This is a genomic window from Kribbella monticola (assembly GCF_003261635.1).
GTDB classification, from domain to species: Bacteria; Actinomycetota; Actinomycetes; order Propionibacteriales; family Kribbellaceae; genus Kribbella; species Kribbella monticola.
The window spans coordinates 1-57671 of the sequence record NZ_QFXK01000037.1; the positions used below are offsets into that span (position 1 = coordinate 1).

48 protein-coding genes (1 of these 48 running past the window's edge) are annotated in these 57671 nt (G+C 67.8%); 27 read left to right on the plus strand and 21 right to left on the minus strand.

The genetic code is table 11. From position 1 onward, the window contains the following. Window positions 1-62: 62 nt before the first annotated feature. Window positions 63-527, minus strand: a complete 465-nt coding sequence (locus DIZ26_RS29650; protein ID WP_112247526.1) for an RDD family protein — start codon at window positions 525-527, stop codon at window positions 63-65. Between the two features lie 189 nt (window positions 528-716). On the opposite strand from DIZ26_RS29650, the gene glnA reads away from it, so the two are divergent. Next, window positions 717-2141 (plus strand): type I glutamate--ammonia ligase, encoded by a 1425-nt coding sequence (gene glnA / locus DIZ26_RS29655; RefSeq protein WP_112247528.1) that lies wholly within the window; start codon window positions 717-719, stop codon window positions 2139-2141. Between the two features lie 201 nt (window positions 2142-2342). After that, window positions 2343-2612, plus strand: coding sequence for a hypothetical protein (locus DIZ26_RS29660; RefSeq protein WP_157979846.1), 270 nt, complete (start codon window positions 2343-2345; stop codon window positions 2610-2612). 62 nt (window positions 2613-2674) lie between these two features. Here DIZ26_RS29660 and DIZ26_RS29665 read toward each other — a convergent pair whose 3' ends face one another. Continuing rightward, the gene (locus tag DIZ26_RS29665) at window positions 2675-3520 is read right to left on the minus strand and encodes an alpha/beta hydrolase family esterase (protein WP_112247532.1); all 846 of its coding nucleotides are present in this window, start codon (window positions 3518-3520) and stop codon (window positions 2675-2677) included. A gap of 75 nt (window positions 3521-3595) precedes the next feature. Here DIZ26_RS29665 and DIZ26_RS29670 point away from each other — a divergent pair, with 75 nt between their 5' ends. From DIZ26_RS29670 to DIZ26_RS29680, 3 genes are all read left to right on the plus strand, one after another. Further along, complete coding sequence (locus DIZ26_RS29670; protein ID WP_112247534.1) at window positions 3596-4657, plus strand: LLM class flavin-dependent oxidoreductase; 1062 nt, start codon at window positions 3596-3598, stop codon at window positions 4655-4657. A gap of 147 nt (window positions 4658-4804) precedes the next feature. Then, entirely contained in the window at window positions 4805-5743 is a 939-nt protein-coding gene (locus tag DIZ26_RS29675; RefSeq protein WP_157979847.1) for a peptidoglycan recognition protein family protein, read from the plus strand. A 95-nt stretch (window positions 5744-5838) separates the two neighbouring features. Beyond that, window positions 5839-6882: a LacI family DNA-binding transcriptional regulator gene (locus tag DIZ26_RS29680; protein ID WP_232828685.1), complete on the plus strand. Its 1044-nt coding sequence runs from the start codon at window positions 5839-5841 to the stop codon at window positions 6880-6882. On the opposite strand, the gene yjfF is transcribed toward DIZ26_RS29680, so the two are convergent. From yjfF to DIZ26_RS29700, 4 genes are all read right to left on the minus strand, one after another. Next, the gene (yjfF, locus tag DIZ26_RS29685; protein WP_112247538.1) at window positions 6883-7893 is read right to left on the minus strand and encodes a galactofuranose ABC transporter, permease protein YjfF; all 1011 of its coding nucleotides are present in this window, start codon (window positions 7891-7893) and stop codon (window positions 6883-6885) included. Further along, window positions 7890-8912 (minus strand): ABC transporter permease, encoded by a 1023-nt coding sequence (locus tag DIZ26_RS29690; RefSeq protein WP_112247540.1) that lies wholly within the window; start codon window positions 8910-8912, stop codon window positions 7890-7892. Before DIZ26_RS29690 ends, yjfF begins: the two co-directional genes overlap by 4 nt. After that, entirely contained in the window at window positions 8905-10482 is a 1578-nt protein-coding gene (locus tag DIZ26_RS29695; RefSeq protein ID WP_112247542.1) for a sugar ABC transporter ATP-binding protein, read from the minus strand. The genes DIZ26_RS29690 and DIZ26_RS29695 overlap by 8 nt, the downstream gene beginning before the upstream one ends. 79 nt (window positions 10483-10561) lie before the next feature. Beyond that, window positions 10562-11545, minus strand: coding sequence for an ABC transporter substrate-binding protein (locus tag DIZ26_RS29700; protein ID WP_232828686.1), 984 nt, complete (start codon window positions 11543-11545; stop codon window positions 10562-10564). Window positions 11546-11814: 269 nt separating this feature from the next. On the opposite strand from DIZ26_RS29700, the gene DIZ26_RS29705 reads away from it, so the two are divergent. From DIZ26_RS29705 to DIZ26_RS29730, 6 genes are read left to right on the plus strand one after another with little or no spacing between them, the layout of a single operon-like run. Beyond that, window positions 11815-13119, plus strand: coding sequence for an ABC transporter substrate-binding protein (locus DIZ26_RS29705; RefSeq protein WP_112247544.1), 1305 nt, complete (start codon window positions 11815-11817; stop codon window positions 13117-13119). A 5-nt stretch (window positions 13120-13124) separates the two neighbouring features. Further along, complete coding sequence (locus DIZ26_RS29710) at window positions 13125-14006, plus strand: carbohydrate ABC transporter permease (RefSeq protein WP_232828687.1); 882 nt, start codon at window positions 13125-13127, stop codon at window positions 14004-14006. After that, window positions 14006-14911, plus strand: a complete 906-nt coding sequence (locus tag DIZ26_RS29715; protein WP_112247548.1) for a carbohydrate ABC transporter permease — start codon at window positions 14006-14008, stop codon at window positions 14909-14911. Before DIZ26_RS29710 ends, DIZ26_RS29715 begins: the two co-directional genes overlap by 1 nt. Next, a complete protein-coding gene (locus tag DIZ26_RS29720) occupies window positions 14908-17502 on the plus strand; it encodes a beta-galactosidase (RefSeq protein WP_112247550.1) in 2595 nt (864 codons plus the stop codon). The genes DIZ26_RS29715 and DIZ26_RS29720 overlap by 4 nt, the downstream gene beginning before the upstream one ends. Beyond that, on the plus strand, window positions 17477-18754 hold the full coding sequence (locus tag DIZ26_RS29725) for an ROK family transcriptional regulator (RefSeq protein WP_112247552.1): 1278 nt from the start codon (window positions 17477-17479) through the stop codon (window positions 18752-18754). Before DIZ26_RS29720 ends, DIZ26_RS29725 begins: the two co-directional genes overlap by 26 nt. Before the next feature lie 10 nt (window positions 18755-18764). Next, a complete protein-coding gene (locus DIZ26_RS29730) occupies window positions 18765-20285 on the plus strand; it encodes an alpha-N-arabinofuranosidase (protein ID WP_112247555.1) in 1521 nt (506 codons plus the stop codon). 12 nt (window positions 20286-20297) lie between these two features. On the opposite strand, the gene DIZ26_RS29735 is transcribed toward DIZ26_RS29730, so the two are convergent. Together DIZ26_RS29735 and DIZ26_RS29740 are read right to left on the minus strand one after the other, a co-directional pair. Then, entirely contained in the window at window positions 20298-22886 is a 2589-nt protein-coding gene (locus tag DIZ26_RS29735) for a glycosyl hydrolase (RefSeq protein ID WP_112247557.1), read from the minus strand. A gap of 13 nt (window positions 22887-22899) precedes the next feature. Beyond that, entirely contained in the window at window positions 22900-25671 is a 2772-nt protein-coding gene (locus DIZ26_RS29740) for a sugar-binding protein (protein ID WP_112247559.1), read from the minus strand. 100 nt (window positions 25672-25771) lie between these two features. On the opposite strand from DIZ26_RS29740, the gene DIZ26_RS29745 reads away from it, so the two are divergent. Beyond that, the gene (locus DIZ26_RS29745; RefSeq protein ID WP_198676351.1) at window positions 25772-26767 is read left to right on the plus strand and encodes a LacI family DNA-binding transcriptional regulator; all 996 of its coding nucleotides are present in this window, start codon (window positions 25772-25774) and stop codon (window positions 26765-26767) included. Here the strand turns inward: DIZ26_RS29745 and DIZ26_RS29750 are convergent. The 4 genes from DIZ26_RS29750 to DIZ26_RS29765 are packed head-to-tail and all read right to left on the minus strand — an operon-like array spanning window position 26740 to window position 30737. Further along, complete coding sequence (locus tag DIZ26_RS29750; RefSeq protein ID WP_112247561.1) at window positions 26740-27609, minus strand: NAD-dependent epimerase/dehydratase family protein; 870 nt, start codon at window positions 27607-27609, stop codon at window positions 26740-26742. The genes DIZ26_RS29745 and DIZ26_RS29750 overlap by 28 nt on opposite strands. After that, entirely contained in the window at window positions 27606-28490 is an 885-nt protein-coding gene (locus DIZ26_RS29755) for a carbohydrate ABC transporter permease (protein ID WP_232828688.1), read from the minus strand. Before DIZ26_RS29755 ends, DIZ26_RS29750 begins: the two co-directional genes overlap by 4 nt. Further along, entirely contained in the window at window positions 28487-29329 is an 843-nt protein-coding gene (locus DIZ26_RS29760; RefSeq protein ID WP_232828689.1) for a carbohydrate ABC transporter permease, read from the minus strand. Before DIZ26_RS29760 ends, DIZ26_RS29755 begins: the two co-directional genes overlap by 4 nt. Before the next feature lie 34 nt (window positions 29330-29363). Continuing rightward, window positions 29364-30737, minus strand: a complete 1374-nt coding sequence (locus tag DIZ26_RS29765; protein ID WP_112247565.1) for an extracellular solute-binding protein — start codon at window positions 30735-30737, stop codon at window positions 29364-29366. Window positions 30738-30882: 145 nt separating this feature from the next. On the opposite strand from DIZ26_RS29765, the gene DIZ26_RS29770 reads away from it, so the two are divergent. Then, entirely contained in the window at window positions 30883-32499 is a 1617-nt protein-coding gene (locus DIZ26_RS29770) for an FAD-dependent oxidoreductase (protein ID WP_112247567.1), read from the plus strand. A gap of 16 nt (window positions 32500-32515) precedes the next feature. Beyond that, window positions 32516-33658 (plus strand): glycoside hydrolase 5 family protein, encoded by a 1143-nt coding sequence (locus DIZ26_RS29775; protein ID WP_157979848.1) that lies wholly within the window; start codon window positions 32516-32518, stop codon window positions 33656-33658. Between the two features lie 4 nt (window positions 33659-33662). On the opposite strand, the gene DIZ26_RS29780 is transcribed toward DIZ26_RS29775, so the two are convergent. Continuing rightward, window positions 33663-35204: an FAD-dependent oxidoreductase gene (locus tag DIZ26_RS29780; protein WP_112247572.1), complete on the minus strand. Its 1542-nt coding sequence runs from the start codon at window positions 35202-35204 to the stop codon at window positions 33663-33665. Window positions 35205-35276: 72 nt separating this feature from the next. On the opposite strand from DIZ26_RS29780, the gene DIZ26_RS29785 reads away from it, so the two are divergent. The 6 genes from DIZ26_RS29785 to araA all read left to right on the plus strand — a co-directional run bounded on the left by DIZ26_RS29785 (window position 35277) and on the right by araA (window position 42334). Beyond that, on the plus strand, window positions 35277-35999 hold the full coding sequence (locus tag DIZ26_RS29785) for a helix-turn-helix domain-containing protein (protein ID WP_157979849.1): 723 nt from the start codon (window positions 35277-35279) through the stop codon (window positions 35997-35999). Window positions 36000-36061: 62 nt separating this feature from the next. Then, window positions 36062-37348, plus strand: a complete 1287-nt coding sequence (locus DIZ26_RS29790) for an alpha-galactosidase (RefSeq protein WP_232828690.1) — start codon at window positions 36062-36064, stop codon at window positions 37346-37348. Between the two features lie 60 nt (window positions 37349-37408). Then, complete coding sequence (locus DIZ26_RS29795) at window positions 37409-38425, plus strand: LacI family DNA-binding transcriptional regulator (RefSeq protein WP_198676353.1); 1017 nt, start codon at window positions 37409-37411, stop codon at window positions 38423-38425. Window positions 38426-38466: 41 nt separating this feature from the next. Then, window positions 38467-40152 carry a ribulokinase gene (araB, locus tag DIZ26_RS29800; RefSeq protein WP_198676354.1) on the plus strand — a complete coding sequence of 562 codons (1686 nt, stop codon included), beginning with the start codon at window positions 38467-38469 and terminating at the stop codon, window positions 40150-40152. Continuing rightward, window positions 40149-40814, plus strand: coding sequence for an L-ribulose-5-phosphate 4-epimerase (locus DIZ26_RS29805; RefSeq protein WP_112247582.1), 666 nt, complete (start codon window positions 40149-40151; stop codon window positions 40812-40814). Before araB ends, DIZ26_RS29805 begins: the two co-directional genes overlap by 4 nt. A 14-nt stretch (window positions 40815-40828) precedes the next feature. Next, entirely contained in the window at window positions 40829-42334 is a 1506-nt protein-coding gene (gene araA / locus DIZ26_RS29810; protein ID WP_112247584.1) for an L-arabinose isomerase, read from the plus strand. A gap of 55 nt (window positions 42335-42389) precedes the next feature. Here araA and DIZ26_RS29815 read toward each other — a convergent pair whose 3' ends face one another. After that, a complete protein-coding gene (locus DIZ26_RS29815; protein ID WP_112247586.1) occupies window positions 42390-43130 on the minus strand; it encodes a sulfite exporter TauE/SafE family protein in 741 nt (246 codons plus the stop codon). A gap of 144 nt (window positions 43131-43274) precedes the next feature. On the opposite strand from DIZ26_RS29815, the gene DIZ26_RS29820 reads away from it, so the two are divergent. Further along, complete coding sequence (locus DIZ26_RS29820) at window positions 43275-44363, plus strand: Gfo/Idh/MocA family protein (RefSeq protein ID WP_112247588.1); 1089 nt, start codon at window positions 43275-43277, stop codon at window positions 44361-44363. Here the strand turns inward: DIZ26_RS29820 and DIZ26_RS29825 are convergent. From DIZ26_RS29825 to DIZ26_RS29840, 4 genes are read right to left on the minus strand one after another with little or no spacing between them, the layout of a single operon-like run. Continuing rightward, on the minus strand, window positions 44356-45213 hold the full coding sequence (locus DIZ26_RS29825) for a carbohydrate ABC transporter permease (protein WP_112247590.1): 858 nt from the start codon (window positions 45211-45213) through the stop codon (window positions 44356-44358). The two genes, DIZ26_RS29820 and DIZ26_RS29825, sit on opposite strands and share 8 nt — an antisense overlap. Then, window positions 45210-46163 carry a carbohydrate ABC transporter permease gene (locus DIZ26_RS29830; RefSeq protein WP_198676355.1) on the minus strand — a complete coding sequence of 318 codons (954 nt, stop codon included), beginning with the start codon at window positions 46161-46163 and terminating at the stop codon, window positions 45210-45212. The genes DIZ26_RS29825 and DIZ26_RS29830 overlap by 4 nt, the downstream gene beginning before the upstream one ends. A gap of 13 nt (window positions 46164-46176) precedes the next feature. Then, a complete protein-coding gene (locus tag DIZ26_RS29835) occupies window positions 46177-47451 on the minus strand; it encodes an ABC transporter substrate-binding protein (protein WP_112247592.1) in 1275 nt (424 codons plus the stop codon). 42 nt (window positions 47452-47493) lie between these two features. Next, the gene (locus tag DIZ26_RS29840; RefSeq protein ID WP_198676356.1) at window positions 47494-49386 is read right to left on the minus strand and encodes a glycoside hydrolase family 127 protein; all 1893 of its coding nucleotides are present in this window, start codon (window positions 49384-49386) and stop codon (window positions 47494-47496) included. Between the two features lie 182 nt (window positions 49387-49568). Here DIZ26_RS29840 and DIZ26_RS29845 point away from each other — a divergent pair, with 182 nt between their 5' ends. From DIZ26_RS29845 to DIZ26_RS29870, 6 genes are all read left to right on the plus strand, one after another. Next, window positions 49569-50588, plus strand: coding sequence for a LacI family DNA-binding transcriptional regulator (locus DIZ26_RS29845; protein WP_112247594.1), 1020 nt, complete (start codon window positions 49569-49571; stop codon window positions 50586-50588). 95 nt (window positions 50589-50683) lie between these two features. Next, window positions 50684-51679: an NADP-dependent oxidoreductase gene (locus DIZ26_RS29850; RefSeq protein WP_112247714.1), complete on the plus strand. Its 996-nt coding sequence runs from the start codon at window positions 50684-50686 to the stop codon at window positions 51677-51679. Between the two features lie 34 nt (window positions 51680-51713). Continuing rightward, the gene (locus DIZ26_RS29855; RefSeq protein WP_112247596.1) at window positions 51714-52562 is read left to right on the plus strand and encodes an alpha/beta fold hydrolase; all 849 of its coding nucleotides are present in this window, start codon (window positions 51714-51716) and stop codon (window positions 52560-52562) included. A gap of 100 nt (window positions 52563-52662) precedes the next feature. Then, entirely contained in the window at window positions 52663-53265 is a 603-nt protein-coding gene (locus DIZ26_RS29860; RefSeq protein WP_112247598.1) for a TetR/AcrR family transcriptional regulator, read from the plus strand. Window positions 53266-53616: 351 nt separating this feature from the next. Further along, entirely contained in the window at window positions 53617-55857 is a 2241-nt protein-coding gene (locus tag DIZ26_RS29865) for an RICIN domain-containing protein (RefSeq protein ID WP_112247600.1), read from the plus strand. A 129-nt stretch (window positions 55858-55986) separates the two neighbouring features. Next, a complete protein-coding gene (locus DIZ26_RS29870) occupies window positions 55987-56304 on the plus strand; it encodes a nucleoside triphosphate pyrophosphohydrolase family protein (protein ID WP_232828691.1) in 318 nt (105 codons plus the stop codon). Window position 56305: 1 nt separating this feature from the next. Here the strand turns inward: DIZ26_RS29870 and DIZ26_RS29875 are convergent, their stop codons facing one another. The 3 genes from DIZ26_RS29875 to DIZ26_RS29885 form a co-directional block, all read right to left on the minus strand. After that, window positions 56306-56863, minus strand: coding sequence for an HAAS signaling domain-containing protein (locus tag DIZ26_RS29875; RefSeq protein ID WP_112247602.1), 558 nt, complete (start codon window positions 56861-56863; stop codon window positions 56306-56308). Next, window positions 56860-57201: a PadR family transcriptional regulator gene (locus DIZ26_RS29880; protein WP_112247604.1), complete on the minus strand. Its 342-nt coding sequence runs from the start codon at window positions 57199-57201 to the stop codon at window positions 56860-56862. The genes DIZ26_RS29875 and DIZ26_RS29880 overlap by 4 nt, the downstream gene beginning before the upstream one ends. A 103-nt stretch (window positions 57202-57304) precedes the next feature. Beyond that, window positions 57305-57671, minus strand: partial view of a hypothetical protein gene (locus tag DIZ26_RS29885; RefSeq protein ID WP_112247606.1) — the 3' portion only. Its footprint extends 479 nt past the window's final position; only the last 367 of its 846 coding nucleotides appear in the window; its start codon lies off the right edge, out of view — the gene reads right to left on this strand; it ends in the stop codon at window positions 57305-57307.

A 57671-nucleotide genomic window follows, 5' to 3' on the forward strand; every position in this document is an offset into this window, starting at 1 on the left:
GTGAGGCGGGGGCGCGGGGTGAGGCGGGGGCGCGGGGTGAGGCGGGGGCGTGGGGTAGGCGGCTAGCGGCGTACGACGATGGTGCCGGCGGCCTTGTCGTGCAGGCCGCGGCGGTCGCGGTCGTAGACGACGGCGGGGATGACCAGGCAGAGCAGGAAGGCCCGGATCGCCCCGCCGAGCAGGCCGACCTGCGCGGCGTACCCGGTGCCGGCGGGCTTCGTCCGGATCACGCGGAGCCCGAGCAGCCGGTGACCGATCGTGCCGCCACCCAGGCCGGACAGGATCGCTGACATCGCAAAGAAAGTGACCAGCTGCGCGGTGTTGAAATCGTTGCCTCCGGCCCAGATCGGTTTGCCGGTCACCGCGGAGGCGATCAAACCGGCGATCAGCCAGTCGACGAACAGGGCGACCACTCTGCGTCCCCAACCCGCCACCGAGCCCGATCCGGCCTCGGGCAATCCGAGCCGGCTGCCCGGATAGCGGAACTCCTCGGTGGGTCCTGCCCCGGATTGCGCAGATGATGCCATGATGCAAGCCTAGTGCTCGCCAGACGAGCACTAAATGTGCGGCCGGGGGATCTCACCACCCCGCAGCCGTCACCAGTGGGTCAGCGCGGACCACGCTGGACGTAACATCCGCGAAACATTGGGGTCACGGCCGAGTAATCGGCAGGGCCTACGTTCAGAACAATCTCTGAGCCACCCCGAGGAGTACGTATGTTTTCCAGCGCTGAGGAGCTGCTCGCCTACGTCAAGGACGAGGGCGTCGCATTCATCGACGTCCGGTTCTGTGACCTGCCGGGCATCATGCAGCACTTCACCGTCCCGGTGTCGTCATTCGGTCCCGAGGTCTTCGAGGACGGCCTGCAGTTCGACGGTTCGTCGATCCGCGGCTTCCAGCAGATCCACGAGTCGGACATGTCACTGCTGCCCGACCCGACCACGGCCTACGTCGACCCGTTCCGCCGGGACAAGACGCTGATCGTCAACTTCTTCGTGCACGACCCGCTCACCGGCGAGGCCTACAGCCGGGACCCGCGCAACATCGCCCGCAAGGCGCAGGAGTACCTGAAGTCGACCGGCATCGCCGACACCGCCTTCTTCGCGCCCGAGGCCGAGTTCTACGTCTTCGACGACGTACGGTTCGAGACCAAGCAGAACGAGAGCTACTACCACATCGACTCCGTGGCCGGCGCCTGGAACACCGGCCGGGTCGAGGAGGGTGGTAACCGTGGCTACAAGGTCCGCTACAAGGGTGGCTACTTCCCCGCGCCGCCGGTCGACCACTTCGCCGACCTGCGCAACGACATCACCAAGCACCTCGAGACCAGCGGCCTGACCGTCGAGCGGGCACACCACGAGGTCGGTACGGCGGGGCAGGCGGAGATCAACTACCGCTTCGACACGCTGCTGACCGCGGCCGACGACCTGATGAAGTTCAAGTACATCGTCAAGAACACCGCCTGGGACGCCGGCAAGACCGCGACCTTCATGCCGAAGCCGATCTTCGGCGACAACGGCTCGGGCATGCACTGCCACCAGTCGCTGTGGAGCGACGGCAACCCGCTGTTCTACGACGAGTCCGGGTACGGCGGCCTGTCCGACATCGCCCGCTGGTACATCGGCGGCATCCTGAAGCACGCCCCGTCGCTGCTGGCGTTCACCAACCCGACGGTGAACTCCTACCACCGCCTGGTGCCGGGCTTCGAGGCGCCGGTCAACCTGGTCTACTCCCAGCGCAACCGGTCGGCCTGCATCCGGATCCCGATCACCGGTTCGAACCCGAAGGCCAAGCGGATCGAGTTCCGCTGCCCCGACCCGTCGTCGAACCCGTACCTGGCCTTCTCGGCCCAGCTGCTGGCCGGCCTGGACGGTATCCGCAACAAGATCGAGCCCGCGGACCCGATCGACAAGGACCTGTACGAGCTGCCGCCGGAGGAGCACGCGTCGGTCGCCCAGGTGCCGACCTCGCTGCCGGCCGTGATCGACTCGCTCGAGGCCGACCACGACTTCCTCCTCGAGGGCGACGTGTTCACCGCCGACCTGATCGAGACCTGGGTCGACTTCAAGCGCGAGAACGAGATCGCCCCGATCCAGCTCCGCCCCCACCCGCACGAGTTCGAGCTCTACTACGACGTGTGATCGACGCAGGTTCCTGACCTGCACGTAGTCCGCTGAACGGCGGCTGACCTGGGCAACGTTCTCTCGACGTTGCTCATCGTCAGCCGCCGTTCTGCGTCGCCAGGGCGCTTAGGTCTTTCTGCCTACGGAATGCCTGACTTCCGGCTCTGCGGCGGGTTCGGCAACCGGATCAGGCTAGGAGTGGACCCTTAGGAGGCAGTCATGAGTACAACGCTGCAAGATCAGTCTGCAGCCCGGTCCCCTCGTGGAGACTGGACTTCACGGATCCTTGTTCGCGAGATGTGGGCCACGCTGGCGATCGTCGCGATGTGGGTGGCCGTGCTGTTGGTCGGTGTTTATGGAGGCAACGCGACCTTCCACAGCGTCGATTCGAGCTTCAGCACCATCCCCTCGGGCATCTTCGTCGCTCTGTTCGCGGCTATCGGCACCGGCTCCGTCGCCAAGCGAGTGTTCGGACGCAAGCCGGAGTAGTTGCCAAGGCGGCCTTTCGCGACGACAACCGCCCACTGGTTGCCGCCTGAGGTGGGCTCGTTTCAGCTGAGCCGGCGGGCGTCGGCCGGTAAGAGGAGTGGGGCGGCGAAGCGGCAAATCTCTGCTGCGGCGTCGAAGTCGGTGCTGGTTGGTTCAGGGTGGTCAGGATTCGTGGGGGCGCCGGGCCAGGAGTGGCCGCCGCCGGGGACGGTCCAGGCGGCGACCTGGGTGCCGCCGACGCCGCCGGTGAATGTCGCCCGCGTGCCATCTGCCCGGCCGGGTGGGCAGCGGTCGATCGTGCGGTAGTGGTCCGCTGTCTCCTCGAGCGACAAGGTGCGGCCGCGGAGTTCGCCGTTCGGGCCGCGGCGACGGGAGTAGCCGCCGCCGATGGGCGCGAGCTGATCCGCGTCGCCGTGGATGAGCAGTGCCGACACGGCGTACGCCGGTCGCAGGTGGCTGAGCGAGGCGGGGAGGGTTCCCGCTACGGCTGCCAGCACGGCTACCCGGTCGCCGGAGGTCAGCGCGAGCCGGTGGGCCATGAAGGCGCCGTTGGAAGCTCCCGCGACAACGGTCAGATCGGGCGTCGTGCCGTAGAGCGAGGCGGCGTGGTCGATCAGCGCCCGCAAGAACGCGACGTCGTCCACGCCGGCCTCGTCCGCGCTCGTGACACCTCGACCGTCGGCCCAGGAGCCGCCGTGGCCGTCCGGATACGCGACGACCCAGCCGCGCGCATCCACCTCGCGGTCGAACGTGGTCCAATCGCGCATCATCCAGCCACCCGCTTGGGGATGGTTGCCGTGCAGCACCAGAACGAGTGGCCTCGCACTCGAGTCAACGCGAGGCAGCCGGATCGTGAAGGTCCGCACCAGCCCACCGATCGACAGTTCCCCTTCGACCACGTCCGCCATACCCCGACTGTGCCACTGTCATGGGTTCTGAGACGATCAATGTCTAGTAATTCGATTGAAATAAACTTGCTTTTCATGAGCCGAGAATTCCTGTGGTACATCCCCAATCAGGTCGAGCCCGGGCACCGGGGAGATGACGCCGTACCAGGGCACAACAGCCTCGATCGGTTGACCGAGTTGGCTCGGTTGACCGAGGAGCACGGGTGGGGTGGGGCGCTGCTGGGGACGGGGTGGGGCCGGCCGGATACGTTGACGGTGGCGACGGCGCTGGCTGCGAGGACGACGACGTTTCAGCCGCTCGTGGCGATCCGGCCGGGGTACTGGCAGCCGGCCCATTTCGCGTCGGCGTCGAGCACGCTGGACGAACTGTCCGGCGGCCGGTTGCTGATCAACATCGTGTCCGGGCAGGACAACCTCGCGGCGTACGGCGATGCCGAAGGCGACCAGGCGCAGCGCTACGCGCGCACCAAGGAGTTCCTGCAGCTCGTCCGGCGGCTCTGGACCGAGGAGAACGTCACCTTCACCGGCGAGTACTTCGCCGTCGAGGGATCCACCGTCGCGACCCGCCCGGTCCAACGCGAGGGACGACCACACCCACGCCTGTACTTCGGTGGCGCCTCCCCCTCTGCCGAACGGGTCTCCGCCACCGACGCCGACGTACAACTCTTCTGGGGCGAGCCCCGCGACGGCATCGCCGAACGCATCGACCGGCTGAAGACCTTGCAGACCGAACTCGGCCGCGAGCACGCGCCACTCGAGTTCGGCCTGCGGATCACCACCTTGATCCGCGACACCACCGAGCAGGCCTGGGCCGATGCCGAGGCGAAGGTCGAGAAGATGGCCGGTGCGCAGGACGCCCTCGCCCAGCACTCGCGGCGCTTCAAGGCCGTCGGCCAGCAACGCCTCCTCGCCCTCGCCGAACAAGGCGAGGTCCTCGACGAGAACCTCTACACCACCCCCGGCAAGTACGGCGGTGGCGGCGCCGGCACCACCTGGCTGGTCGGCTCGCCCGAAGACGTCGCCAAGTCCCTCCGCAAGTACGCCGACCTGGGCGTCACCCACTTCATCCTCTCCGACACCCCCTACCGAAAAGAGATCACCCACATCGGCGACCGACTCCTCCCCCACCTCATCTGAGCGATCCCTCGACTTGGGGCTGGGGGGTGGGTAGGTTCTCGCGGGCGGGAGGTTTAGCGCGGGGGGATTGCGGTAATCACCCGGAGTAGGGGGAAGCACACTCCGCGCTACCTGCTGGGGTGGGGATCATCGATGTGAGGAGTTGTCTTGGCCAGGCCGATGACGGCTGATCAGACGCTGGCGGCGTTGCGGAAGTGGGGTGTGAAGGTTCGCGAGTACCCGGGCTGGCGGACGCGCGGGCGACCGGGTGGGATCAAGGACGCGCGCGGCATCGTCATCCATCACACCGGCAGCAGTTCGCAGACCGACGACTACCTGTACTTCCTCTTCGTCCGCGGCCGCCCAGAAGACGGCATCCCCGGACCGCTGTGCCACGTGTCGACCGACCTGGACGGCGACCTGCACCTCGGCGCGATCGGCCGGGCCAACCACGCCGGCTCGGGGTCGCTGACGACGCTCAACCACGTGAGCGCCCAGAACTACAACGGGTACGCCGCCGAGCTGCGTCCCGGGCCGGACAACGTCGACGGCAACGACTACTACTACGGCAACGAGATCCGGTACGACGGTTCGCGCGCGATGAGCGCGGCCGCCTACCGTACTGCGCTGTTGCACGCGGCTGCGATCTGCGACTTCTACGGCTGGTCCGCGCTGTCCGTGATCGGCCATAAGGAACACACCCGGCGCAAGGACGACCCGGGCCACTGCTTGATGAACAAATTCCGCACCGACCTGGCCGCAGTACTGAAGGCCGGACCTGGAGACGACATGGCGAACGCAGACGAGGTACTGGCCGAGCTGAGGAGGTTCGAGGCCGCGGAGGCACAGCGGTACGCCGACCTGGCCGCCCGCGTGCAGGGCCTGATCAACCAGGAGGCCGGCCGGTACGCCGATTACCTCCGCCGCTTCGACGCCATCATGAAGGCCCTCCCCAACGCCGTCCTGGAACCACTCCCCGGTACGCCGACCGACCCCAGCGACCCGGCCGACCCGAGCGACCCGGCCGACCCGAGCGATCCAGCCGACCCCAGCGACCCGGCCGACCCGGTCGACCGCGACGAACCGGCCGGCTCCCGCGCCGGCTGAACCAGAACGCATCCCGGGCGCGCCGGACCGCGCCCGGGCACACCTTCTCCTCGGATGACAGAATCCAACCGACGAGACGAGGCGGAGGTGAGACCGTGCCCAACGGTTCAGAGATCGAGCAGGTGCCCGAAGCTACGACGTCGTCCGCGCGGCGTGCGCCGAGCCTGACCGACGTCGCCGCGCTGGCCGGGGTGTCGCACATGACGGTGTCCCGGGTGATCAACGACAGCGAGGTCGTCCGGCCGTCCACCCGCGAGCGGGTCCGGGCCGCGATCGAGACGCTCGGATACCGCCCGAACACCGCCGCCCGCGCCCTCGTCACCGGCCGAACCGGGACGCTCGGCGTAGTGACGATGGACTCCACCCTCTACGGACCGGCCAGCACGCTGTACGGGATCGAGTGCGCCGCCCGCGACGCCGGCTTCGCGATCACCGTCGCGAGCGTGGGCCAACCGGGCCGAGGCTCGATCGCCGAGGCCGTCGAAACCCTGCAGCGCCAGGGCGTCGAGGGCATCGTCGTCATCGCTCCCCACGTCGCGACGGCCGAGGCCCTGGAGTTCGCACCCCACGACATCCCGCTCGTCGCCGTCGGCGGCGCGGCCGGCCCGACCCCGGCGGTCGCGGTCGACCAGTACGACGGCGCCCGGCTCGCCACCGAACATCTGCTGTCGCTCGGCCACGAAACCGTCTGGCATGTCGCCGGCCCGGCCGACTGGCTCGAGGCCTCCGAGCGTGAGCGCGGCTGGCGCGAGACGCTCAAGGCTCACGGTGCCCGTCCGCCACGGTTGATCCGGGGCGACTGGAGCCCCCGCTCGGGGTACGAGGCCGGCCGGACGCTGGCCGCCAAGCGCGACCTGGGCGCGGTCTTCGTCGCCAACGACCAGATGGCGCTCGGTCTGCTGCGAGCGTTCACCGAGGCCGGGATCAGCGCTCCGGCGGACTTCCATGTCGTCGGCTTCGACGACATCCCGGAGGCCGAGTTCTTCAACCCGCCGCTGACGACGGTCCGGCAGGACTTCACCGCTGTCGGGCGGCGGACCTTCGCCCTGTTGTCCGAGCAGATGAGCGGCACCGGACGACCCGGCAGCGAACGGATCGCTGCCGAGTTGATCGTCCGGCAAAGCACCAGCCCGCGCTGATCAGTTCTGCCGCCGGGTCAGCAACCGCTGGATCACCACGAAGATCAGCAGCAGCGTCCCGATCGAGATCTTCGTCCACCAGGAACTCAACGTCCCGTCGAACGAGATGAACGTCTGGATCGTACCGAGCAGCAGTACGCCGAACATCGTGCCCAGCAACAGCCCGCGGCCACCCGTCAGCAGCGTCCCGCCGATGACGACAGCCGCGATCGCATCGAGCTCCATCCCCACCGCGTGCAGGCTGTAGCCCGACAGCGTGTACGCCGCGAACAGCAACCCGGCCAGCGCAGAGCACAGTCCACTGATCGTGTAGACGCCAACCTTGACGAGCGCGACCCGCAAGCCCATCAGGTGGGCCGAGCTCTCACTACCGCCCACGGCATAGACAGTGCGACCGAACCGGGTCATGTGCAGCACCCAGGCACCGATCGCGAACACAACGACGGCAACGACGACGCTCGGCGTGACGTGGTACCCACCCGGCAGCGGCACGGACCCCTGAGCGAAGGCCGTGAAGCCGGCTTCCCGGATCGGGATCGACTCGACACTGATCAGATAGCACAGCCCGCGCGCCAGGAACATCACGGCCAGCGAGGCTATGAACGGCTGCACCTCGAAGTAGTGGATCACCAAGCCCATCAAGGTCCCGAGCAGGGTCCCTGAGACCAGTACGGCGATGATCGTCGCGATTGCAGGCCAACCCGCCTGCAGCGTCGACGCCGCGATCATGGTCGACAGCGCGACGACGGACCCGACGCTCAGGTCGATACCGCCGGTAAGGATCACGAACGTCATCCCGACGCCCAGCACCAGCAGGAACGCGTTGTCCACGAACAGGTTCAGTACGACCTGAGGATCCGCGAAACCCTGGTAGCGCAGGGATCCCGCGCCGAACATGCCGATCAGCAGCGCGACCGTCGCGGCCACCGGCAGGTACCGCCGCGGCGGGCTGTACCCGCGTACGCGATCGAGAAAAGTCGGTGACACGGTCACCGAAGTCGAGGTGGTCATGCGGCACCGGCCTTCACGGTGGAGACGGGACGACGGCTGCGGAACGCCGCACGGACCCTGGGAGACTGCAGCAGACAAACCGCGATCACCACGACCGCCTTGAACAGGTAGTTGGCCTCGGCCGGAATGCCGATGGTGGGAATCGTGGTGGCCAGCGTCTGGATGAACATCGCGCCGACCAGCGTGCCGAGCAGCGAGAACTTGCCGCCGGCCAGCGAAGTGCCGCCGATAACGACGGCCAGGATCGCGTCCAGCTCGATCCACAGACCGGCGTTGTTCGCGTCGGCCGCGCTCGTGTTCGACGCGATCATCAGCCCGGCGACCCCGGCACAGAAGGCGCAGAACACGTAGACCGTCCAGGTGATCGTCCTCGCCCGGACGCCGGCGAGCCGGCTGGCCTCCGGGTTGATGCCGACCGACTCGATCAGCATGCCGAGCGCCGTACGCCGGGCCAGTACCGCGGTGACCGCGAAGACCGCGAGTGCGATCAGGATCGCCACCGGCAAGGTGGCCACGAATCCCGCGCCCAGCACCTTGAACGCCGGGTTGACCACGGTGGTGATCTGGCCGTCGGTGATCAGCATCGCGAGGCCGCGGCCGGCGGTCATCAGGACGAGGGTGGCGATGATCGGCTGGATCCCGAACACCGAGACCAGGAAGCCGTTCCAGAGCCCGAGCAGAATGCAGACGCCGACCGCGAGCGCGACGGCGCTGACCACGGTCGAGGTAGCGGCCGGCCGATCGGAGCCCGCGATGTACACACACGCCACGGCGCCGGCGATCGCGGCGACAGCGCCGACCGACAGATCGATACCGCGGGTGGCGATCACCAGGGTCATTCCCAGCGCCACCAGCAGGACCGGCGCACCGTTGCGCAGGATGTCGATCAGGCTGCCGTACAGATGACCGTCCTGGAGCCGCACCGACAGGAAGGACGGGGTGACGGCTGTGTTCAGGGCTATCAGCAACAACAGTGCGAGCGTCGACCAGAACAACGGCCGCCGGACGAGTTCACGCATCGGAGTCCTCCTCCTTCAACTCGGCACCACCGGCGGCGATGGTCGCCAGGATCCCTGCCACGGTGACGCTTTCGTCGTTGAACCGGTCCGCGATCTTGGCCCGGTCCCGCATCACCACGACGCGGTCGCTGAGCCGGAGAACCTCTTCGAGTTCGGTCGAGATGAAGACCACCGACATGCCCTCGTCGGCGAGTTTCGCGACCAGTTGCTGGATCTGGGTCTTGGCGCCGATGTCGATCCCGCGGGTCGGTTCGTCCAGGATCAGCAACTCGGGCTGGGTGATCAGCCAGCGAGCCAGCAGCACCTTCTGCTGGTTGCCGCCGGACAGGTTGCGCATCAGGGCCGCGGGGTCCGGTGGCCGGATGTCGAGCGCCTTGATGTACTCCTCGACCAGGCGGTCACGGGTTCGCTGCGGCACCGGGCGCAGCCAGCCGCGCGCGGCCTGCAGCGTCAGCAGCATGTTGTCGGCGATGGTCAGGTCCTCGACCACGCCCTCGGCCCGGCGGTTCTCACTCGAGAACGCGATCTTCGCGCCGATGGCACTGCGCGGCGTACGGAACCGCCGCCGGGACCCCCGTACGTCGATCGTGCCGGCGTCCGCGGTGTCCGCACCGAACAGCAGCCGGGCGAGCTCGGTGCGGCCGGAGCCCAGCAGACCCGCGACACCGATCACCTCGCCGTCGTAGATCTCCAGGTCGACCGCCTGCAGACTTCCCTTGCGGCTGAGTCCCAGTACCTGCAGGAGTGGGACGCGTGCCTCGTCCGGCGCCGCGGTCGGCGCCTGGTGCTCGAGCCGGTCGAGCGTTTCGAGTTCGCGACCGATCATGGCCTCGACCAGAGTGAGTTGGGTGGTGTCGCGGGTCAGGTACTCACCGACGAGCTTCCCGTTCCGCAGTACCGTCATCCGGTCGGAGATCTCGAAGACCTGGTCCAGGAAGTGCGAGACGAACAGGATCGCCACGCCCTGGTCGCGCAGATCGCTCATCACCGCGAACAGTTTGGCCACCTCGTCGGCGTCCAGGCTGGAGGTGGGCTCGTCGAGGATCAGGACCCGGGCGTCGATGTCGAGCGCGCGGCCGATAGCCACGAGTTGCTGGATCGCGATCGAGTGCTCGCCGAGCGACGAGCCGGGATCGATCGACAGACCGAGCCGGTCCAGGACGGAGCGGGCGCGGCGGTTCATCGCCTTGACGTCGATCCGGCCGAACCGGTGCGGTTCGCGGCCGAGCAGCATGTTCTCCGCGACCGTCAGGTTCGTGCAGAGGTTGACTTCCTGGTAGACCGTGCTGATCCCGGCAGCCTGCGAGTCCGCCGGCGAGGTGAACCGGTGGTCGGTGCCGGCCACCGTCACGGTGCCCTCGTCGATCGTGTAGACGCCGGTCAGGGCCTTGATCAAGGTCGACTTCCCGGCGCCGTTCTCACCCATCAGGGCGTGCACCTCGCCCGGCAGCAGCCGGAAGTCGACGTCGGCCAGCGCCTTGACGCCGGGAAAGCTGATGGAGATCCCACGCATCTCGACGACCGGCGTACCGACGGCCGGTGGCGGGATCGAAGTGGTCACCTGAGTCATCGAGAGTCCTTCAAGTGCGTGATCGCCCGCGAGGCCGGGCAGGGACCGGCCTCGCGGGCAGCTGGGCGATGGAGCTGGATCAGTACTGCCGCGAGGGCAGCGCCGCCTTGGCGGCCGCTTGGTCGAACACCGTCTCCTTGGTCAGCACCCGCTCGGGCACCGACTCACCGGCCACGACCTTCTTCGCCAGGTCCATCAGTTGTGGGCCGAGCAGCGGGTTGCATTCGACGATGTAGTTGATCTTGCCGGCCGCGAGCGCGGTCATCCCGTCCTTCACCGCGTCGATGCTGATGATCTGGATGTCCTTGCCCGGCTTCAGACCGGCCGCCTCGATCGCCTCGATGGCGCCGAGCCCCATGTCGTCGTTGTGAGCGAACACCACGTCGATGTTCTTCTGCGACTTCAGGAACGACTCCATCACCTTCTTGCCGCCGTCACGGGTGAAGTCACCGGTCTGCGAGGCCGCGATGGTGATCTTCGGGTTCGCCTTCATGGCGTCCTCGAAGCCCTTCTTGCGGTCGATGGCCGGCGCCGCGCCCGTCGTCCCCTGCAGCTCGACGACCTTGATGCTGCCGTCCTTGTTCAGGTCGGCGGCATCGCCTTCCTTGACCAGCCACTCGCCGGCCTTGGTGCCCTCGACAACGAAGTCGGAGCCGAGGAAGGTCTTGTACAGCGAGGTGTCCTTGGAGTCGACCGCACGGTCGGTGAGGATGACCGGGATGTTGGCCCGCTTGGCCTCCATCAGCACGGTGTCCCAGCCGGTCTCGACCACCGGCGAGAAGGCGATCACGTCCACCTTCTGCTGGATGAAGGACCGGATCGACTTGATCTGGTTCTCCTGCTTCTGCTGGGCGTCGGAGAACTTCAGCTCGATCCCCGCCGTCTTGGCGGTCTCCTGGATCGACTTCGTGTTGGCCGTCCGCCAGCCACTCTCGGCGCCGACCTGGGCGAAGCCCATCGTGATGCTGTCGCTGGACGCACTCGGCTTGGGCTTGTCACCTCCGCAAGCCACCAGGCTGCCGGCGAGCACCAGGCTCGTCGCAACCGCCACCAGTCTCTTCACTACAGCGCCTCCCTTGTCGTACCGGTCCGGGACCGATTGGGCTGAATGTTAGCGTTAACTTTCGGTACGTCAACACCTCCGACGCCAGATTGTTAGCGTTCACGATTTCCGCCTCAGCCAGGCGTGCAACCAACGGTCACAGTTCGGACCAGCGCTTTCCGAGGTCTTGCCCAGAATTATTCTGAGGGTTAACTTAACCCGCATTCGAACCCCGAAGCGGCCCTCCCGGACCGTCTGCCGGACGGTTCACGAGGCAAGGAGACAGCGCGATGGCGATCGACAGGACTGACCTCACGCGGCGGGGATTTCTCGGGATGGGAGTCGCCGCGGGCATCATCACCCTCACCGCGTGCGGCTCGGACAGTGACAAGAAGTCGAGCGGTGGCGGCGGTGGCGCCGCCGACCTGGTGATGACCGTGTGGGGCGGCGACACCGACAAGACGACGTACCAGCAGCGGATCGACGCGCTGGTGAAGAAGTTCCCGGAGCTGAAGGTCAAGCTCCAGCTGATCCCCGGCGACGGGTACGCGCAGAAGGTGCAGACGATGATCGCGGGCGGCAAGGGCCCGGACATCATGCAGGTGGCCGAGAACGTCAACGTCTACTCGAGCAAGAACCAGATCATGCCGCTGGACGACCTGGCCAAGAAGGCCGGGCTGGACCTGGAGCAGCGGTTCGGCTCGATCGGGAAGATCTACTCCTACCAGGACAAGGTCTACGCGATCCCGGACCGCTCCGGCGCGATGATCGTCTACTACAACAAGGGCCTGTTCGATGCCAAGGGCATCAAGCCGCCGACCGCGGACTGGACCTGGGACGACGCGCTGTCCGCGTTCAAGGAACTCACCATCCCAGGTAAGCAGTGGGGCTACGGCGGCGGTGGCTGGTGGGCGCAGTGGTGGAGCTTCGTCTACCAGAACGGCGGCAAGATCATCGACGACGCCGGCAAGCCCGCCGTCGCCACCGACGAGGTCATCGAGGCGCTGCAGTGGACCGGCGACCTGGTCTTCAAGCACGGTGTGGTGCCGACCCCGAAGCAGTTCGCCGACATGGGTGCCGACGTCGGCGCCGACGGTGCCTTCGCCAACGGCAAGCTCGCGGTCAACACGACCGGCTTCTGGGGTATCAGCGGACTGGCCAAGTCCAAGATCGACTGGAACATCGCCCCGCTGTGGCGTGGCAAGGAGCAGGCCGTGACGGCGTTCGGCAGCGGGCTGGCGATCTCGCGGACCGCGAAGAACCCCGAGGCCGCGTTCAAGGCGATCGAGTTCCTCACCTCGCCCGAGGCACAGCAGAAGATCATTGCCACCGGCGAGGACGTGCCGGCCAGTATCGAGGTGCAGAAGAGCAACGCGTTCCTCAAGCCCGCCTGGATGACCAAGCCGGTGGACATGAACGTGTTCGCCGAGTCGAGCGCGTTCGTCTACCGGGCCCCGTTCATCCCGGCCTGGAACGAGATGCAGAAGGCGTTCGACGACGGGCTGGCCGACTTCTGGCTCGGCAAGAAGGACGCCCGGACCTCGTTGACCGCGATCCAGAAGCGGCTCGAGTCCATCGTCAAGCCCGCGAGCTGATGTCGATGCTCCGGCGCCGGGAGGCGCTGTGGTTCTACCTGTTCGCGTCGCCGTGGATCATCGGCTTCGTGGTGTTCCTGCTCGGTCCGATGATCGCCTCGGTCTACATCTCGCTGACCGACTGGGACTCCTTCACCGCGCCCAAGTGGGTCGGGCTGGACAACTACGTCCGGCTGCTGACCGACGATCCCATCTTCTGGAAAGCGTTGTGGAACACGTTCTACTACGCGGCGGTCTCGGTCCCGCTCGGCCTGGTGATCGGACTGTGGCTCGCCAACCTGCTGAACAAGGGGGTGCGGCTGCGCAAGCTCTTCCGGACCCTCATCTACCTGCCGACCCTGGTGCCGTTGGTCGCGACGGCGATGATCTTCAAGATGGTGCTCGCCCCGTCCGGCCCGCTGAACGACGCGCTCGGGCTGTTCGGCATCCCCGGCCCGTCCTGGCTGCTGGAATCGGTCTGGGTGAAACCCGCGCTGATCCTGCTGTCGGTCTGGGGCGCCGGCGGCGCGACCGTACTGTTGCTCGCGGCAATGAAAGGTATTCCGCGTGAGTTGTACGAGGCGGCCGAGGTGGACGGCGCCGGCCCGGTCCGGCAGTTCTGGAGCATCACCGTCCCGCAGCTGACGCCGATCATCTTCTTCAACCTGATCATGGGGCTGATCGGCGCCTTCCAGGTGTTCTCCCAGGTCTACATCCTGACCAAGGGCGGACCGGACAACGCGAGCCAGACGATGGTGCCGCTGCTGTTCAACGAGGCGTTCTCCTTCTACCACATGGGATATGCCTCGGCGATCTCCTGGCTGCTGTTCGCCGTGATCCTGGTGTTCACGCTGATCGCCTTCCGGACCGCGCGGCGCTGGGTGTTCTACGAGACCGAGGTGAAGTGATGGCTACCGCTCTTTCCACCGCCGCCCCCGGGCAGCACGTCCGCAGTACCGAACGGGTCGTTCGGGCCAAGCGCTCGACGCCGTTCAGCTATGCGACGCTCATCATCGTCTCGGCGGTGTTGTGCGTGCCGCTGGTGTTCGTGATCTCGATCGCGTTGTCCAGCGACCAGACGGTGAACGCGAACACCTTCACGATCATCCCGCGCGAGTTCCACTGGGAGAACTTCACCCGGGTGTTCGGCACCGAGTTGCCGATGCAGCGGTTCCTGCTGAACTCGGTGATCATCTCGGCCGGTGCCGTGGCCGGCCAGGTGCTGTCCAGCGGCCTGGTCGGTTACGCCTTCGCCCGGCTGCGCGCACCGGGCAAGAACGCCCTGTTCATCGTCGTCATCGCGACCATGATGATCCCGTCGCAGATCACGATGATCCCGCAGTTCCTGCTGTTCAAGGAGCTCGGCTGGGTGAACACCTATCTCCCGCTGATCGTGCCGAACTTCTTCTCCAACGCCTTCAACGTCTTCCTGGTCCGTCAGTTCGTCTCCCGGCTGCCCAGTGAGATCGACGAGGCCGCGATGGTGGACGGGCTCGGCTTCTTCGGGATCTACCGCCGGATCATGTTGCCGATGCTGGCGCCGGTCCTGATCGCGATCGGCATCTTCACCCTGACCGCCACCTGGGGCGACTTCATGGGCCCGTTGATCTACCTGAACGACGAGTCGAAGATGCCACTCGCGCTGGGCGTGCAGTACATCACCAGTACTTCGCAGGCGCTCCAGGCGCCGCCGTGGAACCTGGTGATGGTCGGGTCCATCCTGCTCACGTTGCCGATGATCCTGGTCTACTACCTCGGTCAGCGGTACCTGTACGAGATGGACATCAGCGGCGGCAGTGCGGGGGTCAAGTGACTTCGTCCGTCACGCTGGGCACCGGCGTCGAACTCGATGCCCAGGGCATCTGGATCGACGGCCGGCCCCAGCTGTTGCTCTGCGCATCGTTGTTCTACTTCCGGCTGCCGCGCGAGCAATGGCGAGCCCGCCTGGAGCAGATCCGTACTTCGGGTTACACCTGCGTCGACGTCTATCTGCCGTGGAACTTCCACGAGGTCGCGCCCGGCCGGTGGTCGTTCGACGGCCGCCGCGATGTCGCCGCGTTCCTCGATCTCGCCCACGAGGTGGGCCTGTCGGTCATCGCCCGGCCGGGCCCGTACATCTGCTCGGAGTGGGACGGCGGCGCCCTGCCGGCCTGGCTGGGCGTCGATCCCGGCGTACGGGTTCGTCAGAACGAGCCGCGGTATCTCGCGCACGTGACGGCCTGGTTCGACCAGGTGCTGCCGCTGCTCGCCGAGCGGCAGTATCCGGCCGGGCCGGTCGTCATGGTCCAGTTGGAGAACGAGCTCGACTTCTTCGACTGCGAGGACCGCACCGGCTACCTCACCTCCCTGCGCGACCAGGCGATCAGCCACGGCATCACCGTGCCGCTGATCGCCTGCGCCGGGCAGGGCGACATCGCCGGCGCCACCGGTGACGTCCCCCATGTCGTTGCCGCCTGCAACTTCTACCCGAACGACGACTCGCCGCACATCGAGGCAGAGGTACGCCGGTACGCCGGGCTGCTCGCCGATCGCGGGCTGCCCCTGCTGATCACCGAAACCAACCGCCGGCACCGGACACTCCGTCGGCTCCTGGCAAGTGGGGCATCGCTGATCGCGCCCTATCTCCAGGCGTCCGGCTGGAACTTCGGCTTCACCCCGTCCACCGGCAACTGGGGCGCCCCCGGCAACTTCATGAGCCACGACTACGACTTCGGCGGCTACGTCTCCCCCACCGGGGCGACCCGGCCGGAGTACGACGAGGCGCGGGTGCTCGCCCGCGTAGTCGCGGCCCTCGGGTCTCAACTGGCGCTCGCCACCGCCACGGTGCCGCGTGTCGAGGTGACGGCCGACTTCCCCACCAGTTCGTCGATCTCCGCCCTCGACCTGGACGGCGGTGGCCAGCTGATCGCCGTACCGAACCTCGACCAGGCCCCCGGACAAGCGGTCGTCAACGGGGTGTCCGTGGCGGTCGCGGCCGGGTCGTGTCCGCTCATGCTGGTCGATTTGCCCTTGCAGGACACGACTTTGAGACTCGCCTCGGCGGACCTGGTCGCGGTCGGCGACGGCGTACTGGTGTTCTCGTCGGCCGTTCCTGTCACGGTCGTGCTCGGAGACACCCAGGTCGAGATCCCGGCCACACCGGGGCGGGTCGAGCGCAGAGTTGTCGACGGCATCGATCTCGTGGTGCTGACTCCCCCGAACGCAGCGCGCCTTGCGACGATCCGGCCCGATCGGACGATCGAGCTGGATCACGTGCAGGACAGGAAGATTCCCACACCGGCGACCGAGGTTCGGACGGTCCGGCGGCGGTCAGGGACAGCCCCTGCGAAGCCGGCCGGTACCCACGACCTGCCGCCGGCGCTGGAGTCGCTCGGCGTCTATCGCGGCCGTGGAACGTACTCGGCGACGACGGACCTGACCGGCATCGACGAACTGCTGGTCGTCGGCGCCTGCGACATCGTGGAGTTGTCGATCGACGGCCACCCGCAGCCGGCCGTCGCCGATTTCGGCGCGACCCGGCGGGTCGACGTACGGGCTGCGCAAGGCCGTTGCGGTATCGACGCGACGGTCGAGATCTGGGGACATGCCAACTTCGACGATGCCCGTCTGCCGGCTCTCCGCCTCGGCGCGCTCCGGGGGCTGGGCACGGTCTGGAAGGTCGAGAGGGTTCAAGACCTGGATGCCCTGTGGACAGTGGACGGTCACTGGGCCGGCGATCCGGCGCCGATCCGGTCGCTCGGCGGCTGGAGCAGTACGCGGGTCGGCGTACCGATCACCTACTCGCGGCGCCTCGATCTCCCGTCCCGGTCAGCGCTCCACTTCGGCGGGCTCGACCAACCGATCACGGTCAGCCTGGACGACGGCGAGCCGGTCACCGTCCATCGAGAGAACCCTTGGCTGATGCTGCCGGCCGGGACCACCAAGATCGCGGTCACCCTGCAGCACAATCCCAGTGGCGCCGGGGTGCACGCAGAGCTGCTCAGCCTGCAACCAGTGATGGATTGGACCTGCACTGTCCAGGACGATGAGCTGCTCACCGCCTTCGCCACCAGCAATGCCGTGACGTCGGAGGCCGAGCTTCCGCTGAGCCTCGCGCCAGGCGAAGAGGTCTGGCTCGACGTCGATCTTCCGGCCGATCACGAAGGGCTGCTGCTCCGGTTCGGCGGCTCGCAGCTGCGGGTGACCGGCTGGGCGTCCGGCGAGTGCCTCGGCCGGATCTGGATCGGTGACCGGCCGGCATTCTCCGGCGGTGACCCCGACGTCTTGTGGATCCCGGCCGGGTGGTCCGGCCTGACCCTGCTGCTCCGGGGCGTCGCGGGCCCCGCCGATCCGGTACTTCGTACGCTACGGCTGAGCCCAGCGACGACCGGAGGGGAAAATGGTGCCGCGGCAGACGTCTCGTGACCTTCGCAACGAGAGCCGGTTCGAGGTTCTCCGGGCGCTCTTCGAGCTGGGTCCGTCCACCCGCCAGGAGATCGCCCGGCACACCCGGCTGAGCACGGCGACGGTGGCCACTTTGGTCACCGAGTTCCTGTCCGAGGGCGTACTGCGGATCGCCGCCCTGGAGCGCCGGACGGTGGGACGACCCTACGAGCGGCTGGCGATCGACCCGGAGCGCGGCCGCATCGTCGGGGTGGACGTCGCCGAGACCTACGTCGCCGCGACCTTGTTCGACATCGCGCTGACCCCGATCAGCCACGGCGAGGTGACGCTGGACGAGCACGAGAACAGCCAGGCATACGTGGTCGACGGCATCGTCCGGGCAGTCGAGGCGGCCGTCGGAACCGGCGCGGGTGAGGCGGCCGTCGGAACCGGCGCGGGCGAGGTTGATCGAATCCTCGGCGTCGGCGTCAGCATGCCCGGCCAGGTCAGCCCCGGCGCGGGCGTCTCGGTCTTCGCGCCGAACTGGGACTGGCACGAGGTCAAGATCGAGGAACTGCTCGCGCAGGGGCTGCGGATCCCGGTGTACGTCGACAATCCGCTCAAAGCGGTTGCGTTGTCGGAGATGTGGTTCGGCGTCGGCCGCATCGCCGACAGCATGGCGGTCGTCAACCTCGGCACTGGCGTCGGCGCCGGGATCGCCATCGACGGCGCCCTCATCCGGGGCGCCAACAACAACGCCGGCGAGTGGGGTCACACGCTGCTCCAACTGGACGGCCGCGAGTGCCGTTGCGGCCGCCGCGGCTGCGTCGAGGCCTACCTCGGCGTCCAGGGCATCGAGACCTCGCTCGCAGAGATCGACAAGGACCACCCCGCGCTGCAGCAGCCGCTGCAGCGCGACTTCATCGAAGCCGTCGCCACCGGCCTGGCTGCCGGCGATCCGGTGCTGGCCGAGCTTGCCCGCCGTACGGCGCACTATCTGGCCGCGGCGCTCGGCGACCTCGTCACGCTGCTCGACATCCCCTACATCACCCTCACCGGCTGGACCTCGACCGCTCTCGCGGAGTGGCTCGTTCCGGCCGTCCGCGCGGAACTGCCCGACCACGTCCTGCCCGGATCGCTGCCGGACCTCACCGTCGAGGTCTCCCGCGTCCCCGGCAACCCGGTCGCACTCGGTATGGCGGCCTTCGCTCTGGAGCACTTCCTCGGCCAGCTCGGCCTGCCCAGTCCGGCCAGCGCCCCGATCGCCCGCCGCCGGACCCGACCTCAGTCCTAGGAGATCCCCCTTGTCCAGCTCTTCAGCCGCCCGGGTCGTGATCGACCTCGACGTCCCCGGTCCGACCATCAGCCGGCACCTCTACGGCCACTTCGCCGAACACCTCGGCCGCTGCGTGTACGACGGCTTCTACGTCGGCGAATCCTCCGACCTGCCCAACGAGGGCGGCATCCGGCTCGACGTCGTCGAAGCGCTGCGAGCTCTGAACATCCCCAACCTGCGCTGGCCCGGCGGCTGCTTCGCCGACGAGTACCACTGGATGAACGGCATCGGCCCGCGCTCCGAGCGGCCCGGCATGGTCAACACCAACTGGGGCAACGTCGTGGAGAACAACCACTTCGGCACCCACGAGTTCATGGCGCTGTGCGAACTGCTCGGGGCCGAGGCGTACGTGAACGGCAATGTGGGCAGCGGGACCGTCCAGGAGATGAGCGACTGGGTCGAGTACCTGACCCGCAGCGGCGACAGCCCGATGGTCCGGCTCCGCAAGGCCAACGGCCGCGAGGAGCCGTGGAAGGTCCCGTTCTGGGGAATCGGCAACGAGGCCTGGGGTTGCGGTGGCAACCTGTCCGCCGACGCGTACGTCGAACTGGCCCGCCGCTACGCCACCTTCTGCCGCGAGCACGACGGCAACAAGCTCTACCGGATCGCGGCCGGTGCGTCCGACGACGACCTCGCCTGGACCGAAGCCCTGATGAAGTCGATCAGCACCCTGGGCGGCGAACCGCGCAACATCTTCCAGGCCATCTCCGTGCACTACTACACGGTGCCCGGGACGTGGGAGCACAAGGGCAGCGCGACCGAGTTCGAGGTCGACGACTACTACCGGACCATGATCAAGGCGCAGGACATCGACCGCGTGCTCACCGGTCACTCGACCGTGATGGACGCCTACGACCCGAAGCGCAAGATCGGCCTCGTGCTCGACGAGTGGGGCACCTGGTGGGATGTGGAAAAGGGCACGAACCCGGGCTTCCTGTACCAGCAGAACGCTCTGCGCGATGCATTGGTCGCGAGCCTGCATTTCGACGTCTTCCACCGGCACGCGGAGCGGCTGGTGATGGCCAACATCGCCCAGACGGTGAACGTCCTGCAGGCGATGCTGCTGACCGATGCCGGCGGCGGGCTCGTGCTCACCCCGACGTACCACGTGTTCGAGATGAACAAGGGCCATCACGACGCGACCTCCGTACCGGTTCACCTGGTCGACCGGCCCACGCCGTACGCGCTGGACGGTAAGGAACTCGAGCTGCTCTCGGCCTCGGCGAGCGTGAGGGACGGCCGGGCGCTGGTCTCGGTGACCAATCTCGACCCGGGTGCGCCGGCGGACGTCGTACTGGATCTGCGGGGTGCGGCGGTGCGCGGGCATCGCGGACGGTTGCTCACGGCACCTAAGTTGCAGGCACACAACTCGGCGGGCGATCCGCAGGCAGTTGTTCCCGTGCCGTTGACCGACGTGACCGTTGACGACCGAGGTCTCCGGCTGACGCTACCGCCACACTCCTTCGCGACTGTCGAGCTGGACCTTTGATCATCAGCCGGCTCAGGGAGCGCTGACGGAGTTGATGGTGGAGCCTTTGAGGTAAACGGGCCGGACGCCGACGGTGACCGTGATGTTGCCGGCCGCGTCCGGGGTGTAGGTGGTGGACAGGCCGTACAGGCTGGTGACCTGGATCGGGCCGTCGGCGTTCACCGTCACCGTCGTATTGGCGCCGGTGGCTGCCCAGATGGCGCGCAGCGGTGACCCGTCCGCAGCCGAGAAGACCTGGTCGATCAGCCCGTTGCCTGGGTTCTCCTTTCCGAGGAAGGTCGCGCCCGCGAGTTGGCGGGCGGCGGTCGCATAGGCGACGTACGACGGCTTCGGGGTGTACGGGCCGAGCGGGTCGGAGCTGTGGTGGATGAGACCGAAGTTGTCCTCCAGTCCCGCCGGATCGGATCCGTCATTCATGAAGTCGTACAGGTAGTACCGCTGGATGCCGTGGCCAAGGGTTGTCAGTTCCGCACGGGCCAAATACATCGCCTGGGTTGCTTCGTCGACCGAGTCGCTGCTGGTGGCCGTCCGCCAGCCGGCCTCGGTGATCCAGATCGGCTTGTCGACGCCGCCGTTGTACTGGCGGATGATCGCGCGTAGCTGCGCGATGTAGGTGCCGAGGTTCTCGGGCGCGTGCAGGAAGTTGTACGGATGGACCGACACGACGTCGAGGTACTGCAAGCCTCCGAGTGCGGCGAACGACTGGAACCAGGCCACTTGAGTGACATCGGTGTCGCCTCCGCCGACCACGGTGACCGCCGGATGGCCGGCCTTGACCTTGGCGTACGTCGCCTTCAGCAGGGCGAGATAGCTGTCCGGTGACTTGTTCGCCGGACCGGCGGCGTTGTTGTCCCATTCGTTCCACACCGCGAGGTTCTTCACCTGTGGGTACTTCGTGAGCAGGGCGTCGGCGTAGTTGGCGAACGCTGCTCGCCCGGCATCGGTGGACGGCGCGTTGAACGCGTGGTCCGGGCAGTCGTACAGACAGTTGCCGTAGTCGGCGATGAGCAGCGGATCGATCGAGTTGTTCTGCAACGTGGTCAGGTAGTTGGTCACCTTGGCCGGGAAGGCGAAGGTCCCCCATGTCGTCTCGGCGTCCGACCAATAGGCCTCGTCGCGCACCGTGCGGGCTCCGGACTGCGCGACCAGCGGCAGCGGATCCGGCGCCCACTTCGCACCGAAGTGCGTTCCGGCGCCGAGCAGCGCGCCGGGGTACAAGGCCGTCACGCTGTCGATGCTGACGGTCGCGGTTGTCCCGCTACCGATGATCTGTGGCTTGTCGAGCGTGAGCGAGATGGCCTTGGCGGGACCGTGCCAGATGCCATCGTCCGCTCCGCCGAAGTGCAGGTACGACGTACCGGCGTCGAACCGGGAGACGGTCAGCGACTGCCAGTTCGAGGTCGCGGACAAGGGCAGGCGTTGTTGATGGACCTGGCCGGTGGCATCGGTCAGTCGCAGTCCGATCGACGACAGCTGAGTGGTACGCACCCACAGGGTCAGCGACGACAGGTTCTGCGAGGTCAGCTCGCGTTGTAGCGCCACGTAGTTCCCACCGCCGGAGAAGTCGGCGGACAGCTTGGCGGACTGGACCCCGGTGTGTCCGTCAGTTGCGTCGAGCGTGTAGCTCCCGGTGGCGCCTGGAAACTCGCTGCCCGGGTAGAAGCTCCAGCCTTCGGCCGAACTCTCGTAGTCGCCGAGCACCGTGTTCGGCTGCGCCGCGGATGCTCCGACCGTCAGGTCGTCGATGCTGATCGCGGCCGTCGTACCGCCACCGGTGATTCCGTTGCGATCCAGGACCAGCTCGACGCCCTTTGCGGGGCCGTGCCACACCCCGTCGTTCGCGCCACCGAAGTGGCTGTACTGCCGGCCGCCGTTGAAGCGAGCGACCGCCAGCGCCTGCCAATCCGTCGCGCTCGAGAGGTTCACCAGCTGCTGGTGCACCTGTCCGGTCGAGTCGGTCAGCCGGACGTTGATCCAGGACACGTTCCCGGCGGTCCGGGCCCAGAAACTCAAGCTGGTGGCGCTGACCGCCGGTACGGCGCGTTTGACGCTGACGTAGGCGCCACCACCGGAGAAGTCTCCGGTCAGCCGACCGGACTTTCCGCCTGTATGACCATCGGAAGTGTCCTGGGCAAAGCTTCCGGTGGCGCCCGGATATTCACTGCCTGGGTAGAAGCTCCAGCCTTCGGACGTGCTCTGGAAGTCGCCCAGCACACTGGTCGTGATCCCTGACTGCGGGGCAGCGCCCAGTGGACTGATGATCGCGAAGGTCGTCCGGGCTGTCGTTGTTCCACCGCTGTCGGCCGCCTGCACGCTCAGCTGGTACCAGCCGCGGGTGGTGACCGGGAGCTGCAACGTACTCGCAGCAGCCTGGCTTCCGCTGGTCACCGTCGCGCCGTTCACGTCGGTCACCGTCCAGCTCACCGAGGCCGCGCTCGTACTGAGTCCGACCTGCACCTGCTGACCGTCGGTGAACACGTTGCCCAGGGCAACCGTCGAGAGTGTCAGCGCCGGCGCGGCGAAGACCGGCGGCGGCGTGCCCAGGCATCCGAGCAGGACGACCAGGACGATGGCGGCCGAGCGGAGCCGTAGACGTTTCATGACGACTCCCCCGTCAGTTCGCCGGAAGGGCGGCCGGAGCCAGCCGGACCGCGTTGAACCCGGCCGGGTTCTTCGTCTCCGCGACGCCCTTGCCCCAGCTCAGCCAGCCGCGCCGGCCGGTCCCGTCGTTCTCGTTGATCACGACCGTCGTCGACAGCAACCGGTCGTCCGGAGCGAACCCGAGCGTGCTCCACGGAACGGCGATCTCGTACGTCGTACTGTGCGCCGCCTCGTCACGAACCACCTTGGCCTGTACGCCGGGCGGCGCACCGGTCTGGCTCACCGGGGTCCATCGCCAGGTGTCCACGGTGCCGGCATCGGTCAGCGCGACGCCGATCTCCTGGACCTGTGTCGCCTCGCCCGGAGCGCCCGCGGTCATGCCGAGCTGCAGGCTGTCGCCGGCCCAGATGTTGCCGTTGCGGTTCGGTTGCGCGAACACGTCGTCGGTGACCTTGGCGGACAGGTAGAGGAACTGGTCGTCGTGCGTCAGCCACAGTGATCCGGAAAGGTCGCTCGGTCCGGTCCATCCCGTCACGGGCGGAGTACCGGTGCCTTCCAGCGCTATCGCCGGCTGCGCGGCCACGGCTGGGTCGATGGCACCGTCCAGGGTGACCGGGTGCCGGTAGGTGACGGTCGGCGCAGCTACCGCAGTGAGCTTGCCTGCCGCCTTGATGTCCGGCAGCCCTGGCCGGCGAAGGCTCGCGGACCACGTCGACGGCGCGGTCAGGGTCAGCGGTACATCGGCCTGATCAGTACCGTGCGCCGAGACCGTAGACCCTGCGAACAGCGTGCCGGACGCGGAGCCCGAGGCGCAGTCGAGTCCCGCGACCGTGATGGGCTGGGACGACGCATTGGTGATCCGGAATCTGAGCAGGTCCTTGCCGCTGCCGTTGAGCACGTGCGAAGCGGTCACCGACAGCGGTGCCGTCGCCGTGCCGGCCGCAGTGATCAGTGCGACCGGTCGACCGTCCATCGTCACCTTGGCGGAGTACGTCCGCGAGCCCGTCGAGTCCTGCGCCGGGTAGCTGACCGCAGCCGTCGCAGTAGCGCCCGATGTGACCGAGCCGGATGTCTCGGCACCGCCGGCACTCACGGTGAACGCGTGGCCGACAGCGTCCGGGTTGACGAAGGTCAGTGTGCCGGTGGCCGGATCTCCAGCGATCTCGGGAGCGACCGACAACGAGAACCGACTCGAAGGAAGCATCGGTCCGGTGATCGCGCCCCGGAGGTAGACGGGGTCCGGTCCGGCCGTCACCCAGACATGCCCGTTGGGATCTGCGGTGAGTGTCGTCTCCACGCCGTACAGGTTGGTCACCTGAACCGTCGAGCCCGCCGGTGCCGTAGCGGCCACTACTCCAGGAGTGGCGGACCAGACGGCGTGGACGCTTTGTCCGCCACCGGCGTTGAAGCTGACGTCGTACCCGGCGCTGCCGAAGCGGGTCTGGCCGATCAGCGGGAGTTCGTCGATCTGCCGCGCCAGGACGGCCGTGGCGACGTACGACGGCTTCGGCACGAGCGCTCCCCGCGGGTCGAGCCGGTTGCGCACCAGGCCGAACCGGTGCTCGATGTTGGCAGGGTCGTTGCCGGAGTCCATGAAGTTGTACGAGCTGTACCGAGCCACGCCGGCGCCGTACGAGAGCAGTTGGCCGCGGACCAGGTCGCGGGCCTGGGCCGGCTCGGAGACCGCGCTCGGGTTGGTACCGGTCGCCCAGCCCTGCTCGGTGATGTAGATCGGCTTGGTCGAGCCGTGCGCCGTCACGATGCTGCGGATGGTGTTGAGGTAGGTGACGGAGGCCTCCGGGTCGAGCGGCTGCACGTACGGGTGGATGGTCACCGCGTCGACGTAGTCCAGCCCGCCCAGGTCGGCGAACCGCGTGAACCAGCCCTGCCAGTCGTTGATGACCGCCAGCGACGGACCGGTCAGCTTCACGTCGGGATGCTTCGCCCGGACCGCCGCACTGACCGTCTTGAGCAACGCGACGTAGTTGTCCGGGCTGGCTTTGGCAGCACCGTTCGGGTCGCGCAGGTTCCACTCGTTCCACAGTTCGTACGTCGTGTGCTCGGTGCCGAACTCGTCCACCGCGGCAACGGCGTACCGCGCGAAGGCCGCGCGCTGGTCATCCGTCGCGGGCGCCTCGTCCGGGTAGTACAGCGTGTTGCCGTAGTCGAGGATGTTCAGGAAGTCGACGTGGTTGGCGTCCAGTGCGGCCTTGTAGTCCTTGACCTTCTGCGGGAACTGGATGACGCCCTTCGTCGTCTCCGCAGCGGACCAGAACGCTTCGTCGCGAGCAGTCGAGATTCCGCCCGCCGCCATCAGCGGCACCGCCTCCAGCCCGGGGTTGGCGGCGCCGCCGAACGCCAGTGCTGAAGCGACGCCGATCCGGGTGTCGGTCGAGGTGGAGAAGTCGTGCGGGCTCAGGACCGCGAAATCTGTGCCACCCGAGGTGGTCGAACCGTCGGAGCCGATGGCCGTGAGGTCGGTCTGGTACCAGCCCGGCGTACTGATCGGCAGCGTGAGCCGGCCGTTCAGCGACGCGGCCGGCGCGGAGCCTTCGGCCACCTCGGTGCCGGCGGCGTCGCGAACGGTCCAGCCGACGGTCGCGGCGTCGGTACTCAGGCCGAGCGTCACCGGCTCACCGGCAGTGAAGGTGTTGCCGACGGTCGGCGTGGTGACGGCAAGGGCAGGCGCGACCGTCGTGGCGGCGCGGGCGGGTGACTGGAGTACGGCGGCCAGCAGCAGACCGGCCGTGAGAAGACTGACTGCGCCAGAGCGGCGGCGGGCCATGTGGTGCTCCTCCCAAGAAAAGCGAAAGCGGTTTCGCAAATCACACCTTGATGCCGGCTCGAACCGCTGTCAATGGCTCGGGACTGACTACGATGAACAGATGGCCGACCAGCTGATCACCCTGTCCGACGTGGCGACCGCGGCTGGGGTCTCGCTGTCGACGGCCTCCAAAGCTCTCAACGGCACCGACCGGATCTCGGCCGCGACCCGCGAGCACGTGCGCGTCACCGCGGACCGGCTCGGCTTCCGGCACAACGCGCTGGCCCGCTCCTTCGCCCGCGGCCGCAGCCAGACCATCGGCGTCCTCACCCACCGCGCCTCGAACCCGTTCAGCCGGGTCGTGCTGGCCACTGTCGCCGCCGAACTTGGCGCCAAGGAACAGGCCGTCCTGCTGTACGACGCCCGGATGGACGAGCAGGACATCACCGAGAGCGTCCTGCAGTTGCGCGCCCGCCGGATCGACGGCGTGATCGTGATCGGCACCGGCACGTCCTTCCCGACCCCGTCGCTGACCGACCGGTTCGAGGTCCCGGTGATCAACGCCTTCACCGTCACCGAGGACCCCGCAGACGTGACGATCACCGCGGACGACGTCGCCATCGGCCGGCTGGCCGCGACCCACCTGCTGGCCGGCGGCCGCCGCCGGATCGTCCACCTCACCGCGGAGCCGCACGACCTCGCCGCGCAGCGCCGAGCGGAGGGCGCCCGTGAAGTGCTCGCCGCGGCCGGCCTCGACTGGGCGACGCCGGTTCGCTTCGGCCGCTGGCGCGAGGAATGGGGCGAGGAGGCCGCGACCGAGGTGCTCGCCGCGGTGCCCGACGTGGACGCGATCTTCTGCGGCAGCGACGCGATCGCCCGCGGCGCCGAGCGGGTGATCCGGGCCAGCGGCCGCCGGGTGCCCGACGACGTCGCGCTGATCGGCGTCGACAACTGGGAGCAGCTGATGCACGACCAGCGGGTCCGCCGGCACCTGACCACCATCGACGTCGGGCTCGAGGAGATCGGCCGCCTGGTGGCGGATCGCCTGCTCGAGCCCGACCTCGAGCCGGGCATCCAGTACGCCGTACCTCAACTGGTGATCGCGGACACCGCCTGATCGTCAGTGTGGATCGAGTAGCGCGGCATGAACCCGAGGAGTTCCCGAGCCCGGGAGGTGTCGACCAATGACCCGCGACCGGCGACCGGCCGCCGCAGCGGAACCGTCGGGGCGTACTCGCGGAGCAGTTCGTCCGTCGGGCGGTCGATCAGGATGTCGGCAGCGGCAAGTCCGACCACGTGCGCCCCGGATGTCTCGCATTCGAGCGCCGCGATGATCGCCCGGACACCGTCGCGCAGATCGAGGTAGGCCCATCCTTCCCGCGCCATCGACGCCGGGTCGCGTTCTGCGTTGGCCCGGAACCGCAAGAGGTGCTGCTGCGACTTCACCAGCGGGAAACGCAGGGCGATCACGTCGGTGCCCCAGCGCCGCCAGACCATCCGGGCCGTCTGCTCGTCGACGTACTTGGACAGCGAGTAGGCATCGGTGATGTCCACCGGCACGTCCTCGTCGAGCGGGTAGTACGCCGGGACCACCGGGTTCACGTTCATCGGTACGCCGAACGCGTTGATGCTGCTGGCGATCACGGCCCGGCCGATCCCGCGCTGCCCGGCCTGGGCCAGCACGTTGAAGGTCGCGGCGACATTGTTCTCGAACACCTCCTCCGGCGTACCGAGGCTCGGATGCGGGATAGCGGCCAGATGCAGGACGGCATCCACGTCCTCCAGGGCCGCGGCGACATCGAGGGGTGATCGCGCATCGCCGACCAGCGGGCGGTCCGCCCGACTCTCGTGGTCGTAGCCCAGCGACAGCCCGGTCACGCCGTACCCGGCGTCACGCAGGCCGGCCACGGCGGCCCGGCCGATCGATCCGTCCGCCCCCGTGACCAGGACCCGAGTCACGCCTTGATCCCGCCGGACAGACCGACGCCCCGCAGGAACGCCCGCTGGAAGACGAGGAACAGCGCCACCGGGATCAGCAGCGCCAGGAACAGCCCCGCCAACTGGATGTTGAGTTCCGTCACCTTCGCGATCTTCGGCAACGCCACCGAGACCGGCTGCAGATCCGGATTCGTCAGCACCAGCAAAGGCCACAGATAGTCCTTCCACGAGGAGATGATGCTGAGCAGCAGAACCACACCGAGGATCGGGCGCGACAGCGGGAGCACCAGTGCGGTGAACACCCGCAGCGAGCCGGCGCCGTCGATCCTGGCCGCTTCGAAGTACTCCCGCGGGATGCTGTCGAAGAAGCGCTTCACGATCAGCACGTTGAACGCGCTGGCGGCCGGGGGTAGCCAGACGGCCCAGAACGTGTTGGTCAGGTTGGTGTGGACGACCGGGAGCTTCAGCACGGTCAGATAGAGCGGGACGAGCGAAACGATGTGTGGCACGAACAGCGTGACCAGGATCGCCGCGGACAACACCGAACCCCAGCGAGGCCGGAGCACGCTGAGCACGTAGCCGGCCGTCGTACAGACGATCAGCGAGCCGAGCGCCGTACCGGCAGCGATGATCGCTGTGTTGCCGAGGTAGTAGCCGACGTGACCCTGTTGCCACGCAGTACCGAGGTTCTGCCACTGCACCTCGCCGGACGGGAACAGCGCGAGTGGCTTGCGGATGCTGTCCTGGGTCGGGGAGATCGCTGCCTTGAGCAACCAGAGGAACGGGCCGAGCCCGGCGACCAGCAGGCCGGCGAACACCACCACCTGCCCAATGACGAACGGCACCCGGACCCGCCGCCGCGTGCGGTCGGTCTGCGAGAGCAGTCCGCGCTCGGCGCTCACTCGGTGCTCCAGCGACGCGTGGCGAGCTGGAAGCCGGCCGAAAGGACGGCGAGCGCCACGGCGAGCAGCACGCTCAACGCGGTGGCCGCGCCGTAGTCACCGTTGACGAAGGCGTAGTTGTAGATGAGCAGCAGGATCGTCAAGGTCGAGTTCTGCGGTCCGCCACCGGTGAACAGCAGTGGCTCGGTGAACAGCTGCATGGTCCCGATCACCTGCAACAGCAGCATCAGCAGCAGTACGCCGCGCAGGTGCGGCAACATCACGTGCCAGACGCGTCGCACGATGCCCGCACCGTCGAGCTCGGCCGCCTCGTAGAGATCGGTCCGGACCGAGGTCAGCGCGGCCAGGTAGATGATCACCGCGTTGCCGGCGCCGGCCCAGGTCGCCTCGAGCACGATCGACGGCATCGCCGAATGCGGACTGTCCAGCCAGGGAAAGGGCCCGAGGCCGAACACGCCGAGGATGCCGTTGAACATCCCGTTCGGCGACGGGTCGTAGAAGAACCGCCACAGCAGGATGGCGACCACCGGCGGAGTGATCACCGGCAGGTAGGCCAGCGTCGTGTAGGCCCAGGACCGGCCGCGCAGCTCGGACAGGAACATCGCCAGCAGGACCGGCAGCGGAAACCCGAACAGCAAGGCCAGCAAGGTGAACCAGACCGTGTTCACGGTGGCCTGTCCGACCGCGGGATCGGCCAGGACGTACCGGAAGTTCTCCAGCCCGACCCACTTCACCGGATCGACCAGGTTGGTCTGCTGCAGGCTCATCACCAGGCCTTTGACGATCGGGCCCCAGGAGAAGAGCAGGAAGACCAGGAGTACCGGCAGGGCGAACACCACTGCCGGTACTCCGTTGCGCAGACGCCGGAGCAACTCAGCGCCCGAGCTTGGCGTTCACCGTGGCGGCGGCCTTGGTCAGCAGCGCCGGGATGTCGGCCTTCGCGTTGCCCAGCACGGTCTGCACGACCGGGTCGAGCGCGGCGTACACCTCCTGCGCCTTCACCGGCGGCTCGGGGATGATCTTCTGCTCGGCCGCCACCTTCGTGTACGGCGCGAAGTTATCCAGCGGCACGTTCACGTACGGCTTGATCCAGGACTGGTACGTCGCGTACTTGTCGGCTGCGATCACCGGCAGACCCGGGACGCCGACCGGCTGCTTCGCGGCCACGCCGTTCTTCGCACTCATCACGGCGGCGTCCTGCGTCACGTACTTGTTCAGGTTGGCGAACTTGATCCACTTGATCGCGGCGGCCTTCTCGGCGTCTGTCGCGGTCTTGCTGACGATCTGGACACTGCCACCGGTGAGAGTGCCGTGGTCCCCACCCTGCTGCGGGAGCGGCCCCACTCCGAAGGACGCCGGCTTGAGCCCGTTGGTGACGACCACAGAGCGGTACATGTCCGGGGCGCCCATGTACATGCCGATCTTCCCGGCCGCGAACGCCTTCTGGATCCCGTCGTAGTCGTAGAGCACGGCCTGGCCCATCGACTTGTCGACCCACTTCATGTCGTGCAGCGCCTGTAGCGCCGCCCGCGACGGCGCGTCGTCGAAGGTCGCCTTGGTGCCCTCGGCGTTCTCGATCGTGCCGCCGTACGCGTAGGTCTGCGTGGTGAACATCCAGCCACCGGTGTTGGTGGTGGTCATCTGCCCGTAGCCGGCCTGACCGGTCTTCGCCGCGATCTGCTTGGCGTCCGCGCGGACCTCGTCCCAGGTCGCCGGCGGCTTGTCCGGATCGAGGCCGGCCTTGGTGAACAGGTCGCGGTTGTAGATCAGCCCGATCGAGTACGCCGCGGTCGGGATCGCGTACACGTTGCCGGCCTGGTCCTGACCGATCTTCAGCACGTTCGGGTTGAGCTCGGCCAGCAGCCCGTCGTCCTTCACCGCCTTGGTCAGGTCGGCGACCTGCTTGCGGGCGATCATGCCCTGCGGCTCGGTGAACGGCACGCTCAGTACGTCGGGCAGCTGCCCGCCGGCAGCCTGGGCCTGGAACGTGGTGGCGTCCCAGATGGTCTCGACCGGGTTCAGCTTGATGTCGGGGTTGGCCTGCTGGAAGTCGGCCACCTTCTTGTCGAACTGCGCCCGGTTGGTCGGATCGGCGCTGCTGGGCCGGTCACCGACGGTGATCGTCACCTGGCCGCCGGCGCCGGAATCACCGGCCGTGGACGGTGCGCTGGAGCAGGCCACCAGCCCTGCCAGCAGCGTGACGGAGGCGGAGAGCGCTGCGGTGGAACGGATTGCGGTTGTGGTCATCGGAACTCCTCAGCGGGGATGGCGATCGTCGCACCGATCGTTTCGCAGAGTAGCGCAACCGCTTTCGCAAAAGCTAGGGTTCAATTTCTGCGGCGCTGAATCCGGTCCGTCGGCCGGACCGGCCGCCAGCTGGGAAAGGACATCCATGCACGAGCAGCACTGCCCAGTACTCGTCGTCGGTGGCGGCCTCGGCGGGATCGCGGCGGCCCTGACGGCGGCGCGGCTGGGCCACCGAGTGGTGCTGACCGAGGAGACCGACTGGCTCGGCGGCCAACTCACGGCGCAGGCCGTGCCACCGGACGAGCATCCCTGGATCGACTCGCAGTACGCATCGCCTAGCTATCGCGATCTGCGCAACCGGATCCGGGACTACTACCGCCGCAACTACCCGCTGCGCCCGGAGCCGGCCAGGAATCCGGTGCTGAATCCCGGTCTCGGCTTCGTCAGCCGGCTCTGCCACGAGCCGCGGGTGGCCGTGGCGGTGATCGACGAACTGCTGGCGCCGTACCGCTCGGCCGGTCTGGTGACGACCCTGCTCCGACACCGGCCCGTGTCGGCCGCCACGGCCGGCGACCGGGTCGAGGCGGTGACGTTCCGGCGACTGACCGACGGGCTCGAAGTCACCGTCTCGGCCGGATATGTCATCGACGCCACCGAACTAGGCGACCTGCTCGAACTGGCCGGCGTCGAGCACATCATCGGGGCCGAAGGCAACGATCAGACCGGTGAGCCGCACGCACCCGCGCAGGCCGATCCGCTCGACCAGCAGGCGGTCAGCTGGTGTTTCCCGCTCGAGCACCGCGACGGCGAGAACCACGTCATCGATCGGCCGGCCGGCTACGACCACTGGCGGACCACGGTGGCGCCGTTCTGGCCAGGGCCGCAGTTGTCGTGGGTGGACGTCGACCCGGTCGAGCTGAAGCCCAGGGAGCGCCGGATCTTCGACGGTGCTCCCGACGCCGCCTTCGTGCTCGATCATTGGCACTACCGGCGGATCCTGGCCCGCAGTCAGTTCGCGGGAGAGCTCATCCGCTCGGACGTCACCCTCGTCAACTGGCCGCAGATCGACTACTGGGAGCTGCCTCTCCTCGGGGTCGATGCGGCGACGACGCAGCGCGCGCTGGCGGGAGCACGAGATCTCTCACTGTCCTTCCTGTACTGGATGCAGACCGAAGCTCCGCGCCCGGACGGTGACACCGGCTATCCCGGACTCCGCCTGAGACCCGACGTCGTCGACACCGCCGACGGCCTCGCGAAGGCGGTGTACGTACGGGAATCACGCCGCATCCAGGCCGAGTTCACGGTGCTGGAGCAACACGTCGGCGTCGAGGCGCGCGGCCAGGACGCAGGCTCGGAGGTGTTCCTCGACAGCGTCGGCATCGGGTCGTACCGGATCGACCTGCATCCGAGTACCGCCGGCCGGACCTATGTCGACGTCGACAGCTTTCCGTTCCAGATCCCGCTGGGTGCCTTGATCCCGGTCCGGGTGGACAACCTGCTGCCCGCGAACAAGAACCTCGGCACCACCCACATCACCAACGGCTGTTACCGGCTGCATCCGGTCGAGTGGAGCATCGGCGAGGCTGCCGGTGCGCTGGCCGCTCAGGCACTGGCCACCAACCGGCCGCCGCGGGACATCCGGAACGATGCACGCCGGCTCGAACAGTTCCGCGCGCTGTTGTCGGGCTCCCTCGGCATCCCGCTGGCGTGGTCCGACGAGATCCGCACCCACCCGGCCAACTGGCAGCCGTCCACGAACTGACTTGTCAGGAGACGACGTGAACAACCCGGAATCGCCGGCCTTCGGCGTGAACTACGTTCCCCGCGAGCAGTGGTGGAACGCCTGGCTGGATTTCGACGAGGCGTCGATCGCGGACGACCTCGCCGCGATCGCGGCACTCGGCTGCGACCATGTCCGGATCCAGTGCCTGTGGCCGGTCTTCCAGCCGTTCCCGACCTCGGTCTCGGCGACGGCGATGTCTCGCCTGTCCACCGTGCTGGACCGGGCTCACGCCGCCGGGCTGGACGTCTGGGTCACCGTGCTGAACGGATTCCTCAGCGGCTGGGTCTTCCGACCCGCCTGGATGCACGGCCGCAACGTCTTCACCGACCCGCTGGCGATCTCCGCGGCCACGACCCTGCTCGGCGCCGTCGCCGAAGTCGTCGCCCGACATCCCGCGGGCGCCGGCGTGGACCTCGGCAACGAACCCAACATGCTGACCGGTTTCGAGCGCGAGCCGGTCAGCGAAGCGGACCTCGACAGCTGGGCACGGGCCATGATCGCGGCGGTCCGGTCGGCGGCACCGGACCTACCGGTCGTCCTCGGCGCGGATCACCAACCCTGGATGACCGCGAAGACCGGCTTCGGCCGCCCGCTGCTCGCGAACGAACTCGATGTGACGACCGTCCATGCCTGGCCGTACTTCAGCGGCTTCCTCGGCCGCTTCGGTGAGGACAACGACGTCTCGTGGGCGATCGGCGCCTATCTTGCGCGGGTCGCTGCCGCCTATCAGTCGCAGCCACGGCCGATCTGGGTGCAAGAGATCGGCGTCGCCCCTGAATGGGTCGCCAAGGTCGCCGTCGAGGATGCGGCCGAGCAACTGATCCGCGAGGCGCTGTCCGTGCCCGAGGTGGCCGGGTTGTCCTGGTGGGCGTCGCACGACATCCGCACCGACCACACCGGCTTCAACTCGATCGAGTACGACCTGGGCCTGCTCGATGTCCATAATCGCGTCAAGCCGGTCGGCCGGCGATTCGCCGAGACGATCGCCGACCTCCGGCGTACCCGGCCCGCTGCGCCGGACGTTGCTCAGGTCGTCCTGTCCCCCGACGCGATCGCGGACCTCGACTTCGCCGATCGGTGGGCACGCGGCTGGGTCGCCGGCGGCCCACCACGCATCATGCTGGCAACTGAGGACTGACGCTCTACTCAGGTTTCCAGGCGATTACCTGGCCGCGTTCGACGATTCGGCTTTGCAGCTTGGCGATGTCGACGGCTTGTACGTCGGTCTGTGCCCGCAGCGCCTGCACAGTGGCGACCGCGGCGGACTCGGCCAGGACACAGAAGACCGGCTCCATCCGGGTGGCGGCGTAGCCGATGTGGCTCGCGGACAGGCAGACCGGGACGAGGAGGTTGCCGCAGTCGGCCTGCTTCGGGACGACCGCCCGGTAAGGAATCGGGTACGGCTCCCCCGTTCCCAGGTGGCCGCCGATGAACATGTCGCCCTCGGTGGCCACCCCGAGTTCGCCGGTCTCCGGGTCGCGGTACGGGATCCGCCGTACCGGATAGACGTCGACGCCGAACAGCGCCAGGCCGATGCTGTCGCTCGCGTCGGTCTGGTTGATCACGTCGGCGTGCGTCACGGTGTAGCTCCCTTCGAGCCGGCGGGTCACCCGCACGTACAGCTGCGGCGGCCACCCGTCCGTGTCGGGGAAGACACTCGCATCGAGACCGTAGGCCGCCGTTTCGGCGCGAAACTCCTCCGGTACAGAGGGATCGGTCGACAGGAAGTGGTGCAGGCCGCGGAGGTAGTCGAGGTGCCCGCGCCAGATTCTCGAACGGTCGTCCCAGCTCCCGTCCTGGTACTCGCGGCTGACTCCCAGCGGAGCGTTCGTGATCAGCGATGCGCGCTGATAGTTGTACTCGCCGGAGTTGATCCAGCCCGGAAAGATGCCGCGGAGTGCTTCCAGGTCGTTCGCGAGGTGCGCGACGTAGCGGCGTACCAGTTCGTACTGGTCGGGGGAATAGTCGTCGGGCGGGTTGAGCGGGGCGCGTCGGGCCGGGTCGGTGGTGACGTAGAAGCGGTAGTTGTAGGCCTGCGTGTAGCCGTCCGCGGCTCCGACCGGGAGTCCGTGATCAGGATCGAGCAGCGGAAGCAGACCGCTGGTGCTGTCACCCGGTACGACGTACGGGTCGATCGGTGTCCAGTTGGTGACCGGCCGGACGCCGGCGACCTCTTCGCCGAAGGCGTCCTGCGACTCGCGCCCGATGCGGTAGGGGACGTCGGCCCGTGCCATCAGATCGCCTTCGTACGACGCGTCGATGAAGACAGCTGCCCGGACCTCGTCGTCGGGGGTGGACTCCGAGGCAGGCAACGGCACGCCCCACCTGTCCGGCTGCGAAGTCTCCAGCTGGATGGACGCGATGCGGCTGCCTTTCCGGGTCACCGAACGAACGCGGCGGTCGAAGATGACCTCGATGTCCGTACTCGCGACCCAGCGGTGGAACGCGCGCATAACCTCGTGCGGCCGGTCGCCGAAGCCGAACACCACGTCACGGGTCAGCCCGCCGACCGCGGCCGGGATCGGGGCGTCCTGGCCCGGTTTGATGCCCGCACCGAGCATGCCACCGAGCCGACTCCCGGGCTCGACGAGGACGACGGACGCGCCCTCCTGGTACGCCGTCATCGCGGCGACGCACCCCGCCGCCGTACCTCCGTACACACAGACATCAGCCGTTGTCGTCATGCCATGTACTGTCCCGCTTCGGCAAAGTGCATGGACATAGCGATATCGAGCACAGCCATGTACTTTCTTTCCATGCTGACGCTGGACGGCTACCTGCTGGCGCGCCGGGCGCAGTTCAGCCTCGCCGTCGACAGCTACGACACCTGGTGCCTGCTGCTGCCGCGCACCGGAGCCTTCGCCTACGAGGTGTCGGGCGGCAATTCAGGTGTGGCCAGATTCGGCGACCTCGTGATCTGCCCGCCGGGTGGAACTCTGCGACGCAGGATGCTGAGACCGACGTCGTTCTTCCATGCCCGCTTCAGCACCCAGCTCGAGCCGCCGGTCGGCTGCACAAGGCTCCCCGACCCCGACCGGCTCCGCGCCGACCTGGCGATGCTCGACTCTGCCGAGGGGTACGCCGACGTGGTGGCCGCACACGTCGTCACCGACCTCATCTTGCTGATGCTGCGCGCCCACCGAGCTGCTCCCGGCGACGAACTGGTCCGGCGCGCCACGGCGTACCTGCTCGAATACTTCGCCTCGCCGGATCTCTCCCTCGCCGACCTGGCCACGACCCTCGGCATCAGTCCCGGGCAGCTCTCCCGGCGCTTCAAAGCGGTCCAGGGAATCTCCCCGATCGCCTACCTGCGGAACCTCCGCCTCCAGAAGGCCCGCGAACTCCTGACCGAGACCGACGCCACCCTCCAAACCATCGCCGAACGCTCCGGCTATCGAAGCGCCTTCTACCTCAGCCGCGTCTTCACTCACCACACCGGCCACCCCCCGTCCCACCATCGCAACGTCAACCGGGTCTGATCCGGCCCGGAGGGTCCCGGCTGAGGCTGCGGCTACACTCCTTCGCCACTATGGAGCGACCTTTGAGTACACCGCGCCGGCGAACCGCACCGCCGATGGGCTGGAACAGCTGGGACTGCTACGGATCCACCGTTACGGAAGAGGAGGTGCTCGCGAACGCCCGGTTCATGGCGGAGCACCTGCTCCCCTACGGCTGGGACACCGTGGTGATCGACATCCTCTGGTACGAACCGGCGGCCAGATCGCATGGCTACAACGACGATCCCGACGTTGTCCTCGACGACCACGGCCAACTCCTGCCCGCACCGAACCGGTTCCCGTCGTCAGCCGGAGGCAACGGCTTCGCCCCGCTGGCCGCGGAGATCCACCGGCTCGGCCTGCGGTTCGGCGTACACATGATGCGGGGCATCCCGCGGCGAGCAGTCGAGCGCGACCTGCCGATCGCCGGTACGCCGTGGACCGCGCGCGACGTCGCCGACACGTCGTCGGTGTGCCCCTGGAACCCGAACAACTACGGGCTCGACCACGACCACCCCGGCGCGAGTGCGTACTACGAAGCGCAGGTCGGACTGCTCGCCGATTGGGGAGTCGACTTCATCAAGGGCGACGACTTCCTCTATCCCTACCAGGCAAGGGAAATCGCCGCGTACGCCGACGCCGTGAAGAAGTCCGGACGACCGATCGAGTTGAGCCTGTCCCCCGGGCGGGAACTGTCGATGGCGAACCTGCCGCACCTGCGCGAGCACTCGTCGATGTGGCGGATCTCGGACGACCTGTGGGACCGCTGGGACGACATCGAGGCCCAGTTCACCCGTCTCGCCCGCTGGGCACCGGAGTCGGGGCCGGACGGCTGGGCCGACGCGGACATGTTGCCGCTCGGCCGGATCGGGATCCGCGCCGAGCGCGGTGACGACCGGTTGTGCCGGCTCACTGCAGCCGAGCAGCAGACGATGATGAGCCTGTGGGTCATCGCGCGGTCGCCGCTGATGGTCGGCGGTGATCTGCCGACGTCGCCGAGGGCAACGATCGACCTCCTCACCAACCGCGACGTCCTCGAAGTGCTGACGGCAACCAAGGACAACCGCGAAGTACTGCGGGACGGCGACCTCGTCGCCTGGACAGCTACTGCGACCGCACCCGGGCGGCCGGGTTCTCGATACGCCGCCGTCTTCTGGCTCGGCGACGAACCACAGCGGGTGACGGTTCCGTTACTGTCCATCGGAGCACGCGAATCGGACCTCGTGACCGACTTGTGGACCGGTGGAACGCTCTGTCCGGACAGCCTCGGACTGCCGCTGGAACTGGACTCCCACGGCTCCCGTTTACTGCGGCTCGACGACGACCGGTGAGATTTTGCCGCTAGAGTGTTAGCGTTCACACTTATCAGGTCCGAGCGAGGAGAACGATTTATGAGTGCGAGCGCGTCACGTCCGCCGGTGATGGCAGATGTGGCGCGAGTGGCCGGCGTTTCGCACCAGACGGTCTCCCGCGTCCTGAACAATCTGCCGAACGTCCGGCCGAGCACCCGGGACCGGATCCTGCAGGCGATCGACGAGCTGGGCTACCGGCGCAACCTGACCGCCCGCGCCCTGGTCACCCGGCATTCCCGGGTGCTCGGCGTGGTCAGCTTCGACACCACCCTGTTCGGTCCGGCGAGCACGGTGCACGGCATCGAGCAGGCAGCCCGCGATGCCGGGTACTTCATCAGCATCGTGAGCCTCAAGGCGATCACCCGGGACAGCGTCGAGGACGCGATCCATCACCTCGCCGGTCAGGGCATCGACGGGATCGTCGTGGTGGCTCCGCAGCGGCAGGCGGCCCGTGCGTTGTCGAGCATCCCCGACGACATCCCGGCGGTTGCCGTCGAAGGTGGCCGGGCCCGGCGGGTGCCGGTCGTCAGCGTCGACCAGGTCGGTGGCGCGCGGCTCGCCGTACAGCATCTGCTCGAACTCGGTCACCAGACCGTCTGGCACATCGCCGGGCCGGAGGAGTGGCTCGAGGCCGAAGGACGGCTGAAGGGCTGGCAGGAGACGCTCGAGGCGGCCGGCCGGCCGGTACCTACGGCCATGACCGGCGACTGGAGTCCCCGGTCGGGGTACGAGGCCGGTCTGCGGCTGCCGTCGAGCGCGACGGCTGTCTTCGTGGCCAACGACCAGATGGCCCTCGGCCTGCTCCGGTCGCTGTCCGAACGCGGCGTGCGGGTCCCCGACGACGTCAGCGTGGTCGGGTTCGACGACGTACCCGAGGCCGAGTTCTTCAGTCCCCCGCTGACGACCGTGCGCCAGGACTTCACCCTGGTCGGCCGGTACAGCATCGAGCTGCTGCTCGAACAACTCGCCGAGGACCCGCCGGCCCGGCGGCGCCGCGTGGTCGTGCCCGCGACGCTGGTCCGGCGCCGCAGCACCGCCGCACCGGCCGGCGCCTGAGACCATGCCCTTGACCACCACACGTACCGCTGGAGAGCATTGTGAACGCTAACAGTCCTACTGAACCGGAGCCGGGGTTCGTCGTCGGCATCGACTTCGGCACCTTGTCGGGGCGCGCCGTCGTCGTCCGCGTCTCCGACGGCGAGGAGCTCGGCAGCGCGGTTCACGAGTACTCCCACGGCGTGATCGAGACCAGCCTGCCCGGCTCCGGCGTCCGGCTCGGCCCGAACTGGGCCCTGCAGTCGCCGACCGACTGGATCGACGTACTGCGCCGCGCGGTACCCAAGGCGCTCGCCGTCTCGGGTGTCGATCCCGCCGAGGTGATCGGCATCGGCACCGACTTCACCGCCTGCACCGTGCTCCCGACACTCGCTGACGGCACGCCGCTGTGCGAGCTGGACGACCTCGCCGCCCGGCCACACAGCTGGCCGAAGCTCTGGAAGCATCACGCCGCCCAGCCGCATGCGGACCTCATCAACGAGGTCGCCAGGCAGCGCGACGAACCGTGGCTCGGCCGGTACGGCGGCAAGATCTCCTCGGAGTGGGAGTTCGCCAAGGGGCTGCAGTTGCTGCAGGAGGACCCGGAGATCTACGCGCGGACCGAGCGGTGGATCGAGGCGGCCGACTGGATCGTCTGGCAGCTCACCGGCACCGAGTCCCGCAACGTCTGCACAGCCGGCTACAAGGGCATCAGGACCGAGCACGGCTACCCCTCGCGGGAGTACCTGACCGCGCTCGACCCCGCCTTCGGCGACTTCACCGACAAGCTCGCGAACGAACTGCTGCCGCTCGGTGCGTCAGCCGGACGGCTCAGCGCCCAAGCGGCCGAGTGGACCGGACTCCCGGCCGGCATTGCCGTTGCCGCAGGCAACGTAGACGCCCACGTCACCGCCGCGGCCGCAGACGCCACCCGCCCCGGCCAGCTGGTAGCGATCATGGGTACCTCGACCTGCCACGTGATGTCGTCGGACCACCTCGCCGAGGTACCCGGGATGTGTGGCGTCGTCGACGGCGGCATCATCGACGGGCTCTGGGGCTACGAGGCCGGCCAGTCGGCGGTCGGCGACATCTTCGGCTGGTTCGTGGACACCTGCGTTCCCCCGGCGTACGTGGCCGAGGCGGAACGACGCGGCGTCTCCGTGCACAGCTATCTGGAAGAGCTCGCGGCCCAGCAGCCGGTCGGAGCCCACGGTCTGGTCGCGCTCGACTGGCACAACGGCAACCGGTCGGTGCTGGTCGACCACGACCTGTCCGCCGTGATCATCGGCCAGACGCTCGCGACGCGGCCGGAGGACACCTACCGCGCGCTGATCGAAGCCACCGCGTTCGGCACCCGCCGGATCGTCGAGGCCTTCGAGGAGACCGGCGTCGCGGTCGAGGAGTTCATCGTCGCGGGCGGCCTGCTGAAGAACCGCCTGCTGATGCAGATCTACTCCGACGTACTGCGCCGGCCGATCTCGGTCGTCAGCTCCGAGCAGGGCCCGGCCCTCGGGTCGGCCATCCATGCAGCCGTTGCCGCCGGCACCTATCCGGAGGTGCCGACGGCAGCGGCGTCGATGGGCCGGCGGATCGAGTCCGCCTACCAGCCTGACCAGGGCCGCGCCGACAGCTACGACCGGCTGTACGCCGAGTACCGCGGGCTGCACGACTGGTTCGCCGGCGAGGCGTACGGCGGCAACGGCGTACTGCACCGTCTTCACAAACTCAGGAACGAGGTAATCGGATGACCTTGCCGCCCGCAGTCGCCGACCTGCGCGAGCAGGTCTGCGGCCTGCACACCGAACTGGTCAGATACGGGCTCGTCGCCTGGACCGCCGGGAACATCTCCGGCCGGGTCCCCGGCGAGGACCTGTTCGTGATCAAGCCCAGCGGCATCTCGTACGACGACCTCACGCCCGCCTCGATGGTCGTCTGCGACCTCGACGGCACCCTGGTCGACGGCGAGCTCGCGCCGTCCAGCGACACCGCCGCGCACGCGTACGTCTACCGCTCCAGGCCCGACATCGGCGGCGTGGTGCACACCCATTCGCCGTACGCGACGGCCTGGGCCGCTCGCGACGAGCCGATCCCGTGCGTGCTGACCGCGATGGCCGACGAGTTCGGCGGCGACATCCCGGTCGGCCCGTTCGCCCTGATCGGCGACGACTCCATCGGCCAGGGCATCGTCGCCACGCTGGCCGAGTCCCGCTCGCCGGCGGTGCTGATGCGCAACCATGGCGTCTTCACCGTCGGCAAGGACGCCAAGGCGGCCGTCAAGGCAGCGGTCATGTGCGAGGACGTCGCCCGCACTGTCCACCTCGCCCGGTCCGGCGGCCCGCTCGTTCCCATCGACCCCGGCCACATCGACAGCCTCTACCACCGCTACCAGACCGTTTACGGTCAGCGCTGAACCCCGGAGCCCTCATGAAAGCTTCCCGCCGACCCCAGCTCTGGTTCCTCACCGGGAGCCAGGGCCTCTACGGCCCCGAGACCCTCGACCAGGTCGCCGCCCAGTCGCAGCAGATCGTGACCGCGCTGAACGCCTCCGGCGACCTGCCCGCCGAGGTGGTGTGGTTCCCGGTCGTCACCGACGCCGCGGCGATCAAGAACACCATCCTGAAGGCGAACCTCGACGGCGAGTGCATCGGCGTGATCGCCTGGATGCACACCTTCTCGCCGGCCAAGATGTGGATCGCCGGCCTGGAGGCGCTCCAGCTGCCGCTGCTGCACCTGCACACCCAGGCGAACGTCGGCCTGCCCTGGGCCGAGATCGACATGGATTTCATGAACCTGAACCAGGCCGCCCACGGCGACCGCGAGTTCGGCTTCATCCAGACCAGGCTGGGGATCCCGCGGACCACCGTCGCGGGGCATGTCAGCGACCCCTCGGTCACCGCGCGGATCGGCAGCTGGGCCCGGGCCGCGACCGGCCTGGCCGAGTTGCGCTCGATGAAGCTGGCCCGCTTCGGCGACAACATGCGCGACGTCGCCGTCACCGAAGGCGACAAGGTCGAGGCACAACGCCGGTTCGGGGTCTCGGTCAACACCTACGCGGTGAACGACCTGGTCGCCGCGGTCGACGCCGTACCGGATGCGGACATCGACGCGCTCGTCAAGGAGTACGACGACACGTATCAGCTGGTCCCTGAGCTCCGGTCCGACGGCGAGCGACACGACTCGCTGCGCTATGCCGCGCGGCTGGAGGCCGGTATGCGGGCCTTTCTCGAGGCCGGCGACTTCACCGCTTTCACCACGAACTTCGAAGATCTGGGTGGGCTGCGCCAGCTACCAGGACTGGCCGTCCAGCGCTTGATGGCCGACGGCTACGGCTTCGGCGGTGAGGGCGACTGGAAGACCTCGGTGCTGCTCCGCACCCTCAAGGTCATCGCCGGCGACCGGCCGGGTGGGACCTCGTTCATGGAGGACTACACCTACCACCTGGTTCCGGGCGAGGAGCTCATCCTCGGCGCGCACATGCTCGAGGTCTGCCCGAGTATCGCGACCGGTACGCCGTCGATCGAGATCCACCCGCTCGGCATCGGCAACCGCGAGGACCCGGTCCGGATGGTGTTCGACGCCGCCCCGGGTGCCGGCCTGGTGGTCGGGATGGCCGACCTCGGCGAGCGGTTCCGGCTGATCGGCAACGAGATCGACGTGGTCGCTCCCGAGCAGCCGCTCCCCCGGCTCCCGGTCGCCCGGGCGGTCTGGAAGCCGCGGCCGGACTTCCGTACGTCGGCCGAGTCCTGGCTGACCGCGGGCGCCCCGCACCACACCGTGCTCTCCACGACGGTCACGTCGGAGGAGCTGGACGACCTCGCGACGATGCTCAAGACCGAACTGCTGATGATCGACGACAGCACCGACGTCCGCCACCTCCAGCAGGAGATCCGCTGGAACCAGGTCTACCACCGCCTCGCCCTCGGCTTCTGAGCGCCGCGGGCGAAACCCTCTGAGCCGTAGCTGGACCGTCCGGTCCAGCTACGGCTCATGAGGTCAGGAGGCCCTTGACCAAGGTGGAGACGCCGCCGGCCAGGGCGAGCAGGAGGACGAGAAGCCGCGCGATCCGATCCGGCAGCCGACCGGCGAGTCCGCGGCCGATCAGGGCACCGGCGGACAGGCCGGCTGTCGCGGCGATCCAGCTGCCCGGGCGGAGCTGGGGCAGTCCGTTCGAGAGCACCGAGAAGATGTTCACCACAACGCCGTAGAACAACGCGTTGGGGACGAACTCCCGAATCGTCCAGCCCGCGTTGACGGCGTACAAGGAGATCGGCGGGCCGCCGAGGCCGGCTGCTGCGTTCATGAAACCGCCGGCCGCGCCTGCGGTCAGCGCTCCGCCGAGACCATTCAGCGCTTGCACGCGAAGGCCGCTCATCACGAGTACTACGGCCGCGGTCACCAGTGCGCCCATGCCGGCAAGCAGAACCGGCTCGGGCAGCTGGTTCGTCACCCAGCTCCCGAGCGGAACTGTGCACGCGGCGGCGAGCACCAGCGGGACCATCGCTCGCAACCGGACGTTGACCCAGCCGCCGGTCAGCCCGACCAGGCAGATGACGCCCGATGCGCAGTTCGCCAAGGCCACCCCGTCACCAGGGCCGAGCAACAGGATCAGAGCCGGTACGGCGACCAGCGCGAAGCCCATCCCGGTCAGCCACTGCACCGACGCGCCCAGCATGACTACGCCGGCAAGGAGCACCTCCCCGGACCAGGCAACTCCGGCGGCGGACATGCCCGAAGCCTAGACGGGCCTACCCGCAGGTGGACTGACCGGTTCCGGTCACTTGGCCGCTCTCCCTTGCGTTCCACGAAGGCCCCGACCAAGATCTGCGGAGTTGCTTGGAAAAGGCTTTCCGTCACTCTCTGGAAGGTATGGATGTCCGAAACCATTCGTCGCGTCGCGATCGTCGGGACCGGTGGGATCGCCACCGCGCATGCTCAGGCAGTCGCGGCCCAACCGGGGCGTGCGCGGCTGGTGGCAGCGGTCGACGTCGACCTCGGGCGGGCCGAAGCGTTCGCCAAGACCTGGGACGTCCCGGCGGCGTACCCGAGTCTGACCGCGCTGCTCGCCGCCGGCGAGGTCGACCTGGTCCTGCTGTGTACCCCGCCCGGATCCCACGTACCGCTGGCTGCCGAATGTCTGGCGGCCGGCGTGGATGTCCTGGTGGAGAAGCCGCCGACCCTGTCACTGAACGAGCTGGACGAACTCATCGAACTCGAGAGCCGTTCCACCGCCCGAGTGATCTGCGTCTTCCAGCATCGCTTCGGATCGGGTGCCGTGCGGCTGCGCCGGCTGGCCGCGGACGGTCTCCTCGGCCGGCCGCTCGTCGCCACCTGCCACACCCTCTGGTACCGCGACGACGCGTACTTCGCCGTACCGTGGCGAGGCACCTTCGAGATCGAGGGTGGTGGCCCGACGATGGGCCACGGGATCCACCAGTTCGACCTGCTGCTGTCGATCCTCGGTCCGTGGGAGCAGGTCACCGCGGTCGCGGCCCGGCAGGCCCGGCCCACCCAGACCGAGGACGTCTCGCTGGCCCTGGTCACCTTCGCCAACGGCGCCGTCGCCTCGATCGTCAACTCACTGGTATCAGCTCGCGAAACCTCGACGCTGCGGTTCGACTATGAGCACGCGACCGTCGAACTCGAGCACCTCTACGGCTACAGCGACGCCGACTGGATCGTGACGCCGGCACCCGGCCACGAAGCCGTCGCTGACGCATGGTCGGCCGACGCAGCAGACATCCCGAGCGGTCACAGCGCGCAGTTCGCGGCGGTCCTGGATGCGAAGGACGCGGGCCGGCCGGCTCCGGTGTCGCTGCAGGATGCGAGAGACACCACGGAACTGATCGCCGCGATCTACGCGTCCGCTTTCACCGGAAAGCCCGTACGACGAGGCGAGCTCGACCCGGCGAATCCTTTCAGCGTTCGCATGGACGGGACGGGTGCTCCGTGGGCTACTTGACCGCGCCGGCCACCAGGCCCGCCACGTAGTACCGCTGGAGCAGTAGGTAGAGCACGATGCAGGGGATGGCGGTGACCGCGACGCCGGCCTGCATCAGGCCCCAGTTCAGCGTGCCCAGTTGGTTGGAGGCGAGCACGGTCAACGTCACCGGCAGCGTGAACTTGGACTCGTCGGTGACCAGGATCAGGGCCGCGAAGAACTCGTTCCAGGACGCGAAGAACGTGAACAACGCAGTACTGATCAGGCCGGGGATTGCCACCGGCAACAAAACCCGGGCCATCGCGCTGACCAGACCGCAGCCGTCGACCAGCGCCGCTTCCTCGATACTGGCCGGCACGGACGCGAAACTGTTGCGCATCAGGAAGATCCCGAACGGCAACTGGAACGTCGTGTAGACCAGCGTCAGCCCCAGCAGAGTGTCGCTCAGGCCCATGTCGTGCAGGATCGAGAACAGCGGCGTGATGATGGCCTGGAACGGGATCATGAAGGTCGCCAGGATGATGAAGAAGAGCACCCCGCTGCCCCGGAACCGCAACTTCGCGAAGCCGTAGCCGGCCAGCGTCGCGAGCAGCATCGTCAGCAGGGTCGTCCCCGCGGCCACCAGCAAGCTGTTGCTGACGTGCTGCCAGATGCCGAACTGCCCGGTGTTGCCGAGCGCCCGGTAGTTCTCCAGCGACAGGCCGTGCGGGTAGAGCGTCGGTGGATTCTCCGTCGCCTCGCTGGGCTTCTTCAGCGACTGCGAGACCATGACCGCCAGCGGATAGAGGACGAGGACGGAGACGCACACGCAGGCGATCCACCAGGCGGCCCGGGGCAGCGTACTGCGTACGTCGGCGAGCGTTGTTTTCATGAGTGGTCCGAATTCCGCAGGAGCAGCATCTGCACGGCGCTGACCGCCGCGAGCGCCACCATCAGGATGGCCGACAACGCGGCGCCGTAGCCGAGGTCGAAGTTGATGAACGAGGTGCGGTAGATCTGGTAGACGGCGGTGATCGTGCCGTTGGACGGCCCACCCGCGGTCATGATGTAGAACTGGTCGAACGCCAGCAGCGAACCGGCCACGGAGAACACCAGGACCAGGGCCAGTGTCGGGCGCAGCAACGGCAAAGTCACGTGCAGGAAGGCTTTCCAGCGACTCGCGCCGTCGATCCGCGCCGCCTCGGTCAGCTCCCCCGGAATGGCTTGCATGCCCGACAGCAGGAGCAGCATCTGCATGCCGGTGACCTTCCATACCACCATCGCAGTCACCACGAGCAGGCCGCTGGTGGCAGTGGCGAACCAGTTCGTGTCGCGACCGGCGAGTCCGAACCGGGCGGCCAGATCCGCCAGCGGACCGAGGCCCGGCTGCGCGAGGTACAGCCAGAGGAAGGCACCGGCCGCGAACCCGATCACGACCGGCAGGAAGAAGATCGACTGGAACACCCGGGCCGCCCGGCCGCCGCGATGAACGAGGAACGCGACAGCCAGGCCTGCGACGAGCAGGATCGGCGTGATGAGCACCGTGTAGGTCAAGGTGAACCGGATCGCGTGCAGCCAGTCGGTGTCGTGGATCGCCCGGCGGTAGTTGGCCAGCCCGGTGAAGCTGTGGTCACCGAGCAGCGGCCAGTCGTGCAGCGACATCCAGAACGTCATCACGAGCGGGACGAGGAAGAACACGGTGACGACCACCAGGGCCGGCGACACCATCGCCATCCCCATCAACTGGCGACGTCGGCGGGTGGACAGCCAGGGCCGGCGAGGCTCGGCCGCTCTGGCGACCGGTCGGCTCGGCGCCACCGGTGGGCTGATGGTCTTGGTCATGAGGCCTCCGCGCTCAGCCCTTGTCGATGATCTGCTGAGCGGCCGTCTGCGCCGCCGACTGGGCACTCTTGACGTCACCGGTGCCGAACACCGCCTGGTTGATCAGCTTCGACCACGGGCCGTTGTTGTCGTTGATGATCGCGTTCTCGACCACGCTGTACGGCGTCTGCCCGACCGCCATCGCCTGCCCGAGGACCTTGTACCGCGGGTCGAGCGGCGCGTAGATCTTGTCGATCAGGTCCGTCCGGACCGGGACGATCGCGTTCTTGGCCAGGATCGTCTGAGCCTCTTCGCTGGTGGCCCACTTGACGAAGTCGTACGCGACCGCCTTGTTCTTGGCGCCTTTCGTGACAGCGATCTCGTCACCACCGGCGAAGGAGGCCGAGCCGCCGTCCTTGCCGACGATGGGAGTGGCGCCGAAGTCGATCTTCTTGTCCGCCACCAGCGTCTGCACGAAGAAGGCGCCGAGGTTCACCATGCCGACCTTGCCGCTTTGGAACGAGGCCGGTTGCACGCTGCCGTTGTCGGTCTTCGCCGATGGCGGCATCAACCCTTCGGTCCACAGCTGGCGGTAGAAGGTGAGCGCATCGGTCACCTCCGAACTGTCGAAGGCCGCGCTCTTCCCGTCGTCGGACAGCACCTTGCCGCCGCTGGCCCACACATGCGGGGCGAACTCGAAGATGTTGCAGCCACCGCACTGCCCGGCCATCGTGAAGCCGTAGTAGTCGGGGCCGAGCTTACGGATCGCCCGTGCGTCGGCCAGCATCTCGGCAAAGTTCTTCGGCGACTTGGCGGGGTCGAGACCCGCCTTCTTGAACAGATCCTTGTTGTAGAAGGTGACCGACGCCTCCGCGGTGAACGGCAGCGCGTAGGTCTTGCCCTCGAAGACGGCCAGCTTCTTGTGCGCCGGGCTGAGTCCGTTCTTCCAGCTCAGCGAGTCGAGCACCGGCGTGAGATCGTCGAGCACGCCCTTGGACGCGAAGTAGGGCAGGTACACCAGGTCGATCGAGGCGATGTCGGGCCCCGAGCCCGAGGCCGCCGCCGTACCGAATTTCTGGACGAAGTTCGCCGACGGTACGACGGTGACCTTCACCTTGCCCTCATGGGTCTTGTTGTACTGCTCGGAGAGCAGGTTGATGAATCCCTTCGCGCTGTCGCGCACCCACAGCGTCGCGGTACCGGTCGGTTTGTCGGTCGCGGCCGACTTCTGGTCTCCGCCACCGCCACCGCATCCCGCGAGCAGGAGTGCGAGAGCGCCGGCGGCTGCTACGAGTCTCGTAGATCTCATGACGACTTCACTTTCTGCTCGCGGTAGCCGCGAGCGGGGATCTCAGGCGAGCGGGAGCCAGACCCGCATGGCACCGGGGCCGCGGTTGGCCCAGGCCTGGTACGGGACAGCGGTGACGATGATCGGAGTGCCGGTCGAGGAAGTCGATGCGTAGGGCTGGTACAACGCTGCGTCGAGCGGGCTCACCAGGGCTGACAAGCGGAGCCGGACACCGTCCGGGCCGGGCTCCTCGACGATGGTTGCCGAGGGCTCCAATCGCAGCTGCTCGACCAGGATCCCTTCGGGCAGGTCGGCCTGCTCCACGCAGTAAACGATGGGTCCGCGTTCGATTGCCACACAGCCGCGTACTGCGTCGACGCGGTCGTCGGCGCGCACGAGTCGCGGGGTCATCGGCAGCGTGAGCCGTACCGTGGCGCCGTCGTCGCAGGAGACCCGCAGGTAGTCGCCCGGGATCGGCTCGGCCAGTACCTTCCCCTCGGTCACGTCGACGGTGGCGCCCGCGGCCCAATTCGGCACCCGGATCGCGAGCTCGCCGCGACCTCTGACGGTCACCATCACGTCCCCGTCCCACGGGTAGCCGGTCTCCACGACGGCTGTCAGGTTCCCCGCGGTAAAGGTGCCTGCGGCAACGAGATGCAACTGCAGGCAGGTCGCGTCGGAGGTGGCCGCGTAGCCGTGCAAGGACGCGTACAGCCGGGCAAGGTTCGGTGGGCAGCAAGCGCAGTCGTACCACGGGAGGCGCTCGCTCGGAGCGTCCTCGCTGGAGCCGTCGTGGCCGGTCCGCAGTTGCAGCGGGTTGGAGTAGAAGAACGCGGTGCCGTCGTGCGCTATCGATGCCGCGATGGCGTTGAGCAACGCACGTTCCATCTCCTCGGCGTACCGGGCCTGGCCGGTGGCAAGGAGCATCCGCCAACACCATTGCAGGGCGGCGATCGAGGCGCACGTTTCGGCGTACGCGCGGTCCGGCGGCAGCTCGTACGGATCTCCGTATGCCTCGTCGCGGTGGCGGGAACCGTGGCCGCCGGTGAGGTACATCTTGGTGCCGAACGCGCTGTCCCACAGCTGCTCCATCGCTTGGAGCAGCGTTTGATCGCCGTTCTCGAGGTACAGGTCGGTGACTCCCGCGGCCAGGTACAGCTGCCGAACGGAGTGCCCGATGGCCTCGGTCGCCTCGCGGACGGGCAGGTGATCCTGGTAGTACTGAGACCCGAATCGCCCGGCCGGCAGGCTGCCGTGGCCGCGCCGCTCGACCTGGAGTTCGGCCGCATGCAGGTAGGACTCCTCCCCCGTCTCGCGGTAGAGCTCGATCAGGGCCGTCTCGACCTCGGGATGCCCGTCGATGATCGGCCGGCCGTCATCGCCGAACGCGGTCACGATCAGGTCGGCCACCCGCCGTGCGATCGCGAGGAAGCGCTCGTCACCACCGCCACGGTGCAGTGCCACGGCGGCCTGCATGAGGTGGCCGGCGCAGTAGAACTCGTGGGTGAACTCGGGGTGGCTGAACGGCTCCTCGTCCGGCTTCCCTTGAACATAGGTGTTGAGGTAGCCGTCCGCCTTCTGCACCTGCTCCAGCAGGTCGGCCAGCTCGGACAGCATCGGCACCCACCGGTCGGTGCCCGAGCGGCCCATCTCCCAGCCGATCGCTTCCAGCGTCTTGTAGAGATCGGAGTCGGCGAACCAGAACCCCCGGAAGTCCTGCTGCGGATGTTCCTCGGTCAGGCGGCGGAAGTTCGCGATGACGCCGGTGCGATCGACGTTGTCCACGCAGTGCGGAATCGTGGCCGTGGCGTTGAGCTCCTGCCAGCCGCCGAGCAGGGACGCGGGATCCAGTCGTACCGCGCTCAACGCCAACGGCTCGAGCTGCGGCCGCCGTCGCGGCGCGGCCGGGCCAGGGATCTGGGTACGGGCCGGGGCAGTACGAATGTGAGCGTTCACATTTTGCCTCTCGAAGCGGATGCCAAGAAGAAGATGGGAAAGTTAGAGAAAATTGTTTCCCGCCGGTCAACATAGAACTCCCGCCTGGTCCCGTCAAGACCCGGTCCAGCCGGTGTACCGTGTGGGAAAATCTTTTCTCACCGATCACCGCCCGCTACGCGCACAGAGCAGGAACGGCACCCATGACTGACGAAACCGCCCCTCGGGCCACCACCGCGCGCCGGGTCGGCATCGCAGATGTCGCCGCCCGGGCCGGGGTCTCCGTGGGCACCGTGTCGAAGGCGCTCAACGGCAGCGGCCGGCTTCGCGACGAGACCCGCGCCCGGGTCCGAGCAGTCGCCGACGAACTCGGCTTCACCCCGATCAGCGTCGCGCGCAGCCTGCTGGCAGGGCGCACCTTCACCGTCGGCATCATCACCACCGACAGCTACGGCCGGTTCGGGATCCCGGTGATGCGCGGCGCCGAGGACTCGCTCGCGGCCGGCGAGATGATCGCGTTCCTGTGCGACGGCCGCGACGATCCGATCCGCGAGCAGCACCACCTGGGCAAGCTCCTCGAGCGGCGGGTCGACGGCATCATCGTCGCGGGCCGTCGTACCGATCCGCGCCGCCCGATCGGCGCCGACCTGCCCGTTCCCGTGGTCTACGCCTTCGCGCCGAGCAGTGATCCGGCCGACTGCAGCGTCGTGAGCGACGAACGCGGTGCGGCCCAGCTCGCGGTGGAGCACCTCGTCAAGACCGGCCGCCGCCGCATCGCGCACATCACCGGTCCGCAGTCCCACGCCTCGGCCAACGAACGCGCGGCCGGCCTGGCCGACGCGCTCGCCGCCCACGACCTGGAACTGGTCGGTGATCCGTACTTCGGCAGCTGGACCGAGGCATGGGGGCGCTTCGCGGCGGCCCAACTCCTGCGTACACACGAAGATGTCGACGGTGTGTTCTGCGGGAGCGACGTGATCGCCCGCGGCGTCACCGACGGACTGCGCGAGGCCGGCCTTTCCTTGCCCACGCAGGTCGGCGTCGTCGGCGTCGACAACTGGGGACTGGTCGCGGAGGCCGCCCGCCCACCGCTCACCACGGTCGACCTCGGCCTGGAGGAGATCGGCCGGCTGTCGGCCGAGCTCCTCCTCGACGCCATCAACGGCCACGCCCAGCCGGGTGTCCACGTCGTCCCCGGCCACCTGGTGGTGCGCGAGTCCTGACTCCGACGGCCGCCTGGAAGCGGCTTCCTTGACAACGTTACTGAGTAGACTCATTATTGAGTCAACTCAGATTAACTCGTGTGAAGGAAGCCGTCATGCAAGCGTTCGTCGTCAGGCACTACAAGGGCCCGGTCGAGCCGGCCGATGTTCCCGAGCCGGTGGTCGGCGAACACGACGTCCTCGTCCAGGTCCGGGCGGCCGGGCTCAACCTGCTCGACGAGAAGATCCGGACCGGCGAGTTCAAGCTGGTCCTGCCGTACAAATTGCCCCAGATCCTTGGCAACGACGTCGCCGGCACGGTGCTCGCCGTCGGCGCGAAGGTGCGCGGCTTCGCACCCGGTGACGAGGTCTACGCCCGGCCAGGCAAGGAGCGGATCGGCACCTTCGCGGAGCGCATCGCGGTCGCCGAGGCCGACCTGGCCCTCAAGCCGGTATCGGTCAGCTTCGAGGAAGCGGCCTCGCTGCCCTTGGTGGCCCTGACCGCTTGGCAGGCACTCGTCGAACGGGGCAACTTGCAACCCGGTCAACGAGTCCTCATCCACGGCGGCGCCGGCGGCGTCGGGACGATCGCGATCCAACTCGCCAAACACCTCGGCGCGACGGTCGCCACCACGGCCGGCAGCAGCAACGCCGACTTCGTCCGCGAACTCGGCGCCGACATCGTCATCGACTACCGAACTCAGGACTTCGAACAACTCCTCGACGGCTACGACCTGGTGCTGGACAGCGTCGGCGGCAAGAACCTGGAGAAGTCCCTGCGCGTACTACGCCCTGGCGGCAAGGCAATCGGGATCGCCGGACCGCCCGACCCAGCGTTCGCTCGTGAGCTGGGCAAGAGCGCCGTACTCCGCCTGATGATGACGGTCCTCAGCAGCCGCATCCGCCGTCAGGCCCGCAGGCTCGGGGTGACGTACGAATTCCTCTTCATGCGCGCCGACGGCGACCAGCTTCGCCGGATCACCGCCCTCGTCGACGCCGGTGCCCTGCGAGCCGTCGTCGGCCGGGTCTTCGATTTCGACCAGACCGTGCAGGCAATGCAATCGCTGGACCAGGGTGGCCTCCGCGGCAAGGCCGTTCTCAGCAGACGCTGACCACCAAACACCAACCACAGAAGGAGAACAGGACATGAAACCCACCGTCATCACCGCCTACAAGGATGCACCGACCCGCACCGTCGAGGCCGGCGGCGTCACCTACGCCTACCGCGAGCTGGGGCCGAAGGGCGGCATCCCCGTCGTCTTCTTCGTCCACCTCGCCGCGAATCTGGACAACTGGGACCCCCGGATCATCGACCCGATCGCCGCCGAGCACCATGTCGTTGCCTTCGACAACCGTGGCGTCGGCGCCTCCAGCGGCAGCGTTCCCGACAGCGTCGAGGCGATGGCCGACGACGCCGCGACCTTCATCGGCGCGCTCGGTTTCGACAAGATCGACGTCTTCGGCTTCTCGCTCGGCGGCATGATCGCCCAGGCTCTCGTGGTCAAGCACCCCGGACTGGTTCGCAAGCTCGTCCTCACCGGCACCGGCCCTGCGGGTGGCAAGGGCATCGACAAGGTCGCCGGCACGACGTACTACGACATCGTGCGCGCGACCCTGACCCGCTCGGACCCGAAGGAGTTCCTCTTCTTCAACCGCAACGCCACCGGCAAGCCCGCCGCTCGTGCGTTCGTGAAGCGCCTCGAGGAGCGTGCTCAGGACCGCGACGCGCCGGTCAAGGTGAAGGCGTTCCAGACGCAACTCAAGGCGATCAAGAAGTGGGGACGCTCGACTCCCGCCGACCTCTCGCAGATCACTCAGCCCACCCTGATCGCCAACGGCGACAACGATCGGATGGTCCCGTCGGCGCTCTCCGAAGACCTGCACCGCCGCATCAAGGGCTCGGAACTGGTCATCTACCCCGATTCCGGCCACGGCGGCATCTTCCAGTACCACGCCGAGTTCGCCCCCATCGCCGTCGAGTTCCTCGCCCGCTGACGACGTCATCGAGGCGCTCGGCTCCGTCTCGGCTTCCGTAGTACCAGCGATAGCATCGGGGCCGTGAAGTAGGAGTCCGCAGCAGGGAAGGGAACCAGCCATGCCACTCGACTCCCGACCCGTCGGCCGGCGGGAGCGGAACAAGCAGGAGAAGCTGGATCGCATCACCGCCGCCGCACGAGAGCTCTTCTCCGAGCGCGGTGTCGAGGAAGTCACCACGCAGGAGATCGCCGACAAGGCGGACATCGGCGCCGGCACCCTCTTCCTCTATGCCAAGAGCAAGGGCGAGCTCCTGCTCCTCGTGCAGAATTCCCTGTACGCCGATGCGCTCGCTCGAGGCCGGTCCGCTGCCGAGAACCTCAGCGACCCGCTCGACGCGGTGATGGCCATCGTCCGCCAGGTCGTCGAGTGCAACCGCAAACAGGTCGACAACGGCCGAACCTACCTGCGCGAAATCGTCTTCGGCGACCCGGAGGAACCCCACCACCGAGACGCCCTCTCCCTCACCGTTCAAACCGAGACCGCAATCGCCGAGGTACTCCAACGCAACCAGCGCATCACCTCGAACGACGCTGCAACCCTCGCCCACATCATCTCCGCCATCATGTTCGTCAGCATGGCCGCCACCATCAACCGCACCAACCCAACCGACGCGATCGTCGAGGAGATCAAGCACCAGGTCCGGGTCCTCTTGGCCCACTGACGAGGCGGCGGAGCCGACACCCGCGCAACCCTCTTCGACCACCGCGACCTCGCGGACCAGCATCCGGATGGCGACATCGGTCCGGGAGAAGCCGTCGATGGTGGCATCGCGGCACCCTGTCGACCCGTCGACCCGTCGGCGAGACGGCAGACGGCAGACGGCAGACGGCAGACGGCAGACGGCAGACGGCAGACGGCACATAGTACCGGGACCGGTTCCGAAAACTCGGCGTACTTCTGCTGCCTCTTGAATTAAGTAAGGAAGTTAGCTTTCCTTGGGCAGGTCGCTCCGAATGGCGCATTCCGATGTGCTTGGCCGGCGCCCGCCCCGACAACTTCAGAGGAGAGTCAGATGACTCGAGGAGTCGCCCCACTCCGCCCCCCGCCCAGTCGCCGTCGCGTCTTCGGAGCGATTGCCGCGGCCGCGGCAGCAGCGGTGAGCACGACCGCGCTGACCGCGGTGGTGTCGTCGCCGCACGCGAGCGCCGCGATCTCACCGACCGGCTGGAACACGGTGGTGAGCAAGAACAGCAGCAAGTGTGTCGACGCGCGAGCCGCCGCGACCGCGAACGGAACCGCCGTACAGCAGCAGGCCTGCAACAGCACGACGGCGCAGCAATGGCAGTTCCAGCCGACCACTGACGGCTACGTCCGGGTCAACGCATACAACAACGCAGCCCAGGCGCTCGACGTCACCAATGTCTCCGCCGCCGACAGTGCACCCATCCAACTCTGGTCCTACAGCAACGGGCTGAACCAGCAATGGCTGCCGGTCGAAGAAGCCGACGGCGCGTACCACCTGGTCAACCGCAACAGCGGTAAGTGTCTCGACGTCCCCGGCGCCTCGACCGCCGACCGTCTCCAACTGCAGCAGTACACCTGCAACGGAACTGCTGCCCAATCCTTCAGGGTCAACCCAGTGGACGGCACTCCCCCGACCGACCCGCCGACCGGCCAGCCCGACCTCGGCCCGAACGTCTCGATCTTCGACCCCTCGATGTCGAGCAGCACGATCCAGAACAAGTTGAACTCGGTCTTCAGCCAGCAGGAGCGCAACCAGTTCGGCGAGGAGCGGTTCGCGCTGCTGTTCAAGCCTGGTACTTACAACGTCAGCGCCAACGTCGGCTTCTACACCCAGGTGGCCGGTCTGGGCCTGACCCCGGACAGCGTGAACATCAACGGGGCCGTGCATGTCGAGGCCGACTGGTTCCCGCCGCAGAACGCTACTCAGAACTTCTGGCGTGGTGCCGAAGGTCTGACCATCACGCCACCCGGTGGCTTGGACCGATGGGCGGTCTCGCAGGCCGCGTCGTACCGGCGGAACCACCTCAAGGGCAACCTCGCGCTCGACGACGGCGGCTGGGCGAGCGGCGGGTACATGGCAGACACCGTTGTCGACGGGCAGGTCCGGTCGGGCAGTCAGCAGCAGTGGATCTCCCGGAACACCAACTGGGGCAGTTGGACCGGCCAGAACTGGAACATGGTCTTCGTCGGCGCCCAGAACGCCCCGGCCGGCACCTTCCCGAATCCGCCGTACACGAAGGTCGCCCAGACCCCGGTGGTCCGCGAAAAGCCCTACCTGTACGTCGATGCTTCGGGCAACTACCAGGTGTTCGTGCCGGCCGTGCGGACCAACTCGGCCGGCCCGGGCTGGACCGGTGGCAACCCGGCCGGCCAGTCGTTGTCGATCAGCCAGTTCTACATCGTCAAGCCAGGCGCGACCGCGGCGACGATCAACGCACAGCTTGCCGACGGCAAGAACCTGCTGTTCACGCCGGGCGTCTACGGGCTGAGCGACACGCTTCGGATCATCCGGCCCGACACCGTCGTACTAGGCCTCGGTCTCGCCACTTTGATGCCGACGAGCGGAACGCAGTCGATCACGGTTGCCGATGTCGACGGTGTGAAGATCGCCGGGCTACTGATCGACGCGGCGCCGACGAATTCGCCGCTGCTGATGGAGATCGGGCCGTCCGGGTCGTCCGCCAACCACTCGGCCAACCCGACGTCGTTGCACGACGTGTACTTCCGGATCGGCGGTGCGGCCGTCGGCAAGGCGACCGAGACCCTGCGGATCAACAGCAACAACGTGATCATCGACCACACCTGGTTGTGGCGCGGCGACCACAGTTACGGGGTCGGCTGGAACACCAACACGGCGGCCACCGGACTTGTTGTCAACGGCAACGACGTCACGGCGTACGGGCTGTTCGTCGAGCACTACCAGAAGTACCAGACGATCTGGAACGGCAACGGGGGAAGGACGTACTTCTACCAGAACGAGATGCCGTACGACCCGCCGAACCAGTCCGCCTGGATGAACGGCTCCACCCGCGGCTACGCGGCGTACAAGGTCGCCGATTCGGTCACCACGCACGAGGCGTGGGGCCTGGGCAGCTACTGCGTCTTCAACGACGACCCGAGCATCGTGGCCGACCGCGCCTTCGAAGTACCGAACAAACCAGGCGTGAAGTTCCACAGCATGGTCACCGTCTCCCTGGGCGGCAAGGGCGCCATCGCCCACATCATCAACACCACCGGCGGCCCCTCCAACTCCACCACCAACGTCGCCCAATGGACCAACTACCCCTGACCCCGATCAAGGTCTCGGTCGAGCTGCCCCTCGACCGAGCCCTTCCCCCCAACGCCCTGCTGCATGTCAGGACCGCAGGGCGTTGCGGGCGCCCTCGCGCAGAGTGTCGGTGGGGGGTGGTTGGGTGGGGTGGTGGAGATCGAGGAGTTGTCGGGGCGGTTGGAGAAGTTGTCGGCGCGGTACGGGGAGGTGCTGGGGTTCGAGCGGGACGGGGACTGGTTTCTGTTGAAGTTGCAGGAGGAGGTGGGTGAGCTCACTCAGGCTTACCTGCAGGTGACCGGTCGGGCGCGGACCAAGGGGAAGTCGGCCGAAGAGATCCGCGACGGGTTCCAGTTGGAGTTCGCCGATGTGTTCTGTCAGTTGCTGCTGCTGGCTCGGCACTTCGACGTCGACGTACCGCGGGAGATCGAGCGGAAGTGGCTCTCCCACGAGAGCGCTTTGCGGTAGGTCAGGCGGCGGCGCGGGCTGGTTGGGCGGTTTTGAGGAGTACGGCGAGCATCGCCAGCGGCGCGAGCAGGACGACCGCGCCGATGGCGATCTCCAGCCAGGTCGGCAGTGAGGCCTCGATTTCGAGGAACGTGATCGCGCCGGCGAAGCCGAACGGCCAGACCAAGGTGCCGAGGAGCTTCTCCTTGAGATTCCAGCGGTCCGCGGTCCACAGCAGATACACGCCGATGAACCAGCCGAAGAAGAGCACCAGGCCGCCGAAGAGCAGGAACAGCAGCGTCACCACTTCGCGGCCTCGAACGCGCGGCCGGTACCGGTCGACCAGCACCAGCCCATCGGTGGCCGCGGCAACGATCTCGTCCGGATCCCCCAGCCTGGCCAGCATCGCGCGCACCTCCGCCGCGCTGGACACCCCGGCCGCCCGCTCCTCGTCGATGTGGGCGCTGACCTCCGCGACGAGTTCCGTACGCCGTTCAGCCGGCAACGGGTCAGCCGCCTTCGCCAGATAGTCCAAGTAGGCATCGACCAGCCGGTCCGCCTCGTTCTGCACGTTCGTCATCCCTGTCTCCCTCGCCCCAGTACGGTGTCGACCGAGTTGCGGAACCGTTCCCAGTCCGCAGTGAATGCAGCCAATGCCCGGCGTCCTTCAGCGGTACTCCGGTAGTAGCGCCGAGGCGGCCCCGACTCGGACTCGCGCCAGGTGGTCTCGACCAGACCTTCCCGTCGCAACCGTGCCAGCAGCGGGTAGATCGTCCCCTCGGTGGTGACCAGGCCGTCCACCTCGCCGAGCGCTTTGACCAACTCGAAGCCGTAGCGCTCCTCCCCCTGCAGCAACGCGAGCACGCAGAACTCCAGCGTGCCCCGCCGCAGTTGGGTGAAGACCTTCTCGGCTACCATGCACCACAAGGTACCTGCCCAGACCGACAACCGCCAACCCCGACAACCGCCGGCCCGGCAATCGACGAGCCCGGCACCGGCGGCAACCGGTGCCGGACGGGACTCAGCTCTTCCCGAGTGCCGCGATCAGCCCTTGGTAGATCCAGAACATCGGCTTGGGTGAGTAGTCGTCTGTCATCAGCCCGAACCCGTCGAAGGGATTGGCCGAACCGGTGACATCGTCCCGCAACGCGAACATCTCGTAACTGGTCACGTTGTACGTCCCGCGGACGCCGTTGACGGCCATGATCTCCCTGGTCAGATCGTGCGCCTGCGCCGCCGGCGTACGGTCTGGACCTGCGTACGTCGACCAGCCGTTCTCCGCCACCCGGATCGGCACGTCCGCGCCCAGGCCGGCCAGGGGCATCTCCTGATTGCGCACCACGTCGAGGGTCTGCCGGATCCACTCGGCCGCATCCGGAACGGGGTCG

Coding starts and splice junctions, on each gene's coding strand:
- DIZ26_RS29835 (WP_112247592.1), bottom strand. CDS start 47,451: ATGAGATCTACGAGACTCGTAGCAGCCGCCGGCGCTCTCGCACTCCTG.
- DIZ26_RS29660 (WP_157979846.1), top strand. CDS start 2,343: ATGAGTACAACGCTGCAAGATCAGTCTGCAGCCCGGTCCCCTCGTGGA.
- DIZ26_RS29830 (WP_198676355.1), bottom strand. CDS start 46,163: ATGACCAAGACCATCAGCCCACCGGTGGCGCCGAGCCGACCGGTCGCC.
- DIZ26_RS29695 (WP_112247542.1), bottom strand. CDS start 10,482: ATGACTCAGGTGACCACTTCGATCCCGCCACCGGCCGTCGGTACGCCG.
- DIZ26_RS29770 (WP_112247567.1), top strand. CDS start 30,883: ATGCACGAGCAGCACTGCCCAGTACTCGTCGTCGGTGGCGGCCTCGGC.
- DIZ26_RS29805 (WP_112247582.1), top strand. CDS start 40,149: ATGACCTTGCCGCCCGCAGTCGCCGACCTGCGCGAGCAGGTCTGCGGC.
- DIZ26_RS29820 (WP_112247588.1), top strand. CDS start 43,275: ATGTCCGAAACCATTCGTCGCGTCGCGATCGTCGGGACCGGTGGGATC.
- DIZ26_RS29710 (WP_232828687.1), top strand. CDS start 13,125: ATGCTCCGGCGCCGGGAGGCGCTGTGGTTCTACCTGTTCGCGTCGCCG.
- DIZ26_RS29715 (WP_112247548.1), top strand. CDS start 14,006: ATGGCTACCGCTCTTTCCACCGCCGCCCCCGGGCAGCACGTCCGCAGT.
- DIZ26_RS29705 (WP_112247544.1), top strand. CDS start 11,815: ATGGCGATCGACAGGACTGACCTCACGCGGCGGGGATTTCTCGGGATG.
- DIZ26_RS29850 (WP_112247714.1), top strand. CDS start 50,684: ATGCAAGCGTTCGTCGTCAGGCACTACAAGGGCCCGGTCGAGCCGGCC.
- DIZ26_RS29650 (WP_112247526.1), bottom strand. CDS start 527: ATGGCATCATCTGCGCAATCCGGGGCAGGACCCACCGAGGAGTTCCGC.
- DIZ26_RS29725 (WP_112247552.1), top strand. CDS start 17,477: ATGGTGCCGCGGCAGACGTCTCGTGACCTTCGCAACGAGAGCCGGTTC.
- DIZ26_RS29865 (WP_112247600.1), top strand. CDS start 53,617: ATGACTCGAGGAGTCGCCCCACTCCGCCCCCCGCCCAGTCGCCGTCGC.
- DIZ26_RS29785 (WP_157979849.1), top strand. CDS start 35,277: ATGCTGACGCTGGACGGCTACCTGCTGGCGCGCCGGGCGCAGTTCAGC.
- DIZ26_RS29670 (WP_112247534.1), top strand. CDS start 3,596: ATGAGCCGAGAATTCCTGTGGTACATCCCCAATCAGGTCGAGCCCGGG.
- DIZ26_RS29795 (WP_198676353.1), top strand. CDS start 37,409: ATGAGTGCGAGCGCGTCACGTCCGCCGGTGATGGCAGATGTGGCGCGA.
- DIZ26_RS29665 (WP_112247532.1), bottom strand. CDS start 3,520: ATGGCGGACGTGGTCGAAGGGGAACTGTCGATCGGTGGGCTGGTGCGG.
- araA (WP_112247584.1), top strand. CDS start 40,829: ATGAAAGCTTCCCGCCGACCCCAGCTCTGGTTCCTCACCGGGAGCCAG.
- yjfF (WP_112247538.1), bottom strand. CDS start 7,893: ATGACCACCTCGACTTCGGTGACCGTGTCACCGACTTTTCTCGATCGC.
- DIZ26_RS29780 (WP_112247572.1), bottom strand. CDS start 35,204: ATGACGACAACGGCTGATGTCTGTGTGTACGGAGGTACGGCGGCGGGG.
- DIZ26_RS29815 (WP_112247586.1), bottom strand. CDS start 43,130: ATGTCCGCCGCCGGAGTTGCCTGGTCCGGGGAGGTGCTCCTTGCCGGC.
- DIZ26_RS29880 (WP_112247604.1), bottom strand. CDS start 57,201: ATGGTAGCCGAGAAGGTCTTCACCCAACTGCGGCGGGGCACGCTGGAG.
- DIZ26_RS29735 (WP_112247557.1), bottom strand. CDS start 22,886: ATGAAACGTCTACGGCTCCGCTCGGCCGCCATCGTCCTGGTCGTCCTG.
- DIZ26_RS29855 (WP_112247596.1), top strand. CDS start 51,714: ATGAAACCCACCGTCATCACCGCCTACAAGGATGCACCGACCCGCACC.
- DIZ26_RS29740 (WP_112247559.1), bottom strand. CDS start 25,671: ATGGCCCGCCGCCGCTCTGGCGCAGTCAGTCTTCTCACGGCCGGTCTG.
- DIZ26_RS29875 (WP_112247602.1), bottom strand. CDS start 56,863: ATGACGAACGTGCAGAACGAGGCGGACCGGCTGGTCGATGCCTACTTG.
- DIZ26_RS29765 (WP_112247565.1), bottom strand. CDS start 30,737: ATGACCACAACCGCAATCCGTTCCACCGCAGCGCTCTCCGCCTCCGTC.
- DIZ26_RS29825 (WP_112247590.1), bottom strand. CDS start 45,213: ATGAAAACAACGCTCGCCGACGTACGCAGTACGCTGCCCCGGGCCGCC.
- DIZ26_RS29845 (WP_112247594.1), top strand. CDS start 49,569: ATGACTGACGAAACCGCCCCTCGGGCCACCACCGCGCGCCGGGTCGGC.
- DIZ26_RS29690 (WP_112247540.1), bottom strand. CDS start 8,912: ATGCGTGAACTCGTCCGGCGGCCGTTGTTCTGGTCGACGCTCGCACTG.
- glnA (WP_112247528.1), top strand. CDS start 717: ATGTTTTCCAGCGCTGAGGAGCTGCTCGCCTACGTCAAGGACGAGGGC.
- DIZ26_RS29860 (WP_112247598.1), top strand. CDS start 52,663: ATGCCACTCGACTCCCGACCCGTCGGCCGGCGGGAGCGGAACAAGCAG.
- DIZ26_RS29745 (WP_198676351.1), top strand. CDS start 25,772: ATGGCCGACCAGCTGATCACCCTGTCCGACGTGGCGACCGCGGCTGGG.